The following is a 57,671-nucleotide window of genomic DNA, read 5'->3' as shown; positions in this document are numbered from 1 at the left end:
CGTCCTGAACGCCCCTTAAGTATTTCGGTTATAGCATCACATTTAGCTTTAACCGGAAGCCCTATGAGTGCTGCAACAGCTGCTTTGGTGGTAATATTGGGGTATCCGGGAGCATTAGTAGATATCATGATGATTTGTATTCCTGCTTGTATTATTGGAGTACTAGTTGGTTGTTTTGCTGTTTTCAAAAAAGGGATTGAACTAAATGATGATCCTATTTTCATTGAAAAAATGAAAGATTTAGAATTTGCAAATAGTATGCATACAGATGCCGAAGGTGAAGAAGCACTTTTAAAACCTGGAGCTAAAACTTCTGTAATGATATTTGCTTTTGCAATTGTATTGATTGTAATAGCAGGCGCTTTTCCAAGCATCGTTCCAAGTTTTGAGCCAGGTGCTAAATCGCTTGCCGTAGGTGCAGATGGTTCTTTATCTATGGTTACAATAATTAGTGTTGTTACACTTACATCTTCAGCCGCAATGATGCTAATTACCAAAACAAGCACGGCTGAGGTTACTAAAGCCAGTTTATTTACTTCTATGGCATCAGCTGTAGTATCTGTTTTTGGAGTTGTCTGGATGAGTTCGACTTTCATGCATGCTAACAATAGTACAATACAAGAAGCCTTAGGTGGTATTGTAAATGCTTATCCTTGGACTTTTGCCATTGCCGTTTTTATTATGGGGGTTTTGATGTTTAGCCAAGCCGCCACTACCAAAACAATGATGCCGTTAGGGATTGCTTTGGGACTTCCTTCATCAGCTTTAATTGCCATTTTTCCAGCCGTAAACAGTGATTTTGTTTTGCCGGGCTACCCAACATTATTGGCGGCAATTAACTTTGATAGAACAGGAAGTACTAAAATTGGAAAATTTGTAATCAACCATAGTTTTATTACACCTGGTGTTGTTGCTATAGCAGTAGCAATTGCTATCGGGTTTTTATTAGGGTCATTTTTATTATAAACCTTTAAATTAGAGAGTTATGAGAAAATATTTTATTTATTTAGTAATTGGTTTTTTACCAGTTTTTTCTTTTGGTCAAGTGGAGAAACAAACTAACGAAGGAGGTTTTGTTTTCCCAGATTCCTTAAAATCGTTAATACCGGTATCAAAACAATCTTTGTTAAGAGATGTAGACGTGATTTTTAATTCGCGAATGGCTTATAATAGTAATTTTTTGGATGGTAGTCATACGCTTTCTGATTTTAATGTAAATCAACTTCGATTTGAATTAAAAGGAAAAATTCATGATAAAGTTTATTTTAGATTCCGTAATAGATATACCAGAGAACCTGTTCCTGGGAATTTGGATAACATCAGTAGAGCAGTCGATTTGGCTTTTTTGAGAATTGATTTGTCGCCTAGGACCAATTTTTCTTTTGGGAAACTATGTGCTGATTGGGGAGGATATGAGTTTGATTTTAATCCAATTGACATCCTAACGTATAATGATGTGATAGAGAATGCGGATAACTTTTTGGTAGGGGCTGGAATATCGCATACTTTGGCTGATGGAAAAAATTCATTTTCTTTTCAAGCCTTAAATTCAAGAACCAAAACGTATGAAGAACAATATGGAGCTTCAGCTCCACCAAACATTGTACCTTCAGAATATCCTTTGGCATTGGTAGCTAATTGGAGAGGTAGTTTTTTTGATGGAAAATTTGAAACCACGTATAGTTATAGTTTCTTTAATGAGGCCAAAGGAGCTCATATGAATTATTTTGCATTGGGTAATAAGTTCAAGGCTAAAAATTTCGTATTGTATTATGATTTTCAATACAGTGATGAAGGTCTTGATCGTTTAGGAATTGTATCAAGTATAATTAGTAGCCAATACCCATATGCTGCACAAGATGCTCTTTATGTAGAAAACTGGGTAAGAGCAGAATATTTGGTTGCTCCTAAAATTAATTTACTTTTAACGGTAATGAATAGTAATCATTCATGGAAAGATAATCCGGATCCAAATGGAAGTTCAAAATTATCTACAAGTTATGGACTTATTCCAACGATTCAATATATGCCATTTAAGGACATGAATATAAAATTTTATGTAGCTTATACAGCAAGAAAGTATGATTATACAAACTATGCTGAAAATGCTTTTGGTGCCAAAGATTATACCACTGGTCTTTTAGGCTTTGGATTCATTGCACCACTGTTGGTTTTATAATTAACTGGTATAATAAATCAGAAACCCAATCGAAAGATTGGGTTTTTTTATGTGTATTAGAATTTAATTTTATTTAAAAATAAGTGTCTTATTATCTGTAAAACAGGTATTTATACGTTAGTTAAGATGGTTTAATTGTTGTTATTTTATTAGATCTGTTAAACTAAGAATTATGGACCATCAAAAAGAATTTACAGAAGAAATTCCATTGTGCAATGATTGTATAGACATTGCATTTGCCGGAATTACACAGGTGTTCACTTCTACATTTAGTTTTCAAACTATACCTTTCCCTTTAGAGAATTTTGTTGCAACATCTGAAAAGGTCGAGATAGTACCAAATTATAATTTTGATAGCTATCCCATATTGCTCTACTCTTTATTCAAAGAGGAGGAACAAATAGAATTACAAGAAGATGCTTGTTTAACTTTTTGAAAATATTTCAAAAAAAGTAACTGGTTTTTAGATTATTTCAAATTCATAAATGATATAAACAAACTGTAACATATAGATTTTTTTATTTAATAATTTTAAAACAACAGCAATGAATTTTAAACAAAAACTAAAGCAAATTGGCGATCAGCCAGACATGATTCTTATTATTACAGATGAGCAACGCGCCACACAACATTTTCCTCCGGGATGGGAAGAAAAAAATCTTCCTACACTTACGTTTCTTAAAAAGAACGGATTCAGTTTTGATAGAGCGTTTTGTAATACCTGTATGTGTTCTCCAAGCCGCACAACTCTATTTACAGGAGTATACCCAGCTAAGCACGGGGTTAGTCAAACTTTAACCGAAGGAGGACTTTTATCACCGCAAGAACCAACGCTCAATAATGCGTTGCCGAATATAATGAATACGCTTTGGGCAGATGGATATGATGTACAGTATAGAGGTAAATGGCATATGAGTAAGGGAGTAGCTCCTAATGGAACCAAAACTAATTATGCAGATTTAACTGCAGCAGATATTTCTTTATTTGGTGCAATGGGATGGGTAGCTCCGGATGCAGGAGAAGATGTTAATCCGCTGAATTTTGGTGGAGGATATGCTAACCATGATGCAAGATACACTGCAGAAGCAATACAATACTTGAAAGAAGTAAAGGCAAGAAGAGCCAAAGGGAATCATCAGCCTTATTGTCTTATTCTTTCATTGGTAAACCCGCACGATGTCTTAGCTTATCCAAATACGGCTGGAACTTCAGGATATCATCCAGATAGTTGGTCAGGTAGAGAAATAGGGCTTCCTGCAACAGTAGGTGAAAACTTGCTTGAAAACAAAAAACCTATGGCACAAGAGCAAATATTAATTAATATGGCATTTAGTTTAGGAGCAATAGTGACTCCAGAAGAGAAACTGAATTATATTAATTTCTATGGCTATTTATTGAGTCATGTTGATAAGGAACTAGGTTATTTTATCAAAGAATTATACAAAGAAGATGAGAATGGAAAAAGATTGGCAGATTCTGCAATTGTAACTTTTACATCTGATCATGGTGAAATGGGACTTGCTCATGGAGGATTGCGTCAAAAAACTTTTGTAGCTTATGAAGAAGCATTAAGAATACCGCTAGTGATTTCAAACCCTATTTTATTTAAAGACCACGGTATAAAGAAATCCGATGCATTAGCGACATTGGTAGATATTATGCCAACATTCATAGATATTGCAAATGTATCAAACCCACCTACAGGACTTGCTGGTACAAGTTTGGTACCTATAATGGAAGATGGTACACCAGTTCAGGATAGTATATTATTTACATATGACGATATTAAGGCGGGATCAAACAGCAATTGGAATATTATAAGAGCAGCTAATCGTATTCGTTGTATCAGAACAGAAAAATGGAAATTCGATTATTATTTTGATGCAGCAACTGCTTTTTTCAAACAGTATGAACTGTATGATTTGATAAATGATCCATTAGAAGTTAACAATCTTGCCTATGATCCAGAATACAGCGAAATAAGGAGAGATTTAGAACGACAATTGCATGAACTTGAAGTAGAAAAACTATGGGTAAATGCTCCTACGGATGTACTTAGTCCTGTGGAATTTAGTTAGAATATTCAAGAGGAAATTTGAAAATTATTGACGTCATAAAAAACATTACACTATGTCACAAAATATAGATCAGGAAGTTAATACCATAAATTACCAGGATTTCAATAATCCTGCTACAGGCGAAACAACTATTCAAGGAATAAGAGGTGTTTCAGAATCAGAGAATGTATATATTTCAGGTAGTCTATTAGGACAGAATGAAGTTATGCAAGGATTAATTTATAAAGGGCCACTATTGGGGAATGGGAATAAAGGAGAATGGTATGTTGTTAATTTCCCAAATGTGGGAACAGAAACAGTTACCAATACCTCATGTTATGGACCCAATAATGGACCAAATGGTACCGTTCAAATAGTTGGTTCCTATAAAACATCTACATCCTCATCGACATCCACAAGTAAAGCAGTAAGTGGAAATCTTGGATTTTATTATGAAGGGCCTATAGACGGCTCTGGAACTTGGACGCAGGTATCTCCTAATGGAGGAAATACAAATAACGTTTTTGTTCATAGTACAATGGGTGGTTTAGCAGTTGGTAATTACGATGTTGAAAACGATAAAAACGGATACGCTTTTATATATGATGTTGCGACTAAAGAATTCACAGATTTTATATTGCCAGATTCAATAACCAATACATTATATGGTATTTGGCATAATGGAGGTAATAGTTATACATTAGCAGGGGGGTATTCGAGTCATAAACTAGGAAAACTAAGTCAAGCGTTCTTAGCTGATTATGATTCAAAAACAAAAAGTATCAGTAATTTAAAATCGTTTAGTTACAATAATGAAACTATTTTGTCTATAGTTACCCATTTTGAAGGAATTACCATTTCACAAGATAATGGATATAATATGCCAGCTGATTGGATTAGTGCTAATGGAGAAGGGGGAGGTGCTTCGTTTGTTTCTGTAAAAAGAAACTCTGATGGATCATTTGGAGAAGCAAATTGGATTGATATTGATTTTCCTAACTCGAGCCTCACAAGTGCTAACACCGTGTACAGAAATAACGTATTGGGGATTTATGTAGCCAAAAGTGATACTGGTTCAACAGCAATTTCTTCGTTTACTGCAAAAGTAGAAGTCGATAAATAGCTAATTTAGGACAACAGTTTTTTAATTTTTTAAAAATTGTTAGAAACAAAAAACCCAATCGTAAGATTGGGTTTTTTTATATAAGTAAGTAATTCTAAATTGAGTTTATAAAACGTTTATTTTACTTTATTAAGTACTGCTTTGAAAGCTTCTGGGTGATTCATTGCTAAATCTGCAAGAACTTTACGGTTCAATTCGATTCCGTTAGCTTTTACTTTCCCCATGAATTGAGAATAAGACATTCCTTCCAATCTAGCTCCAGCGTTGATACGTTGAATCCATAATGCACGGAAATTTCTTTTGTTCGCTTTTCTATCACGGTAAGCGTAGCACATTGCTTTCTCTACCGCGTTCTTAGCAACTGTCCAAACGTTTTTACGTCTACCAAAGAAACCTTTGGCTTGCTTCATTATTTTTTTTCTTCTTGCTCTTTTAGCAACTGAATTTACCGATCTTGGCATAATTTTATTGTTTTTTTGTAGCAGGCGTCCTGAATTGAATCAAAGGAGCTTAATAGCCATACTCCAAGGTTATTAAATTTGTTTTAACCTAAAGATTATCAAGACAACAGTGATTAGGCAATAGTCATAAGTTATAAAACTAGTGGCTAATGGCTTTTCACTAATGGCTTTTATTAGATAATTCTTAATTGTTGTTTGATGCTTTTCATATCTGTTGAGTGAACTAGCGCTGAGTGAGTCAAAGCTAATTTACGTTTTTTAGATTTTTTAGTCAAGATGTGACTTTTAAAAGCATGCTTTCTTTTAATCTTTCCAGAACCAGTAACTTTAAAACGTTTCTTGGCGCTAGATTTGGTTTTCATTTTAGGCATTTTTTCCTAGTGTTTTAATTTATATTACTTACTTATTTTGAGTGATTAGTCATTAGCCATTAGCTTTTCAACTTTTGCCTTTTGGCTTTTGCCTATTAACTATTTTTTCTTTTTCGGAGCAATAAACATAATCATTCTCTTTCCTTCAAGAATAGGCATAGCTTCTACTTTACCATATTCTTCTAAGTCAGTTGCTAATCTTAATAATAAGATTTGCCCTTGATCTTTGTAGATAATAGAACGTCCTTTAAAGAATACAAAAGCTTTTAATTTAGCTCCTTCTTTTAAGAATTTTTCAGCATTCTTTCTTTTAAACTCATAATCATGCTCATCAGTTTGAGGACCAAAACGTATTTCTTTTACTACTACTTGAGTAGATTTCGCTTTTAGAGCCTTATCACGTTTCTTTTGTTCGTAAACAAATTTCTTGTAATCCATGATTTTACAAACCGGTGGCTCTGCGTTTGGTGAAATCTCAACTAAATCCAATTCAAATTGGTCAGCTAATCTTAAAGCATCTGCAAGTTTAAAAACTCCAGGCTCTATGTTTTCCCCAACAAGTCTTACTTCTTGTACACCGCGAATAAAATTATTTATTCTGTGTGCATCCTTTTTTTCTACGCGAGGTTGAAAACCTCTGTTACTTCTTATTGCTATGACTTTATAATTTAAGTTAAACTGTAAATACTTTTAATGTTTTTTTGATTTCTTCGTCAACAATCGAAGCAAATTCTTCTATTGTAACGGTGATATTACCTTTACCTTCTTGTCCGTGACGACGAATAGAAATAGTTCCGTTCTTTTCTTCTTCCTCACCTACAATCAGCATAAACGGGATTTTCTGCATTTCTGCATCTCTAATTTTCTTCCCTATAGTTTCACTTCGGTTATCAATTAGGGCGCGAATTTCGTGATTTTCTAGCAGATTTAAAACTTTTTTAGCATAATTTTCATATTTCTCACTCAAAGACAGTATAATTGCCTGCTCAGGCATTAGCCAAAGTGGGAAATTTCCTGCTGTATGTTCTAGTAAAATAGCTATAAAACGTTCCATAGATCCAAATGGAGCTCTGTGAATCATTACAGGTCTATGTAATTCATTATCAGATCCTTTGTAAGTCAATTCAAAACGTTCCGGTAAATTGTAATCTACCTGAATTGTTCCTAATTGCCATTGTCTTCCTAAAGCATCCTTAACCATGAAATCCAATTTAGGGCCGTAAAAAGCAGCTTCTCCGTATTCAACAACAGTATTTAAACCTTTGTCGGCAGCGGCATTGATAATTGCATTTTCTGCTTTTTCCCAGTTTTCATCAGAGCCTATGTATTTGTCTCTGTTTTCTTGATCTCTTAATGAAATTTGAGCAGTAAAGTTTTCAAAACCTAATGAACCAAATACATAAAGTACTAAGTCAATAACTTTTTTAAACTCTTCGTCCAATTGTTCCGGAGTACAAAAAATATGGGCATCGTCCTGAGTAAATCCACGAACACGAGTCAAACCATGTAATTCACCACTTTGCTCGTATCTGTAAACAGTTCCAAATTCAGCATAACGTTTTGGTAAATCTTTGTAAGACCAAGGTCTTACATTATAGATTTCGCAGTGATGAGGGCAATTCATAGGTTTTAATAAAAACTCTTCACCTTCAGCAGGAGTGTTGATAGGTTGAAAACTATCAGCTCCGTATTTAGCATAGTGACCAGAAGTTACATATAATTCTTTTTGACCTATATGAGGAGTGGCAACTTGCTCGTAACCTGCTTTTTTCTGAGCTTTTTTCAAGAATTGTTCTAGACGATCTCTCAAAGCAGCTCCTTTTGGTAACCATAAAGGCAAACCTTGACCTACCTTTTGAGAAAAAGCAAACAATTCTAACTCTTTTCCTAGTTTTCTGTGGTCGCGACGTTTTGCTTCTTCAAGTAATTCTAGGTATTCCGTTAAATCTTTTTGTTTTGGGAATGAAGTTCCGTAAACACGAGTTAACTGCTTGTTTTTTTCATCACCTCTCCAATATGCGCCAGCAACACTCATCACTTTCATTGCTTTGATGATTCCTGTATTAGGAATATGACCTCCACGACATAAGTCGGTAAAAGTAGAGTGATCACAAAACGTGATAGTGCCATCTTCAAGATTAGATATTAATTCAGTTTTGTAAACATTGTCTTTGTATATTTCCAATGCTTCTGCTTTAGAAACAGGACGCATTTTAAATTCATGTTTTCCTTTGGAAATTTCAAGAACGCGGTCTTCGATTTTTTTAAAGTCAGCTTCGGTTATTTTTTGATCTTCAAAATCAACATCATAGTAGAAACCATTAGAAATAGCAGGTCCTAGAGTTAATTTTATTCCAGGATACATTTCTTCAAGAACTTGCGCCATAACGTGTGAAGTCGAATGCCAAAAAGCTTTCTTACCATCAGTATCATTCCAAGTATATAATATAAGACTACCGTCGGTCGTCAATTCAGTCGATGTTTCAATAGTTGTACCATTAAAAGAAGCTGAAATAACATTTCTGGCAAATCCTTCACTGATGCTTTTTGCAACATCCATCGGAGTTACTCCTGGAGCAAACTCTCTAACTGACCCGTCGGGTAAAGTAATCTTAATCATTGTTTTTTATATTTTAAGATTGCAAATATAAAGTATTGGTAAAACACATACAATAGATATATAAGGTTTGTTCTATATATATGTAAAATCAATTGTTGTCTGTTGCAAGAGATTAGTTCAAATAATTAGAAGCTTTATCCCGCTCTACGTTTCAATCTTGTTGTCCGAACGCCGTCCAACAAGGATTTCCACTGCTATCGGGGCTAGGGCATGGGTACTTAATAAGGAGCTACTCCTATATATAAGGTGTGTTAGTATAATAGGAGTGTATAAAACACATATTATATATAGGAGAGAGGGTTTGAAAGGGAGAGTTTGGCTAAATAGGTGTTTTGGTATATGAGAATCGTTTCGCCTACGTCTAATTTGAAAGTGAACAACCGCAATTAACCTTATAAAAAGGTGAAAAACGCCTAAATCTATCCTATAACGAGAGTCAAACCGAAAGAAACGCAAAAAAAGACGTGTTGCAAACGACACAAAACCAAAGCGTTGGAAAAAACTTTAGGATAAGGTTAAAAAAAGGTTAGAAAAAGTATTGTTTAAGTGAATAAAAGGTCTACTTTTGCACCCGCAACAACGCAGACGTTCATAGATAGACTGGCAAGAGAGATGAAATTGGGATTGAAAAAAAAATTCAAAAAAGATTTCAAAAAGCTTGCGAGAATTAAAAATGATGTTTACTTTTGCACCCCGCAAAATGCGCAACGTTCTTTGAGAGACTGGATAGAGAAAGAGAAGAAAAGAGATAAAAAATTTCTAAAAAAAACTTCAAATTTTTCTTGCCGGTTAAAAAAAGAATTGCTAGTTTTGCACCCGCTTTGAGAAACAACGAAAAGCGCGAAACACGGACTCACACTGAGTTGTGAATCTTAGAAAGAATTAAGATACGTTCCTAGACATATTGAATTGACAGCCGTCTCGATTAATCGAGACAAAAGAAATAAGAGTAATAGAATCGAAAGATTTGAATAAAACCACTAGACCTTCAGTCAAATAAATAAAGAGATTTAAATCTCAAACAATATACGATGAAGAGTTTGATCCTGGCTCAGGATGAACGCTAGCGGCAGGCTTAACACATGCAAGTCGAGGGGTATTGGTTTTCGGACCAAGAGACCGGCGCACGGGTGCGTAACGCGTATGCAATCTACCTTTCACAGAGGGATAGCCCAGAGAAATTTGGATTAATACCTCATAGTATTAAAGATCGGCATCGATTTTTAATTAAAGTCACAACGGTGAAAGATGAGCATGCGTCCCATTAGCTAGTTGGTAAGGTAACGGCTTACCAAGGCTACGATGGGTAGGGGTCCTGAGAGGGAGATCCCCCACACTGGTACTGAGACACGGACCAGACTCCTACGGGAGGCAGCAGTGAGGAATATTGGACAATGGGCGCAAGCCTGATCCAGCCATGCCGCGTGCAGGATGACGGTCCTATGGATTGTAAACTGCTTTTGTACAGGAAGAAACACTCCTACGTGTAGGAGCTTGACGGTACTGTAAGAATAAGGATCGGCTAACTCCGTGCCAGCAGCCGCGGTAATACGGAGGATCCAAGCGTTATCCGGAATCATTGGGTTTAAAGGGTCCGTAGGCGGTTTAGTAAGTCAGTGGTGAAAGCCCATCGCTCAACGGTGGAACGGCCATTGATACTGCTAGACTTGAATTATTAGGAAGTAACTAGAATATGTAGTGTAGCGGTGAAATGCTTAGAGATTACATGGAATACCAATTGCGAAGGCAGGTTACTACTAATGGATTGACGCTGATGGACGAAAGCGTGGGTAGCGAACAGGATTAGATACCCTGGTAGTCCACGCCGTAAACGATGGATACTAGCTGTTGGGCGCAAGTTCAGTGGCTAAGCGAAAGTGATAAGTATCCCACCTGGGGAGTACGTTCGCAAGAATGAAACTCAAAGGAATTGACGGGGGCCCGCACAAGCGGTGGAGCATGTGGTTTAATTCGATGATACGCGAGGAACCTTACCAAGGCTTAAATGTAGATTGACCGATTTGGAAACAGATCTTTCGCAAGACAATTTACAAGGTGCTGCATGGTTGTCGTCAGCTCGTGCCGTGAGGTGTCAGGTTAAGTCCTATAACGAGCGCAACCCCTGTTGTTAGTTGCCAGCGAGTCATGTCGGGAACTCTAACGAGACTGCCAGTGCAAACTGTGAGGAAGGTGGGGATGACGTCAAATCATCACGGCCCTTACGCCTTGGGCTACACACGTGCTACAATGGCCGGTACAGAGAGCAGCCACCTCGCGAGGGGGAGCGAATCTATAAAACCGGTCACAGTTCGGATCGGAGTCTGCAACTCGACTCCGTGAAGCTGGAATCGCTAGTAATCGGATATCAGCCATGATCCGGTGAATACGTTCCCGGGCCTTGTACACACCGCCCGTCAAGCCATGGAAGCTGGGGGTGCCTGAAGTCGGTGACCGCAAGGAGCTGCCTAGGGTAAAACTGGTAACTAGGGCTAAGTCGTAACAAGGTAGCCGTACCGGAAGGTGCGGCTGGAACACCTCCTTTCTAGAGCTTCAGTGTTAGCGCAAGCACGCTGGAGAAAGAAGACGAAAAGGACTATTTGGGAACGAATGTGGACGTTTTATTACTCTTGCTGTTAATTTAAAAAAAAAGAATAAGAATTAAGTAAAAACAGAGTCTCGTAGCTCAGCTGGTTAGAGTACTACACTGATAATGTAGGGGTCGGCAGTTCGAGTCTGCCCGGGACTACAAAATTTGAGATTTTAGATTTAAGAATGAAGATTTTAGATTTAAGATTTAAAAAAAAAACTGAAAAATACTTAATAAAAGGAAATTCTAGGGTTGAGACCTTATGAGCTGTGATTCATAACTCATAACTAATAACTCATAACTAAAATTGGGGGATTAGCTCAGCTGGCTAGAGCGCCTGCCTTGCACGCAGGAGGTCAACGGTTCGACTCCGTTATTCTCCACAAGAGCGAAAGCTTATGGCTAAAAGCCAATAAAGTTCATTGACATATTGAGATAAGAAATAATAAAAAGTAGAAAGCAGTTTTACTTGATTTATTTAAGTAAAACGAAACAAAACGGTCATAATTGATTTTATGATTGGTACAATAAGCAAAATAAGGGCGTATGGGGGATGCCTAGGCTCTCAGAGGCGATGAAGGGCGTGATAAGCTGCGAAAAGCTACGGGGATCGGCACACACGATTCGATCCGTAGATACCCGAATGGGGCAACCCACTATGTTGAAGACATAGTACACCGATAGGTGGGCAAACCCGCTGAACTGAAACATCTAAGTAGGCGGAGGAGAAGAAAACAAAAGTGATTCCGTAAGTAGTGGCGAGCGAACGCGGATTAGCCCAAACCAATGTTGTTACGGCAATGTTGGGGTTGTAGGACCACGATATTTCTTGCACAAAGAACCGGAATCTACTGGAAAGTAGAACCAAAGAGGGTGATAGTCCCGTATGGGTAATGAGTGTAAAGGATAGTGGTATCCTGAGTAGGGCGGGGCACGTGAAACCCTGTCTGAATTTGGCGGGACCATCCGCTAAGGCTAAATACTCCTGAGAGACCGATAGTGAACCAGTACCGTGAGGGAAAGGTGAAAAGAACCGTGAATAACGGAGTGAAATAGATCCTGAAACCATACGCTTACAAGCGGTCGGAGCCCATTCGTTGGGTGACGGCGTGCCTTTTGCATAATGAGCCTACGAGTTAACGTTGCTGGCAAGGATAAGTGGTTAAGCCATGGATCCGTAGCGAAAGCGAGTCTGAATAGGGCGCTTTAGTCAGTAGTGTTAGACGCGAAACCGTGTGATCTACCCATGGGCAGGTTGAAGCTGTGGTAACACACAGTGGAGGACCGAACCGGTTGACGTTGAAAAGTCTTCGGATGACCTGTGGGTAGGGGTGAAAGGCCAATCAAACTCGGAAATAGCTCGTACTCCCCGAAATGCATTTAGGTGCAGCGCACGGCGTAAAGTTATATAGAGGTAGAGCTACTGATTGGATGCGGGGGCTTCACCGCCTACCAATTCCTGACAAACTCCGAATGCTATATAATGTTTCCGTGCAGTGAGGGCTTGGGTGCTAAGGTCCAAGTCCGAGAGGGAAAGAACCCAGACCATCAGCTAAGGTCCCCAAATATATGTTAAGTTGAAAGAACGAGGTTTGTCTGCCCAGACAGCTAGGATGTTGGCTTGGAAGCAGCCATTCATTTAAAGAGTGCGTAACAGCTCACTAGTCGAGCGGACGAGCATGGATAATAATCGGGCATAAACATATTACCGAAGCTATGGATTTACAGTTTACTGTAAGTGGTAGGGGAGCATTCTAACAGGGTTGAAGGTGTATCGTAAGGTATGCTGGACTGGTTAGAAAAGAAAATGTAGGCATAAGTAACGATAATGCGGGCGAGAAACCCGCACACCGAAAGACTAAGGTTTCCACAGCTATGCTAATCAGCTGTGGGTTAGTCGGGACCTAAGGCGAACCCGAAAGGGACAGTCGATGGCCAACGGGTTAATATTCCCGTACTAGTTATTACTGTGATGGGGTGACGGAGTGATGAAAGCGCCGCGAACTGACGGAATAGTTCGTTGAAGTACCTACCTATAAGCTGCGCAGGCAAATCCACGCGGCTTGGGGAAATACGATAGTACTCGGAGTCTTCGGACAAAGAGATAGTGCGCCTAAGGGCTTCCAAGAAAAACCTCTAAACTTCAGGTAATAAGTACCCGTACCGTAAACCGACACAGGTAGTCGAGGAGAGAATCCTAAGGTGCTCGAGAGATTCATGGCTAAGGAATTAGGCAAAATAGACCCGTAACTTCGGGAGAAGGGTCGCCCCGAGTAATCGGGGCCGCAGTGAAGAGGTCCAGGCGACTGTTTATCAAAAACACAGGGCTCTGCAAAATCGTAAGATGAAGTATAGGGCCTGACACCTGCCCGGTGCTGGAAGGTTAAGAGGAGATGTTATCTTCGGAGAAGCATTGAATTGAAGCCCCAGTAAACGGCGGCCGTAACTATAACGGTCCTAAGGTAGCGAAATTCCTTGTCGGGTAAGTTCCGACCTGCACGAATGGTGTAACGATCTGGACACTGTCTCAGCCATGAGCTCGGTGAAATTGTAGTAACGGTGAAGATGCCGTTTACCCGCAGTGGGACGAAAAGACCCTGTGCACCTTTACTATAGCTTAGTATTGACCTTGGATAAATGATGTGTAGGATAGGTTGGAGACTTTGAAGTGGCGTCGCCAGGCGTTGTGGAGTCATTGTTGAAATACAACCCTTTGTTTATCTGAGGCCTAACCCCATATTGTGGGGGACATTGCTTGGTGGGTAGTTTGACTGGGGTGGTCGCCTCCAAAAGAGTAACGGAGGCTTCTAAAGGTTCCCTCAGTACGCTTGGTAACCGTGCGTAGAGTGCAATGGCATAAGGGAGCTTGACTGAGAGACATACAGGTCGATCAGGTACGAAAGTAGAGCATAGTGATCCGGTGGTTCCGCATGGAAGGGCCATCGCTCAAAGGATAAAAGGTACGCCGGGGATAACAGGCTGATCTCCCCCAAGAGCTCATATCGACGGGGGGGTTTGGCACCTCGATGTCGGCTCGTCACATCCTGGGGCTGGAGAAGGTCCCAAGGGTTGGGCTGTTCGCCCATTAAAGTGGCACGCGAGCTGGGTTCAGAACGTCGTGAGACAGTTCGGTCTCTATCTACTGTGGGCGTTAGAAATTTGAGTGGATCTGATTCTAGTACGAGAGGACCGAATTGGACAAACCTCTAGTGTATCTGTTGTCCCGCCAGGGGCACCGCAGAGTAGCTACGTTTGGAAGGGATAAGCGCTGAAAGCATATAAGCGCGAAACCCACCACAAGATGAGATTTCTTTTAAGGGTCGTGGAAGATGACCACGTTGATAGGCTATAGATGTAAAGGCAGTAATGTCATAGTCGAGTAGTACTAATAACCCGTAAGCTTATGTACATCCTTTTCCCGAGTCTCAGGACTCGGGAGAGAACTTTCTAAAGTGCTTTTTATGTTCTTTATCTCAGTATGTTAAGATATTGTGTAATGTTGTTCCGAATACGTCGGAATACCCATTGCAAAACGACCTTAAGGTGGTTATTGCGGCGGGGCTCACCTCTTCCCATCCCGAACAGAGTAGTTAAGCCCGCCTGCGCAGATGGTACTGCAGTTATGTGGGAGAGTATGTCGTCGCCTTTCTTTTGAAAACCCCGTTTCTAACGAAACGGGGTTTTTTGTTTTACAAAATATCCATCTCGTGATTGCAAACCAATAACAAATCCCAAGTATTAATCGATATGCTGAGCGATAAGCATTGAAAATCATGTGGTTTTTAGCCAAGTATGGTTTTGAAATTGCTCAAGCTTGTTTTGAATACCAGATTGCATGAGGGATAGGAATAGCATCCTTTTCTTTTCTTTTCTTTTCTTTCTTTTGGAAAAGAAAAAATATGATGGACAGCCCGACCCGGAGGGGCATGCAATAATGCTGATAAAGAAAAAGTTTTATTTTATAATTATTCCTCTAAATGGAGTTTGAATATTATTGATTGACCCTATAATACTCACAAATAGAATTAATTGGACATTCTTCACATTTTGGTTTTGGTCTGCAAATTTCTCTTCCGAGAAACGAAATAGCCATGCCAATTTCATTCCAAATTTCTTTTGGTAAGATTTGCATCAATTGTTTTTCAACTTTGTTGCCGTCTTGTGTTTCTGGAATTAATCCAATTCTTGGGGAGACGCGAATGACATGTAAATCGGCAATGATTCCTTCTGCAGGAACCTTGGCTTCACGCATAATGACATTGGCTGATTTTCTTCCGATGCCTTTCAGTGCCGTTAAGCCTTCCATGGTAAGGGGTATGTTTTCGTCTTTTTGAATTGTTTGTGCAATTTCAAGTAGCCATTTGGCTTTGGTACCAAAATTTCTGACTTTAGATATATATGGAATTAGGGTTTCTTCATCTGAAGCAGCTAATCGTTCCATATTTGGAAATGCTTCAAACAAAGCAGGAGAAATAGAATTAATATTGGCATCCGAATCTTGTGCCGAAAGTACTACCATGATAACCAATTGATACAAATTCTGGTACTCTAAAGGGTGTTTTCTCCCTTTATATTTCTTAAGGATTGGGGCCAACTTGGTTGTCCAATCGTTTTTTTCTCCAAATAAGTCCATAAGTTTTGATTTTTGAATGATGAATAACAATTTCTAAATTAACAAATTTCAGTATAAGATCTACAATCAGAAATTGCTATTCCAAAATCTTAGATCTCTATATCTTTTATAAAACCGTCGTATTCTAAATAAAACATTTCGAGAGCATTCATTTTTTCATAGAAAAAATCAAATATTTCATCCCAATGATTACGGTTGCTTACGCTTACATTCAGTTTTTCGACCCAAATGCGGCTGATAGTTTTTCCATTTTCGAGTGTGTGGTTTCTTTCAAAAACCAAATCTTTGATAAATTCTTCCTCAAGTATATTTTTTAGTGCTTCGAGTTTTTCAAAATATTGCATACGCAATTCTTTATTTTTCATTTCTATATCGATATGCACTTGTGCTTTCTTATTTTCGACATAGAACTTAAAGGAAAAATCTTTTATTTTAGTATCATACAATACCCATTTTCTTGGGTATTTTTGAGCAAAATCAACCCAAAATTCGTGTTTTAGTTTTTGATTTTCTTCTTTGCTGTACATATCTTTAGGTTTAGATTTGAGAAAATTTGTGTAGCACTATTTTCTAAACTATATTTATAATTATTTTATTTGCAAAAATAACCTTTGATTATGGATTTTCAAGATTTTTTACAAATTGTTCCTCATTTTAGTGCTGTAAATCTTCCAGGAGTAGATGCGCATAACATTATGGTGCCCAAAGAACGTCTTGAAATTATGAAAAATTTAAATTTCGAGGAAATAAAACCCAAAAATGCTGCAGTAATGATGTTGCTTTATCCTAAAGATGGTATTACGCATTTAGTTTTAATAATTCGAAATTCTTATGAAGGTGTCCATTCATCCCAAATTGCATTTCCTGGGGGTAAATATGAAAATGAAGATGCCAATTTTGAGGAGACAGCTTTAAGGGAGACTTATGAGGAGATTGGGATTCTACCAAGTGAAATTGAAATTGTAAAAGCATTTACAAAATTATATATTCCACCAAGTAATTTTATGGTTTACCCTTTCTTGGGAATTTGCAAAGAAGAAATCACTTTTTATCCAGACCCGATAGAAGTATCTGGAATAATAGAATTGCCATTATCTACTTTTTTAAGTGACACTATTACAGTTAATTCAAAAATTAAGACTTCCTATGCCAATGCTGTTGATGTACCCGCTTTCAAAATAGATGAGCACATTGTTTGGGGGGCAACTGCTATGATGTTGAGCGAATTAAAGGTGTTTTTAAAAGAATTGTTATCTTCTAAGTAATATTTATTGTCTTCTAAATCCCTCAGTTTTTAGCTTCCAATTGAAGCATTGTAGTGTTTGAATCCAAAAAACACAAAAAAATATCGTAATTTTGTACTCCCAAATCTAAAAACAAATAAACAATCTTATGGGATTATTTAAACGAAATCCTTTTGGACATATACTATTTATAAAAAAATGGTTGATTAGAATCTTCGGATTTATTAGTCATAGGCGTTATCGTGGTTTTAATGAACTACAAATAGAAGGTTCTGAGATTATTAAAAATCTGCCTGACACAAATGTTCTTTTTATTTCTAATCATCAAACTTATTTTGCCGATGTAACGGCTATGTTTCATGTATTCAATGCCAGTTTAAGCGGACGTGAAGATTCTATAAAAAATGTTTGGTACATGTGGCGTCCCAAATTGAATATCTATTATGTTGCTGCCAAAGAGACTATGAATGCGGGATTGTTACCTAGAATTATGGCTTATGCGGGAGCTATTTCAGTTGAGCGAACCTGGCGTGCCAAAGGGGAAGATGTAAAAGAGAAAAAAGATGTAAACCCGAATGACACAGAGAATATTAAAATTGCTTTAGATGATGGCTGGGTAATTACTTTCCCGCAAGGAACTACTAAATCTTTTAAACCCGTTCGAAAAGGAACAGCACACATTATAAAACAACACCGACCTATAGTTGTTCCTATAGTAATTGACGGTTTTAGACGCTCGTTTTGCAAAAAAGGACTGTATATGAAAAAGAAAGGAATTCTCCAGTCACTTGTTATAAAAGAGCCTTTGGATTTTGATTATGATAATGATACTATTGAAGAAATTGTAGAAAAAGTTGAATATGCCATCGAGCAACATCCTTCTTTCCTAAAAGTAATTCCTGCTGAAGAATTAAAAGAGCAAGAAGAATTGAACAAGAAAAGACAATGGGAATATTAAAATAAAAAAAGAGGCAATTGCCTCTTTTTTTATAAATCTATTTTCTTCAATTCTTCGAAGTTTTTCTGCAGACGTTTTAATAAAATACCATAGATAAGTTTATAGACTAACCAAAAAGAGAAGGTCAATAAAGCAGTGGCAACAATCAATACCAGTAAGGATATTAAAGCAATATTTAATGGCATTTCGGGATTTAGCGTCCCATTTTTTGAAGCACCTTCCAAGTATCCTTCGTAGAACATATATCCTCCAAAAATGATAAAAAACAAGGCGAAAAAGGATAAGTTAAACGCAATATATTGTTTAACCACTTTTCTCGTTTTTAATATCGTAGAAATTAATTTTTTGGTGTTATCATCAACCGAAATTTTACGATACATTGTATAAAATTTATAGATGAAGTAAAGGATAACAGCATACAATACCACTGTAGTGGCTATATAATACCCGTAAATTCCTAAATGTTTAATTAACTCCACATTTTTTTCATCATACTTGGTAAATGATAAAGCCAATCCTAAAACCAACCCCAAACTAAGTTCAATCACACTTACCATAAAAATCCACTTCACGATCGAAGATGATTTTTTATGAATCATTTTGTATATTTCTTTTTCCGATACCTGTTCAAAAGATGCAGTGTTCTTTTTCCAGTCTTTTTTTAATAAATCCAACTCTTTCATGCGCCTAATGGATTTAATATTTTTTTTAATTTCCCTTTTATTCGATTCATTTTTACCCTTGCATTCACTTCACTTATTCCTAAAGTTTCCGATATTTCGGTGTAATCCTTGTCTTCCAGATACATAAACACCAACGCTTTTTCTATATCATTCAGCTGATAAACCGCTTCATACATTAATTTCAATTGTTCCTCTTCTTCATAATTATACTCAATATCATGTGTAAAATGCTGTCTGCCTTCATATTCAACTGTCGATATAGTCCGTTTATTTTTTCGATATAAAGTAATTGCCGTATTCAAGGCGACTCGATAAGCCCAGGTCGAAAATTTACTGTCTCCCCTAAATTTAGGAAAAGCTTTCCATAACTGAATCGTAATTTCCTGAAATAAATCTTTGTGCGCATCTTCGCCAGCAGTATACAGTCTACAAATCTTGTGGATTATATTCTGGTTTTCTTGCAGTTGCTTTACAAAAGAAGGTTCTAAATTCGCGCTCATATTTCAGTTAGTACAACACTAGTCTATTTTGTTACAAAACGAAACTTTTTTTATTTTAAATAATAATCAGGAGCACAAATTAATCATTCATAAGAGCATTTCTCCCGCTGTACACTTTATCTTTTTATAAGGCTGAAAAAAAGGCCTCATAAAAAGGATATCGCTCCCATCGGGGCTAATCCAGAGAAGAAGTTTTTCATAAGATATTCTCAAAAAAAGATATAGAATGTAAAATAGATTACTCGACTGTTCCTTGAAAGTTTATGCAGCCAATTTTGTGATGCAAACCTAATTAAAATGGCATAACTTAGCAACTTCTAAGCCTATAAAAGAATAATTTTGCAAGTATCAAATCTCCAAAGAGGAATCCCAAATTTAATTTCAAAAAGAAGAAAAACTATAATAACAGTTTTATGTATGTTATTTATAAGTTTCAATTTTTATTCACAAAACACATATGTGTTTGTAGGATCTTACAATTGGAATAAAAGTAAAAAAGGGATATATGTTTTTAGATTAGATACTATAACTGGGACATTAAAGAAAATAACAACTGTCAAAAATATTCTAAATCCTTCGTATTTAACAGTATCTCCCAATGGCAATTATATTTATGCTTGTACGGATACCAAAACGCCAAATGCAGGAAATGTCAGCAGTTTTGAATTCAAACCTCAGCATAAGACTTTGACATTTATCAACAGCCAAAAAAGTGGTGGTGAAAATCCAGTATACCTTTCAGTTCATAAAAACGGAAAATGGCTTGTAAACGCTAACTATACTGAAGGTAGCGTTTCTGTTTATCCAATTGCTTCAGATGGCAAAATAAGTCCAATAACACAAAAAATCTCGTATTCGGAAGGGAGCATCAATAAAGAGAGACAAGATCGTTCGCATGTTCACTCTAGTGTATTTACTCCGGATCATGATTATGTTTTTTTGCCTGATTTGGGAGCAGATAAAATTAGATGTTATCAATTTGATAGTTTACAAAAAGAACCGCTTCAAGAAGCTTCATATTCTTTTACTCCGGCTGTATTAGGAAGCGGACCAAGACATTTTACATTTCATCCTAACGGGAAATTTGCCTATTGCATCGAAGAGCTCACAGGGACTGTTAGTGCTTATAAATATGTGAATGGTAAACTAGATAATATTCAAAGAATAGCGGCTCATTCTGATGAGTTTACAGACGGGTTTAATAGTGGTGATATACACATTTCACCAGATGGACGCTTTTTGTATGCTTCCAATCGTGGTGAAGAAAATAATATTGCCATTTTTTCGATAGAAAATAATGGAACTTTAAAAACTGTTGGCTATCAACCTATTTTAGGAAGAACTCCAAGAATATTTGCTATCGACTCCCATGGGAAATTCGTTATAGTAGCAAATCAATCTACAGGAAATCTGGTAGTTTTTAAGAGAGATTCAGTTACAGGATTATTAAATAAATCAGGAAAAGAAATGAAAGTAAAAAATGCCTCTTGTGTGCAAATTAAGGAATACCCATAAATTACAACGGTCTTACTTTATAATAATTTACCATTAGATTCACGAATTTGCTATAACTATCCATACCGTCTTTTTGCTGATTCATTTTTAGAAAATTGTCATATATAGCATGAAATCCAGTTTCTATTGGGGTTTGATAGTCTTGCCAAAAATCTTCACTCTCTTTATAATTTTTTAAAATACCGGGATTAACGGTTTTGAGTAACTGTTTCAATATTTTTTCGTTGCGCACTTTCCAATTGCCCAGACAATATCGTAAAGCCATGCTATAACCGGAATATTGAAAATACAAATTGTCGTTTTTTATAGAAGATAAAAAGCCAATAAAATTGCATTCACTTTCGCTGGCATACCCCATCTGATGGGCCATTTCATGATTAGTCGTCATTGGGAAACTGTACATTGGACCTAAATAATTTACCTGAGCTTCATTGGTAAAAGGATTCAAATAACCTCCAAAGCCCATATAGGTCAAGGGTAAACTAAATAGTGATTTTTTGATACTCAAATTAGAGTAAGTAAAAAAGTCATACTCTCTGGATAGATTTTTATATCCGTTTCGATTCATTTCAAAAACTTGGTTTTGTGAATAAGGGAAAACGACTTTCGTACTGTCATTTTTTGTGATCTGACTTTGAATTGCATTCGTTTTAGCAATTATTTTTTTTGTAAAGGCTAATAAATCTGCATCAGTATAATCTTTTTCAATAGTCATTTTTTCAAATAATGGTTCACGATAATAGTTCAATGCCCAGAGAATGTGAAATAAAAAATAAAATACCGATAAAACACTCAAAATACTTAAGAAATTGCTTCTCCATTCCAGTTTCCAGGATTGTCTTTTCATCCACAACCATTGTACAAGAAGAACTATCAGGATGAAGTACAAGCAATCACCTATAGAAAAAGGAATTTTTCCTAAAAGGATTCTCAAAGTTTTCGATACAGATACATACAATCCGTTGCTGTAAAAACGTTCTATGCATTCTGGAAAAAATTGAATAATTTTTAGAATTACGATTTGTATTAACAAAAATAAAGGTAGAATGTAACTGCGTTTCATTTTTTATAAATTGTATTGTAAAGAAACAAATTTTGAGGGATTATTTATTTTAAAATAAATTAAAACTTTTATAAAACTAGGTTAAGGAGTTTGTAACTTTGAGGTTTTATTGTTTTAAACCTTTTTAATTAAAAATTATATAACAGAATGAGCCAAGAAATAAGAAATCTAGAACCAAAAGCGCTTTGGAACAAATTTGCCGATTTAAATGCAGTCCCTCGTCCTTCTAAAAAAGAAGAACGTGTAATCGAGTTTATGAAAAACTTCGGGACTAGTTTAGGATTAGAAACTTTTGAAGATGAGATCCGTAACGTAATTATTCGTAAACCAGCCACTCCTGGAATGGAAAACAGAAAAGCTCTTGTTTTGCAAGGACATTTGGATATGGTACACCAAAAAAATGCCGATACAGTTTTTGATTTCGACACTCAAGGAATCGATATGTATGTAGATGGGGATTGGGTTCGTGCTAGAGGAACTACTCTTGGTGCTGATAATGGTCTTGGAGTAGCGACTATTATGGCGATTTTAGAAAGCAAAGATATTCCGCACCCAGCTATTGAAGCTTTGTTTACTATTGACGAAGAAACTGGAATGACTGGTGCTTTGAATTTGAAAGGTGGGATTCTTAAAGGTGACATTTTGTTGAATTTAGATACCGAAGAAGATGATGAAATAGGTATTGGATGTGCTGGTGGAATTGATGTTACTGCTACTGCAGAATATGATGAAGAGGAAACTCCGGAAGGTTCGGTTGCTTATACTATAAAGGTAAAAGGATTGAACGGTGGGCATTCAGGAATGGATATTAATAAAGGTTTAGGGAATGCCAACAAAATTATGAACCGTTTATTATTTGATGGTTTTGATAATTTTGGATTGCAAATTGCTGAAATCAACGGAGGAAGTCTTCGTAATGCAATTCCGCGTGAAAGTATGGCAAAAGTGATCATAGCATCAGTTTATGACGAGGCTTTTGTGTTTGACATGCAGCAAATCGTAAACGAAATTAAAGCCGAGCTTAAAACAACAGAGCCAAATCTTGAAGTGGTGTTCGAAAAATTAGATACTGTTCCAGCAACAGTTATGCCATCGATAGCTCAATTTTATTTTGTTCGAGCGTTATACACAGCTCACAATGGTGTTTATAGAATGAGTGCCGATTTTGATAATTTGGTTGAAACTTCAAATAATATAGCCAAAGTTGTAGTAGGAGAGGGGAAACTTTCGATTCAATGTTTGACACGTTCTTCTGTTGAAACATCAAAATTTGATTTAGCTAATGCATTGCGTTCTGCTTTTGAATTAATGGGTTGTGAAGTTGAATTTTCAGGATCTTACCCAGGTTGGTCACCAAATCCTAAGTCTGAAATATTAGATGTTTTAGTTTCTATTTACGAAAAACAAAATGGAGAGAAACCAAATGTAGCTGCTTGTCATGCTGGATTAGAATGCGGAATTCTGGGAACTAATTATCCTGATATGGATATGATTTCTTTTGGACCAACTATTCATGGTGCACATTCCCCAGACGAGAGAGCAAGTATTTCCTCTGCTCAAAAATACTGGAAATTTGTATTAGAAATTTTAGAGAATATTCCATTGAAATAATAGTAAGTATTCAATGAAAATAGTGTTCAGTTCTTTTGTAACTGAACACTATTTTTTTTATAGGGATATTCAATTTTTATTTTTTATCAAAATAATTGGTTTAGGCAGAAAATTACTATTTTAGACATGTTGTTTAGTTAAATTAATTAATACAAGCCTAAATGATATTAACCAAATAAAAAAAATTAACACTTATGAAAAAGAATTTATTATTAATGTTGTTTTTTGCTAGTACCGTAGCCACTTATTCTCAAAAGTCTGATGCTGAATTGGAAGCTATGATAAACCTTTTAGGAGTACAGAAAAAAGAAGCAGTTGCTAAACTTGTTGCAATACCAGCAGCAGATACTGAAGTTTTTTGGAAAATCTACGATGAATATCAATTGGAAAATAAAAAGACAGCTGTTGAAAGAATGAAATTGTATGAAAAAACAGCTATGTCTTATAGTAACTTGAATACCGCATTAGCTGAATCTTTGGCTATGGACTATTTTAAAAACAGAAAAGACCAAGAGGAAACCTTGGAAACTTATTATAAAAAAATAAAAAAAGCAACTAATGCTACGCTCGCATTTCAGTTTTATCAATCTGAGGTGTATTTGTTAACTTTGGTTAGAGCACAAATCATGCAACAGATTCCAACCTATGGACAATTGGTACAAATGAATAAAAAATAAATATAATTATTCTGCTAAAAAAATAGTGTTCAGTTACAAAAGAACTGAACACTATAAATTAAGTACTGAGTGCTAATTTTTAATCCCTTTTTGGATTATTTTTCTTTTCTCTCTTTTCTTCCTTTTTTTCTTTAGCGGTTTTAAGAGGCTCTTTTTTGACGTTTTTCTTTGCGTCTAGACTTTTTGACATGATCGTATGTTTTTAGTTGTTTTTAAAATTTCAGTCTAATAAAGATACTTCTTTTTTTTGATTCTAAATCAGACTATTAGTGTTGTCTGTATACTTCTATACTATCTTTTTCGAGTCTTTGTTTTAGCCAAATAATAAGCTTTCTTTTTGAATCTAAATTCAAATTGGTTTTGCTTTTGTACAATAAAACGGGAATGGTTTTGTCTTCGTTCGAATATTGTGTTATAGCTATTGGTTTAATTTCTGGAAATAAAATTGCAACTTCCTTGCTAACCATAGTATTGTTGGCCTGATAGTTTGAAATCTTTTTTTGTAAGTTATTAATTAACTCGTCTTTGCTGACGCTAGATTTTTTATGGTTATTGATGGTATTTAGAATATCATTTTTCAAATCGAAGGTATCTTGTTTGATGAGTAGTTTTGTATTAAGTAAATCATACTCTTTTAATTTTTGATTAAAGTTTTTGATTTCTAATGGATTGAATCGCTTCGATAAAAAGGCTAGCTCTAAAATCTTTGGATTGCTATTATAATCGGTTCTTTTATAAATGAGTGTAAAATCTTTTTGAGTAAATTCATTTTCAATAAATGCTTCGGTTCGTTGTATATATCTTTTTTCGCTAAATAATTGGTAGGCAAAATAAATACTGGGAACAATCATAATCAATAAAAGTATTGTAATTCCTTGTTTTACTTGTTTTTGATGTTTTAAATCGATTTGTTTGGCAATGGGATATTTTAGAAATTTTACAATGATAAAAGTAGCTATGCATATAAAAACACAATTGATGGTGTATAAATATAAGGCTCCTCCAAAAAACAAATAATTTCCGGTTGCCAGTCCATAACCGGCAGTACACAAAGGAGGCATCAAAGCAGTGGCAATAGCGACTCCTGGAATTGGATTTCCTTTTTCGACTCTCGTAACAGCAATGACACCAACCAATCCTCCAAAAAAAGCTATCAGAACGTCATAAATATTGGGTGAAGTACGAGCCAAAAGTTCTGATTGGACTTCTTTGAACGGACTAATATAAAAATAAACAGATGAAACGATTAAGCTGACTACGGTGGCTATTGCAAGGTTTTTGATCGATTTTTTGACCAATTCAAAATCATACATCCCCAATCCAAAACCAGCCCCAACGATAGGTCCCATTAGTGGCGAAATAAGCATAGCCCCAATAATCACAGCGGTCGAGTTGACATTGAGTCCAACAGAAGCAATGACAATAGCACAGGCCAAAATCCATAAATTAGAACCTCTAAATGAAATATTGCTAATGATGTTTTCTAAAACCTTTTTTTGGTCCTCTTCTCCTTTTTGAAGATCTATAAAATTGATGAGTTTGTTTACTAATTTATTCATTTGATAATCGGTTTTATTTTACTCTAAGTAAATTTAGGTAAATAATTCAATATATTTTTTCTTGTGTTTTTGGTACCTGCATAAAAAAATCCTCAATCAGAAAACCAATTGAGGATTGTATTGAAGCTTGTTTTTAAGAGATTTTTTTGTGACAGGATTAATTTATGGTAACTATTTTATAGTAAACATTTTCATCTGTTGATTCTTGGCTCCAAGCCACTAAAAGCTGGTTATTATCAATTGGCTCTATGATTGGGAAAGTAGCCGTTTTGTCTTTTTGTGAAATGAATTTTGTAGTAATGATTTTTCCGTTTTTGTCTCGGTGTTGTAAACCAATTTTAACAGACATATTATCTTTTTCTGTCACTGTTTCATCCCAAACAACAAATACATCTTTATTGTTTAACGATGTGATTTGTGGATGTCTTGCCGATGGTTTGTCACTGACAATATTTCGTTTCGTAAAATTTTTTCCATAATCGGCAGAATTGCAATAAAAAACCCCAGAACCTCCGCCAGATGTGTACCAGGCGAAGTGCAATCCGTTTTCGTTTTCGGTCATGGTTGGGCCAGTGTGTGGGCATCCGTTTATCTTCCAGTTGTCTGGGCTAATTCGTTTAGGTTCCGAAAAAGTTTTTCCGTTATCATCAGAATAGGTTAGTACCATATCGCGGATTTCATCATTTATGATGTCTCTAAATGCTGCGTTGATTTTTCCTTGTTTACTGATAAATAAATCAGTTCGACAGCATTGACAGGTGGTTTCAGCGATGGGCTTTTCGTTTTGGAATCCAGATGTTCCAACGGTTGCTGCATAATAAAGCGTTGAGCCTTCTTTATCTGTATCTGTTCTATTGTCTAACCAGATTATTGCTACTTCACCATTAGGAAGTAAATCAATATCAAAATAGCGTTGGTCTATGCTGGATGGATTTTTTACCAAATCACTTGCTTTGGTCCATGTTTTTCCATCGTTGAATGATTGGGAGTATTTGACCAACCCACCGTATTTTTTCTTTTCGCTCGCATTGTTAATACCCCAAACCGCAATAATTTCATTATTAGGTTTGAAAATTATTTTCGGAGCATTTTCTCCGTGTAATTCTACTCCTCTGCTGGATTCAATTACTGTTGGGTTAAGAAATTTCTTTTTGTTGGAATCAAATAGAGAATAGCAGAGTACTGTTTCTTTATTATTGATTTCTTTGGCAAAACTTATTACTGGAATCCCTTTTGAATTTTTTGTAAAAAAAGGACAGCTCGTTTTGATATTGCTTTCGTTTATTATGGGTATCGGTAATGAATTTATTTTTTGCGCAAATCCATTTGATAAAGAGATAATAAGTAAAATTAATAGGTATGAATGTTTATTTTTCATTTGGCTTAATGTTTTAGTGAAAAATTATATTGTATTCCAATTAAGAATGTTCTGGGTGCTGCAGCAGTATAGGTTGGTTGTGAGGTTGTTGTGTTTCCTCGTGATACATTATAGGCATATAATTTATCTGTAAGATTGATGATGTTTCCATAAATTTCAATTCCTTTCCATTCATAACCAGCCCTGAAATTAAAAATATCATATCCGGCATATTTCACCGTATTGATTTGGTCTTGGTAATAACTGCCTACAGATTGCCATTCTAGTGACGTTCTCAACTTTGGAAGCCAATTAGGGTAATAACTAATTTCTGAATTTCCTGACCATCTTGGAGCTGCTGGCATTTCTTTTCCATTTAGATTTTGTAAAGCATCTGCGGGATTATCTGAAACCTTAAAATTTATAAAAGTGTGTTCTGCAACGGTACCTCCAAATCTGATATTCAATTGGTTGGAGAGCTTGTAATTTCCGCCAAATTCAATTCCTTTATGTCTGGTTTCCCCAACTGAACGATAATCGGTTGTGTTGTCTGGCAAACGAACACTTAATAATTCATTTTTACCTGCCATATAATATACAGCATAATCAAAATTTAGTTTACCCTCTAATAATGATAACCATCCTCCAATTTCATAATTGTCAAATGTTGCCGGTTCCAGATTGTAGTAGAACTCGGCTGGCTTTCCGGTTGTTCCGCCAGTTCCGGGTTTAGCTCTAAAAATAGATGTGATTCCAGGAGGGGCAAATCCTTGGGAATAATTCCCGTAAACTCCTGTATATTGCGTAAGGTTGTAGTTGGCACCTGCTTTAAAAGTAGGTTTGTCGTATATTTTTGTTCCGGTAGAATTGTCTAATGCATTATTGTAATCGACTTTTAAATTGTCATAGCGAGCACCGGCTGTTACAACCAATTTTTCGATAGGGTTAAAACTCAATTGTGCATAAACTGCTTTATTGAAGATATCTGCAGTATAATTTGATAATTTCACATCAGGACGTTCAGCCGTAATTTCATAATGCTCTACGGTTTGTTTTCCCGGCGTTCCTGGATTTAGGTAGGCTTTCATTTCCAGTAAATAAGCCCAATACTCAACTGGGGAATAGTCATATAAGGCACCACCAACAATTTTAGTATTTAAAAAATCAAATTTTTGAGCGTGCTGCCCGATGGCTCCATAGCTTTTGAAATTATTGGAGTTAACTTCTCCTGATGCAGTAGTTGGCTTAACTACAGGATTCCATTTGATTCCGTAAGATGGGTTTTGTCCCAATTTGTTGTCTCTATGATAAACGGTAATGTAACTACTGGCATTATCATTCCAATCGTGTTCTAATGTCAATCGTGTTCTTAATGCATCTGATTTTCGATACGTAAAATCGGTTGTGCTTTTGTAAGTTCTATTGTAAAAAGCATCTTCATTAACACTTCCACTCATATCTGAGTTGTATTTACCCCACATCGTATTACTGATCAATCGGGTTTTATCATTTATGTTGTAGTCAACTCTAATGTTAAGATTGTCTTTTTTATAATCAGAATAGGTCATCCAGCCATTTTCCTGTAAACTGGAAATTCCCGCAATATGAAAGCCGATTTTGCCCACAGTCGCTCCGCCAGCGGCTTGGAATCTTTTATACCCCCATTGATCTGCCTGAATACCAAATTTGAATTCTGGAGTTACAGGAGGGTGAATAGAAATTAGATTTATGGTTCCTCCAACTGCTTCAGGACCATATAAAGAGGATACTGGACCTTTTACGACTTCTATGTTCTGAAGGTTGAATTGATTGATTTCTAATAGGGCATTATGGTTAAAAATTCCCATAGGTCTTATAGGTAATCCGTCTTCTAGATATAAATAATAAGCATTGGTCGTCATTGGTTGACGAATGGACATCATATGCTGTTCGTTACCTAGATTTACCATCAATACTCCCGGTGCTTTATTGATAATTTCATAAGCACTGGTGGCTTTGGCTTCATTGATGGTTTTTGCAGTTATTTTACTAATAGCTACAGGAGTTGCTTTTCTTAATGTTGCTGTACGGTTGGCAGTTATAAAAACAGTTTCAAGCTCTTCTGTTTTTGTAGTGTCTTTTGTCTTTTGATCTTGCGCATAGGCAATTTGTCCAATGACCAAAAGGGCAAGGAGTATCTTTTTCATTTTTGTTTGTATGAATTATAATGAAGAATCATTTTTTTTCATTGACTTTAAGCCATGAAAAAAGTGTCTCAAGAGTGTTGAAACGGAAATGAACTAAAAAATAATTATACGAGTGGGGGATGAAAAATAGAAAAAGCTATAGATTTAGGTTTCTCACAATAAGTTGAAACCATAATTTTTGTTTTTTCGATGATAGTATTAGAAGAGAAGTTATACGTTAAAAAAGGTTGTGTATACACCAATTCTTGTTTATCTCTTAAATTAGAGGATTCTTGTTTTTCTTTTTCAGCCTCTTTTTTTAATTGTTTGGATAAATAACAGTTACCATTACATTTATTGTCTTTCATCTCTCTTTGAATACACAATGTTTTCGCGATTTTATCCTGATTCGCTTTGAAATTCAGGTAAATGATAATATTGCTAAACGAAGGGAGTAGCAAAAGAATTGAAAGTGTTATGTAATATAATAGTCTCAGGGGATGTCATTTATTATTATGCAAATATACACTAAGTTTTATATATGAATTATGATATTTATCATCAAACAAAAAATCCCCAACTATTTTTTTTGATAGTTGAGGATTTTGAAGTTATTTAAACTGAAATATTATTCATTTACAATTACCCATTCTCCAGAAGATAATAGAGTTTCTGCTTTTTTATATTTCATGGTTTCGGTTTTTCCTGTAGCCACTTGTTTAATCGTTACATTGTCATTACGATTGATTTTTGGCATATCACGAACGATAGTTTCCGTAACTTGACGTTGTTGAGTTTCTCCGGCTTCACGATTGATGTTTTCGCTATTTGGAATCTCATCTTTAGTCAATTTATAATCCTCTACTTGACGTTCGATTCTTGCTTCTTCAATAACTGGTGCATTTTGAGCAGGTAAATCTCCTTTGAATAAGAATGAAATTACTTCTTTATTGATATTATCCAACATTGATCTGAACAAGTTGAATGCTTCTAATTTGTAAATAAGCAATGGATCTTTTTGTTCGTGAACGGCTAACTGAACTGATTGTTTCAGTTCGTCCATTTTGCGTAAATGTTTTTTCCAAGCTTCATCAACTATAGATAAAGTGATGTTCTTTTCAAAATCAGCTACCAATTGACCACCTTCTGTTTCGTATGCTTTCTTTAAATCAGTTACAACATTAAACGATTTTATTCCATCTGTAAAAGGAACTACAATACGTTCAAATTGGTTGTTTTTATCTTCATAAACATTTTTGATGATAGGGAATGCTTCTCTAGCACTTCTTTCTGTTTTTTGAGTATAAAATCCAAGGGTTGCTTTGTAAAGTTTACCAGTGATTTCAATCTCTGTCAATTTAGAAAATTCTTCTTGTGATACAGGTGAAGTAAATGAGAAATAACGAATAATATCAAATTCAAAATCTTTGAAGTTATTTCTGGCTTTATTATCATTTACAATTAGTTCGCAAGTATCGTAAAGCATATTCGCGATATCTAGTTTTAGACGCTCTCCGAACAATGCATGACGACGACGTTTGTATACTACTTCACGTTGTGCATTCATTACGTCATCATATTCTAATAAACGTTTACGAACACCAAAATTGTTTTCTTCTACTTTTTTCTGAGCACGTTCGATAGATTTGGTCATCATAGAGTGTTGAATCACTTCTCCTTCTTGAAGACCCATTCTATCCATTACTTTGGCCACTCTTTCAGAACCAAATAAACGCATTAGGTTATCCTCAAGAGAAACATAAAACTGAGAGCTTCCCACATCACCCTGACGTCCTGCACGACCACGTAACTGACGGTCTACACGACGAGAGTCATGACGTTCTGTACCAACAATTGCTAAACCTCCAGCTGCTTTTACTTCAGGGGTTAATTTGATATCGGTACCACGACCTGCCATGTTGGTAGCGATAGTTACCACACCAGCTTTTCCTGCTTCTTCTACGATTTGCGCTTCTTGTTTGTGCATTTTCGCATTCAATACGTTGTGTGTTACACCACGCATTTTCAACATTCTGCTTAATAACTCTGAAATCTCAACAGAAGTTGTTCCAATAAGAACTGGTCTTCCTGCTTTTGATAATTCTGTTACGTCCTCGATTACAGCATTAAATTTCTCACGAGTTGTTTTGTATATATAATCTTCTTTGTCTAGACGAGCCATTGGTTTGTTAGTAGGAATCTCTACCACATCTAGTTTGTAGATTTGCCATAATTCACCAGCTTCAGTTACAGCTGTTCCAGTCATACCACCTAATTTGTTGTACATTCTGAAATAGTTTTGCAAAGTAACAGTTGCAAATGTTTGTGTAGCAGCTTCGATTTTTACGTTTTCTTTGGCTTCAATAGCTTGGTGCAAACCATCAGAATAACGACGACCATCCATGATACGACCTGTTTGTTCGTCTACGATCATGACTTTATTGTCGATGATTACGTATTCTACATCTTTTTCAAAAAGGCTATACGCTTTAAGAAGTTGTGTTAATGTGTGAATACGTTCGCTTTTTACACCAAAATCTTGGAATAATCTTTCTTTTTCTTCAGCCTCTGCATCTTTGTCTAATTTTTTCTTTTCGATAGCAGCGATTTCTGTTCCAATGTCTGGAAGTATAAAAAAGTCAGCATCAGTATCTCCAGAAAGGAATTTGATTCCATTGTCTGTTAGGCCAACTTGATTGTTTTTTTCTTCAATTACAAAATACAGTGCTTCATCAATTTTATGCATTTCGCGATTGTTATCCTGCATGTATTGATTTTCAGTTTTTTGAAGTAATTGTTTAATTCCTTCTTCACTCAAAAATTTAATTAAAGCTTTGTTTTTTGGTAAACTTCTATAAGCTCTCAATAATAAGAAACCACCATCTTTAGTGTTTCCTTCTTTGATTAATTTTTTTGCTTCGGCAAGGAATCCATTTGCTAATTGGCGTTGTAACGCCACTAAGTTTTCGATTTTTGGTTTCAACTCATTAAATTCATGACGATCTCCTTGTGGTACTGGTCCTGAAATAATAAGAGGAGTACGAGCATCATCAATTAAAACTGAATCGACCTCATCTACAATAGCATAATTGTGTTTTCTTTGAACTAAATCTTCTGGCGAATGTGCCATGTTGTCTCTTAGGTAGTCAAAACCAAATTCGTTATTGGTACCGTAAGTTATATCTGCGTTATAAGCATTTTTTCTTCCTTCTGAACTTGGTTGGTGATTGTCTATACAATCAACTGTCAATCCGTGAAATTCAAATAAAGGAGCTTTCCAGCTACTATCACGTTTTGCTAAGTAATCATTCACAGTTACTAGATGTACACCGTTTCCAGTCAAGGCATTTAGGTATAATGGTAATGTAGCTACCAATGTTTTACCTTCTCCAGTTTGCATTTCGGCAACTTTACCTTCATGTAACACCATTCCACCAATCAATTGAACATCATAATGAATCATGTCCCAAGTGATTTGTTTTCCTGCTGCATTCCATGTGTTTGCCCAAAGTGCGTTGTCACCATCAAGGGTGATATAGCTTTTTGTTGCAGAAAGTTCTCTGTCTTTTGCAGTTGCAGTTACAGTTATTTGTGTATTTTCTTTGAAACGTCTTGCAGTTTCTTTAACAACAGAAAAAGCTTCTGGAAGAATTTCCATCAATGTTTTTTCAGAGATATCGTAAGCTTCTTTTTCTAGAGTATCAATAGCATTATAAATATCTTCGCGTTTGTCAATGTCTTCAATACTGTCTACCTCAACTTGAAGTGCGGCAATTTTTGCATCTTTTTCGGCACGAGCTTGTTTTATTTTTTCTTTAAAGAAAGTGGTGCGAGCTCTTAACTCATCATTTGATAAAGCCTGTAAAGGACCTTCAAATGTTTTTATTTTGTTTAAGTACGGTTGTAAAGCTTTGACATCTTTCTCAGATTTGTCCCCAACAAAGATTTTAATAATACTGTTTATGAAACTCATGATCTATTTTTATTTCTATTTTATATAACTCTGTAAATTTAAACAAAAAAAAAGCCTCTTTTGAGACTTTTTCTTGGTATACTTTTTAATATTCATCCTCATTCCAAAGATAGTCTTCGTCTGTAGGATAATCTGGCCAAATTTCTTCCATTGATTCATATATCTCACCTTCATCCTCGATAGATTGAAGGTTTTCTACTACTTCTAATGGAGCACCTGCTCTAATAGCGTAGTCAATAAGTTCGTCTTTGTTAGCAGGCCACGGCGCATCGCTTAAATATGATGCTAATTCTAATGTCCAATACATATTTGTCGATTTAGTTTGTGCAAAAATAAATTTTTTACTGAAAAAGACAAGTAAAAAATGATTTATTTTTTAAAAAAGATAAGAACGAATTTTCGGACTATAGCCCTGTTTGTTGTCTGAATTATAGTATATTCCAGCCATGAAGCTGGAAATATATTCTAAAAAAGTTGCAAACACACATTCTTGGTTGTTTGCCAATTCGGATCTTATTTTCTAGGAATCCATTTTACTTCTTCAGCATGTAAATCATGAGACAACTTTCGTGCCAAGACAAAAAGATAGTCAGAAAGTCGGTTTAAATATTTAATAGCTATTTCTGCAACGGGTTCATTATGGCTTAAATGTACTGCCAAACGCTCTGCACGGCGGCAAACACAACGTGCAATATGACAATATGACACCGTTTGGTGTCCGCCAGGCAAGACAAAATGGGTCATTGGCGGGAGCTCTTCCTCCATAGTGTCTATTTCATTTTCTAATAATTGAATATCTTTTTCGGTTATTCCTAATTTTTTCAAGCGTAGTTCACCATTTTTCATTACTTCTTTTTCTGGAGGTGTTGCTAGAATTGCTCCAACGGTAAATAAACGATCTTGAATTTCAATCAGGATATCTTTGTAATGGGAATTCATTTCTTGGTCACGAATAAGGCCAATGTAGGAATTCAGTTCGTCAACCGTACCGTAGCTTTCTATTCGGATATGATCTTTTGGAACGCGAGTTCCGCCAAAAAGGGCAGTAGTACCTTTATCTCCTGTTTTAGTATATACTTTCATTTCTATATTTTAGATTTTGATTAGAAGTCTCTAGTTAGATTTAAAAACAAAATTACTGTATTAATTCGATTATTGAAGCGACAAACCTTTGCAACGCGCCCTCACTAAGTTCAAAATACAAATCGGGTTCAATGCATTCTATTTCCATTAAATGTAATTCGGTATCAATTACAATTCCATCAACTCGCGCATATAATAATTTGTCTTGAAAAGTATTCACGACTTTTTGGGCTTTATCTATTAATTCTTGGCTTGGTTGGATTAAATTGTATTTTCCTCCAAACTGTGATTGTACTCTAAAATCACCATCAATTGGTTTTTTATTGATGGCATGAGAGAATTTTTTATTGAAAAAGATAAAAGAGGTTTCTCCCAATGTTTGAATCTCAGGCATGAATTCCTGTAAAAGCAATTCTTTTTCTTCTGCTATTTTGGTGTATTCATCATTCGTTTCTTCTATTGCTGATGCATCAAAAACTGATGTGAGATACGCGCCTCCAGAAAATGCAGGTTTTATAACTGCTTTCGCCCAATGTTTTGGTAGTATTTCTGTTAAATTTAGGTTTGTCTTTTTGTCAATGAAAATGGTAGGAAGTATGGTAATTCCTTGCTTTTCCATTTCTTGTAAATAGAATTTATGCTTATTTTGTTTAATGATTTCAATAGCATTGAGTGTTTTGATTTCCAATTTCTCTATTTGGTCAAGCCAAAGATTAAATTCTGTTTCTTTCTCAAAATAATCCCAAGTGTTACGGAAAATTAAATAATCAAAGTCGTTCCAATCTATTTTTTTATCATTCCAAATTACTGCTTTTGCAATAATGTTGTGTTTTGCTAGTTCAGGAATCAATTGTTGGTCTGCGAGGGTTAATTCAGGGAGTTTCTCGCAGGTTAATAAGCCAATTTTCATTTTTAGTTTCTAAATTTAATAGGTAATTTGTGTATTTGTTTATTTAGGTTAATTCAATAACCTAGGAGTATAGACTATTTTGAGGTATCGCTTTCAATCCTTCCGTCTCTCAAACGAATTACTCGATGTGCATACGCAGCAATTTCTTCTTCGTGGGTTACTAAAATAACGGTGTTTCCATTGGCATGAATATCGCCAAAAAGTTTCATGATTTCTAATGAAGTTTTACTGTCAAGATTTCCAGTAGGCTCATCAGCAAGAATGATAGAAGGTTTGTTTACTAATGCTCTGGCGATGGCCACACGCTGGCGTTGCCCTCCAGAGAGTTGGTTGGGTTGATGATCCATTCTATCACCCAAATTTACTTGATTTAGTACTTCGGTTGCCCTAATATTTCTTTCGGCTTTAGAACAACCTGCGTAAATCATTGGTAAAGCAACATTATCTAAGGCTGTTGTTCTAGGCAGTAAGTTGAATGTCTGAAAAACAAAACCGATTTCTTTGTTTCTAATTTCGGCCAGCTCATCGTCTTTCATATGGCTCACATTTTTACCATTTAGAATATAAGTGCCAGAAGTTGGAGTATCTAGGCAACCTAATAAATTCATTAAAGTAGATTTTCCGGAACCGGAAGGCCCCATCAATGCTACATATTCCCCTTTTTTAATTTCTAAATCAATACCTTTTAATACATGTACAGTTTCGCTTCCTAGTGCAAAATTTCGTTTGATATGGCTAATTTTTATAAGCAGGTCTTTCATTAGGATTTACTATTGCAGATTGTTGTTTTCGATTTTAAAAGTACAAAAGACTTTTGAATTGGTAATAGGTAGATTTAAATTGATTTTTGTTACAGTTTATTGAGTTTAATGTGATTCCGAGAAGCTGTAATTTGAATCAAATATCTTTCAGTCTATTTATTTGAAGCGAATGAAATGGTATTATTTACATGCAGTTTTTGATGCTGCTTAAAATGAAAAAAAGATTCTGACGATTGAGGTAAAGTGCAATTAATACATAAAGAAGTATTGTTTTACAATAAAAAGAAAGAACTACAGTTAAGTAATGGTTGCTTTTTTATTATGAAATATACGAAACTTTTTAATAAATTAGGGGCGTTTAAATTAATAGAATTGGATTTTTAATATCCATTTATATAGGTAAAAAGGTGTTAATAATTTAAAAAGATGTATTTTGTCGATAAAAATTGAATTTTAACGATATTTTTTTTTGTAGTTTAAATTTTATGCATTATGTTTGTACTATAAAAGTTTTAAGTTTTAAATAATAGATTATTAGTTATAAAACTTTTTATTTTGATGACTTGCATTCAGTCAAACTTGAAGTTGATCGATGGAAGTTAAGATGTGAATTAAAGTATAAAGATTTACTAATTCAAAATGGAAATTGACAGTCATGGGGGTGACTGTCTTTTTTTTTATCCTAATTGCAAAAGAATTTTTAAGGAAGTAAAATATTTGGGGGAATAGATTATTAGTCTGATATTTTGTAAATTTTGGTAATATCTTTCAATATTTCAGTAAAGTTGATGTTAAGGTCAATTAATTGCCCACTATGGATATCAAAAATCCATCCATAAACTCTTAAATCTCTTTCTCTGAATGCTCTTTGAACTTCGGCAGTTTTAATGACATTGATGCATTGTTCCTGTACGTTCAATTCGACTAGCTTTTTATATTTTTCTTCTTCATTGGTTATAGCATCAAGTGTTTCCTGATGAATTCGGTAAACATCCCTAATGTTTCTTAGCCATGGATTTAATATTCCCAAATCTGATTGTTGCATGGCAGCAAGTACACCACCACAACCATAGTGTCCGCAAACGACAATGTGATTTACTTTCAGCTGTACCACTGCATAATTAATAACCGACATGGAGTTTAGATCCGTATTAGGAACCATATTGGCAATGTTACGATGCACGAAAACTTCTCCGGGTTCCAATCCCATAAGTTCTTCGGCCGTAACCCGGCTGTCTGAACAACCTATATAAAGAAATTCCGGAGATTGTCCTTTTGAGAGTTTTTCAAAATAATGCTCATCAGTTTGGAGTTGTTTGATAATCCATTTTCGGTTATTCTCAAAAATTTGTTTGATGTCCATAATGTGATTTTGAATTTTAAATGTACAAATCTAAGTTCTTATTACAAAATGTTGCTTGGGTTGTTCGTATCTAAAGAAAACTAATCCCCATTGAAAAGTATCAATACTAACAGTAACTTTTGGATGATTTTTTATAATCTCCCAAGTTTCTTCCATTTCTTTAGACCAGTGAATGTCATCAAATATCCAAACAGTTTCATTCGTAATAGTAGGCAATAACAATTCAAAATATTCTAGGGTAGCTTTTTTTGAGTGATTACCGTCGAAGTAAATCAATTGAAAATTGGAAGGTGAAATTTGTAAGTTACTCAAATAGTCGTTGAATTCAGTTACTAATGAATTTATAGTGGTTAATCCAAATTGTTTAAATTGGTTTTGAGCAATTTTAGCCGTTTCAGGACAACCTTCTAATGTTATGATGGATGCTTTCGGGTTTCCCGTGGCTAGGGCAGAAGTGGCTAATCCCAATGAAGTCCCTATTTCCAGAACGCTTGAAGGTTGAAAATAATTGGTAATTCTAGATAATAATTCGGCTCGTTTTCTGCTAATTCCGGCGTTTTTGGCAATCTTATTAATTGCTCTTGTATTGGATTTGAAAACTCTGGAACCCGCACCAAAATCAGTAACTTCGATAGTGTTTTTATTTTCTAAAAGTGAATTTCTATACTCTTTTAAAACAACATATTCAGGTTTTGTTTTTTTATCGTAAAAACATTTGGTCAATAGATTGAAGACAAATGGTGAATGTACAGCATGTTCGTTTTTGGAATGCCACAGAAATTGTAAATAGGATTTGATTTGAAAAAACATAGGATTTATTACGCAGAGATTCACAAAATATTAAGACACAAAGGTACACAGAGATTTTAGTTTTTTTAAATGTTAAAACAAAACTTTACGAATCTCTGTGATTGCTTTGTGTGTCTTTGCGATATAGTTTTTATTAAAAGGAATGACAAAATTTAAAACTATCTTTGCGCCTTTGGAATTTATCCCAAAGAATAGCAATGAATTTTTTATGATGATTAAGGAAGAAATAGAGCAAAATAGTACGATAACATTAGATGAAATAAATAAATGTATCGCTATTTTGTCACAATTGAATGCAGATACAGATCAAATTTTTGAAATACCAAAAGAGCAAAGAACAGCTTTAATCAAAGCTGCTGGGCAATTTTCGCGTCCAGATCGTGATGAGTTTGCTAAAAGAAAAAAGGACGCAAAAGCACTAGCCAAACGAAAGCAGGAAAAGAAAGATAGAACGGCTCGTAAGGAAACCGGAATTCGTTCTGCCCGCGAAGCAAGCATTTTTGTTGCTCCAAAACTTTTGGCTCATAGTGATCTTGCAAGTAAAGAGCAATTAGAACTCGAAACGCCTAGAAAGTGTTATGTGTGTAAAACTGAGTTTACAAAAATGCATCATTTTTATGACTCGATGTGTTCGGATTGTGGAGATTTTAATTATGCCAAGCGTTTTCAAACCGCAGATGTAAATGGTCAAATTGCTGTTATTACGGGATCCCGCTTAAAAATTGGTTATCATATCACTCTGATGCTGTTACGTGGTGGCGCAACTGTAATTGCAACGACTCGTTTTCCTGTAGATTCGGCTTTGCGTTTTTCTAAAGAAGACGATTTTATGGAGTGGGGGCATCGCTTGAAAATTCACGGATTAGATTTGAGACATATTCCGAGTGTGGAGATTTTTTGCAATTTCATAGAACAAAAATACGGACGATTGGACATTCTAATTAATAATGCGGCGCAAACTGTGAGACGTCCAGCGGGCTTTTATACCCACTTGATAGAAAATGAAGAGCTTCCAATTGGTTCTTTACCTCAGCAAGCTCAAGATTTATTATTGGATCATACCAATTGTTTGGAAGAATTAAAAGTATTGACCAGTGGAGCATCTTCTAATCAGAATATGCCAGTAACTTGGCACGGACCGGAACCTGGAATTGGTTTAAGGGCTTCTGCTAAATTATCTCAAATTCCATATTCTTTTGATAATACACTGGTTGCACAAGAAGTTTTTCCGGAAGGAGAACTCGATGCCGATTTACAACAGGTTGATTTACGAAAAGTAAACAGCTGGCGTTTGAAGTTGGGACAAATAGAAACTACTGAAATGATCGAAGTACAGCTTGTAAATTCGGTAGCACCTTTTGTATTGTGTAATCGTCTTTCGGAAGTGATGAAGAAAGACAACACTGGAAAAAAACACATCATAAATGTTTCGGCTATGGAGGGGAAATTTTACCGTGACTTTAAGGAAGACCGTCATCCACATACCAATATGGCCAAAGCAGCTTTGAATATGCTAACGCACACTGCTGCTGGAACACTTGCAAAAGACGGTATTTTTATGAATGCTGTAGACACTGGTTGGGTAACTGACGAGGATCCAGCGGAATTATCCAAACGCAAACAAGAAGAACAAGATTTTCAACCACCACTGGACATTGTAGATGGTGCCGCTCGAGTTATGGATCCTTTGTTTGATGGAATCAATACTGGAAAGCACTGGTGCGGAAAATTTTTGAAAGATTACAATCCTATTGCGTGGTAGTTTACAATTTCATTTTTTAATTAGAAACCCAAAGATTTCAGTTTAAAAATTCTTTATAAAATAGAAAACCACAACAGAATCAGATTCTGTTGTGGTTTTCTATTTTGAATCCGTAAAATTGGGATTTCTTATATTATTTGTGAAGAGGTTTTGATTTAATTTACTGAAAGTAATTTTATATCAAAAATAAGTACTGAACCTCCTGGGATCGGACCCATAGCATTATCTCCATATCCTAAATGAGAAGGTACTAAAAGAATTCCACTACCACCAGTTTTAAAATAAGGAATACCTTCAGTCCAGCCTTTTATAACTTGATCTAAACCAAAAGAAATTCCTTCCGGATTACTTTGATCAAATGTATTTCCGTTAGTAAAATAACCTTTGTAAGCTACAGTCACATTAGACGTTGCTGTAGGTTGTGTTCCAGTTCCAGGATCGGTAATCACATAATACAAACCAGATTCACTTTTTTGTGCAACTAGTTTATTTTTGGCGATATAATCGGTGATTTCTTTGTCGTTTTGGGCAACATAATCAACTGGTACTTCTTTTTCTTTTTCCTTTTGTTTAGAACAAGAAACAAAAAGTGTTATAGTCAGTAATGCAAATAATAAATGTTTCATAGATAGGTTATTTTTTATGAAGGCAAATATAATAAAATTTGATAGGATTTTGTCAGAAGCAATAGCCTTCAAAAACTGGAGTTTTGTTTTTCTGTATAAGATCAAAGATGAATACTTTAGAATAAATATTGATCTGGAAATTCTCTAAATATTATAATTAGCAGAATATTTAAAATCCTTCTCCGTCATTAAAATAGAAGGTTCTGGAATCACGTCCTAATCCAAAATTGACTATAAAATTAGTTAATGTATTTTTGTCAAGAAGCGCTCTTAATCCTACTCCGATAGCAGGCTGAATTGACTCAAATAATCCCAGATTTCGGTCAATATCACTTGCGGTTGTAGCATTAGCAAAGACTGTTCCGCTAATCATTTGGTTTTTGGTAATTGGGAAACGGTATTCACCCTCAAAGTACATCAGGTTTGTACCTCTAAAAAGCCCTTGTGTATATCCTTTTCCGCTACGGCTATTTTGATCCCAACCTAATGCCGGAAGATTTAAATAAGGTAATCTGCCGCTTGTCAAGAATTGGCCATAGGCCCAAAATCCTATAACATGCTGTTTGTTTATTTTGCTAATGGGGATGAAATATCGGGATTCAAGTAATAAAGTGCTGCTTTGATGTGCATTAATACTTATTTTGGGATTGTATCGATAATTCATGTTCAAGAATAAACCTTTATTGGTATTTATTAGGTTGTCTCTAGTGTCATAAATGAGATTTAAACTGACTCCATTGACTGCATAATTCTTAGTACTGAATCCATATTTTTTTGAATAATTATAATGGTAGGTGTATTGCTCATTGGCAACATCCAAAAGTTTATCATCTATGTTGGAATAACTGTCAAAATGTATTCCAGCTCCAATAAAAAATGAGGGAAATACATTGTAGGATACTGTTTCGTGAAATTTAAAATAATTGTAATTCATAGGTTGCTCTATAGAGCTGAAACTAAAATCTTTAAATTCAGAGCCCCAAGGAATAATATCGGTTCCTAAACCGTAATTGGATTGTGAGAAAATATAATATCTGAAATCACCACTAAAGAAGAAGTGGTCATTACTGATGTACATATTATTTTTTAAATAAGTCAGGACTTGTTTTTGAGAACTATAGGAAGCTCCTCCTGATAATAAAGAGATTTTGTTTTCTGGTTTTATTTTAAAACTAAATTGACTTATAAATCCAAGAGTAAAACCATTTGCGGGTTGGTATCCTAATGTGGGAAATGCTATTAAATTTCTTTTAGGATTGGGTTTGCCTATTTTTAGAGTATCTTCTTTTGTAAATAAATCAATAATAGACTTTAATGGATATTTTTTTTCTCCCTTATCATTTCCCTCTTGCGAAAAAATAGCTTGAGAAATGAAAAGTAAAAAAATAAATAGCAATAAGATTCTCGATTTTAAAATAGTTGTAAAATTCATATTGAAGATGCTGTTTTATCTAAAACATTTCAATTATCTGAAGTTGATTAATTAATTCAATGTAAAAATATAAAACTAAATGAAATTTCTTTATAAGTATTTGATTAAGACAATAAAAGTTTTTATTTATTTTTATGTTACTAAAGTATTATCTTAAAAAAGATTTGTAAAATAAAAAAAGCCACAACAAAACTGAATTCGGTTGTGGCTTTTAAATATTATTTTAAAGAATACGGTTAGTGTTTAAAATTTAGTTGTCTGCTAAAAAATTATCCTTCCATCTTTGCACTCAACTCAAACCATCTTTCTTCTTTGTCTTCTATTTTCTTGATAATGTTTTCTAGTTCTTTTGCTTTCTTTTCAATATTAGCATCAGACACTTTTCCGTCTGAAAACAGTTGTTCAATTTTGGCTTTGTCTATTTCTAAATCCTTGATTTCTCTTTCAATTTTCTGAAATTCCTTTTGCTCGTTGAAAGTCAAATTTCCAGTCGGATTGTTTTGTTTCCATTCCTTTTTTTCGGTTTTGTTCTCTTCTTTCTGAGCTACATCGGCACTATCTTCGTAGGCTCTAAAATCAGAGTAGTTACCAGGGAAATTTTCAATAACGCCTTGACCTCTAAAAACGAATAATTGATCTACGATTTTGTCCATAAAATAACGATCGTGCGATACCACAACCAAGCATCCCGGATAGTCGAGAAGGAAACTTTCTAATACGTTTAAGGTCACAATGTCTAAATCATTTGTTGGCTCATCGAGAATCAAAAAGTTTGGATTCTGAATCAAGACTGTACATAAATACAAGCGTTTTAACTCACCACCACTCAGTTTTTCGACATAATCATATTGCTTTTTGGCATCAAAAAGAAAACGCTCCAACAATTGCGAAGCCGAAATGATTTTTCCTTTCGCAAGCGGAATATATTCTCCGTATTCTTTGATAACATCAATGACACGTTGACCTGGTTTTGGATTAATTCCGCTTTGGGTATAATAACCAATTTTGATAGTGTCTCCCACAACCACTTTTCCAGAATCTAAAGGTAAAGTTCCTGTCAAGAGATTTAAGAATGTAGATTTCCCAGTTCCGTTTTTGCCAATGATTCCGATACGTTCTCCACGCTGGAAATCATAACTGAAATTATCCAGGATTACATGATCTTTGAATTTTTTTGAAAGTTTGTGAAGCTCAATAATCTTGCTTCCCATACGTTCCATATTTATTTCCAGTTCCACCACATTTTCTTTTCTGCGGCTTTGGGCTTTCTCCTTAATTACATAAAAATCGTCCTGACGTGATTTAGATTTGGTTGTTCTGGCTTTGGGCTGTCTGCGCATCCATTCCAATTCTTTGACAAAAAGGTTTTGTGCCTTATCGATACTTGCATTTTCTGAGGCAATTCGCTCTTCTTTTTTCTCCAAATAATAAGAGTAGTTTCCTTTATATTGGTATATTTTTCCGTTGTCAAGTTCTATGATTTCATTACAAACACGCTCCAAGAAGAAACGGTCGTGTGTTACCATAAATAGCGTAATATTTTCTTTGGCAAAATAACTTTCCAGCCATTCAATCATCTCTAAATCCAAGTGATTCGTTGGTTCATCGAGAATTAGTAAATCAGGGCGGTTAATTAAAATGATGGCAAGAGATAATCTTTTTTTCTGTCCACCAGAAAGGTTTTTTACTTTCAGTTTGAAGTCTTCTAGCTTCAATTTGAATAGAATTTGCTTGTATTGTGTTTCAAAATCCCAGGCATTGTGCTGATCCATTGCATCAAAAGCCTTTTGATACGCTTCCTCGTCTTCTGGATTTTCTAATGCTTTTTCGTAGGCTTCGATCACTTTTAAGGTCTCATTATCTGATGCGAAAATGCTTTCTTCAATCGTTAATTCATCCTGTAGTTTATTGTCTTGAGACAAAAAAGCCATTCGGATACTTTTTCTAAGTACAACTTGTCCAGTATCGGGTTCGTCAAAACCATTAATGATACTCATTATAGTGGTTTTACCCGAACCATTTTTGGCAATAAAGGCAATTTTTTGATCTTTGTTGATCCCAAAGGAAATATCTTTGAAGAGCGTACGCTCCCCAAAAGATTTTGATATATTTTCTACAGATAAATAATTCACAAGGCTATTTTTTTTTTGCAAAAGTAAACTATTATAGGACTAAATGCGAATTGTTTATTTTGAAACTAAAAGAGATGAGGTATTTACTCTTTCAAATACAGACTTAAATCAATAGAATGTGTATTTGTTGGGGAGTGTTTGCAAATGTTTTTTTGTATTAACAAAAAAGCCAATGACTAACTAAGGGATATTATACTTAGTGTAGTCATTGACTTTTATTTTAAAAAGAACTTAGGGAAGTCTTTTTATTTCAGAAACTTTTGATAGATACTTTCATAGTTCCGTTTGTAGTGGTGTTATTAAATTACAACTCAATATTGATATCAGGTTATAAGTACTATATTATAATAAATTATTTACTGTTATTGTGTTGTTAATTAATCCATTAGTTGTAAGTGAGCCTATTTTTTCCATTACAATGCCAGAGTACGTACCGTTACCATTATTAAAAGATATATAATTGGCAGTACTAACAGTACAATAAACTACATTCGTTCCTATAAAACGAATAGCGGGGTTACTTATCATTTCTTGATTGTTGTTAAGAATTTCATTCTTTCCATATATCAGTGCATTGTCAACGTAAATTGTGCAGTTTATAAACGTGATATTAAAACTAGTTAGTATAGTTCCTCTTCCTGCATCTTTCCAGATTGGTCCTTTCGAGAAAATAGTAGCATTGTAGAATTGTATCTTTTCAGTTCTGGCACCTGCAGTCGAAAAGAACATGGTATCATTATTGGTAAACGTACAATATCCAGTAATATTTGTTATACCTCCATATGCCCAATATCCCCCTTTACCTGTTACGGTAGCTTGATTCTTAAATATAATTTCTTGATTAGCCGTAGAACTTGCCGTTGCTACAATTGTGTATGAAGATGGATAAGTACATGATATATTTCCGTGTAATATCCTACACCCATTTCCTAGATATTGAGCTACTGTATAATACGTCGATGAGTTGGAACATGATATATTATTAAATTCTATATTTGAAAAGCCATGTGTTCCAGAAGCAAATAGAGTTGAAGTGGCGGAAGATGATATTCCATTTATAAAAATATTATTGGTTCCATTAAGATTTGTTTGCCCAAAAAGTGTGCCTCCATTATGAGTAAAAACACCTAAGATTTTCAGATTTACTGCATAAAATATATTACAATTGAAAGTCGCATCAGATTTCAAGTTATATGCATTTATTGTAAGTGCACTAAACCATTCGCCTACTGTTTTAGCTACTGAACTTCTAAGATCTAGTGTTCCGTTTGGAATGTCAAACATAAGATGCCCGCTAGTTGCATCTTTAACTAACTTTGTATTGTTATTACCTGCTAGAGTAAGTGTACAAGCAACATCTGATTTAAACGTACAATTCATAAACGGAATTATCGCTGTTATTGCAAATGTGGTTGGTGTTTCTAAGAATATAATATCACCATCTTTGAAATTAGCAGAGGTCAACACATAGTCGACGGTCAAATACGGTCGAGTAGAATCTTCATAAACACCTTTTGCATTATTACCTGTTATTCCATTTATATAATAGGTTCTTGGCACACGTGTTCCCGCAATTGGCAAATTACCTTCTAAAGTCCAAGTATCCTCTGCTATCTTTGTTAATGTCTTTGTTTCCCCTTTTACTGATGATAATGACGAATTAGTCAAAAGTGTTACACCAGAAAAAGGCACTAATGTGATTATACCGTTTCCTTTTTGTGTGTACTCTATTTTGCATCCAATAGGTAGTTTTTTGACGGAATTAGTTCTCAAATTCAACGTAATTGGATTGTCGTTTGTTGTAACGATTCGATTTCCATTCTGCCAGTAATCAAGTTCCCATGATATACCAGAGTAGTTATATACCAACATATCGGTATTTATAAACTCAATGTGCCAAGTATTTGGAGCAATTTTTATAAAAATTGCTGTACTGCTTTTTTCTAATGGACGAACAGCTCCATATAATTCTGCCTCTCCAGTAGGACTTATATTTCCCCCATTTCTATCACCCGTTATTTCAAATCTAGTTCCTACCGGTATGGGTACCAATTCCTGATTGTCGTTTTTTAATAAAATTTTTATATCAGCAGCTCCGCTGTAAAATAATTTTTCATCAGTAGGTAAAGGAACATACACTTGTTCTCCATTTATAACCTCCATTAAGTTAGTAATGTCTTTGATGTCAAGTAATTTTTTTTTGAACTTTCCCATAGACCAATCGTAAATAGCTTTGACACTGCCAAAGAAAATGTTGGAGGTCTTGTTTGATTCAATGTCCTGTGTCTTGTTGGAGCTATTTTCTTTTGTGTCCTGCAAGATTTTACCTTGTCTGGCATCTAATGCTTTGCCAGCAATGGTATAGTCAAGAGCATTATAACTATCGGTTTTGATGTTGTTAATATCACTAAACTCTAATTCTCCAATAGTGTTAGTGGTTAAGATTTTGTTCGGTTGATTTGTTTCTAAATCAGCTACTTTTATTCTGTTATGATCGATACTCATTTTTATATTTTTTAATGATTAATTATTTGATTTTTGACCTAATTGATTCAAAACTTTAGTTTAGTCAACCCAAATTTTGTATTAAATAGTTAAGAGAAAAAAAAGACTCAATTGTAATGGAGGAGGTGCTAATTATTGTTTTTGGTTTAAAAAAATCTAATACTGAATTTGGGAGAAATCCTGAAGATTTTGAATAGATTAATTGTTTTAGTGGCTAAAATCAGATTAGAATTTATGGATTTGGACTTTGTGCTTCCTTATAATTATGAGTTAAAATTCCATTTGCAAAATAGGTATGAAATGGATTTAATGTCAGCGGATAGATCTTTCTTTCTTCTAAGTTAATCGTAACTGATGTAACCAGTATAATCTCATTGTTGATAGTATATAAATTGTCTCCAACCAGAATATCTCCTAAAGGAATAAATCTCCAAAAACCATCACGTTGAATCAGTTGTAGGTGAGTTGGAGTAGCCTCTAACAATCCTTGATTAATAATCATTGTTTTATAGGCGACTTTCTGCGATATTTTGGTTATTGGTGATGTAATTCTACTTTCTGATAAATAGTCAGAGGACCATTTGTACAATTCATTGGCATTATTGGTATCAATTAATGTTTCAATTTCAGAAGAAAGCAGCAGTTGATCAAGCTGTAATTCTTCGATTGCTTTGCTTGAACCATCAGGTAATGTAATTAATGTACCTTCAACAAAGCAGCCATTACCACCTCCACCACCATGTGGCGGGGTCTGGGTAATTTCACATACTCCTGCATTATTTGCATAAGTTTGTACATTTGCAGCTAGCCATGCATCTGCTTGTGCATTAGCATCTGCTACACTAGTAGTAGAAAAAAATTGATTTGGATAGGAGGTAAGTACTACTTTACTTCCGCTATATCCATTTCCGCAGTTGTTTTTTACCGCACTTAAATTTCTTTCTACACTATAATATCTTGTACTTGGAGCACAAGTTGCAGTATCTAAAACCGGTGCAATGTAATCCGGATCTGTGACTACATTTGGTTTTGTTACTCCTGCTGAACTATTGTCATCTGTGAAGTATAACTCAAGTGACGCAAAAGATTTATATCCTGTATTCCCCATACTTTATTTTTTAATAAGTTATTACAATTTGCCCTGTAGAGGAGTTTTTGGAATACGTTATGTACCCAAGATTAGTAACAGATTCTATATTTTGGGCCAAAGCTTTACCTTGTATTGGTACTTTTTTAGAAAAATTCTTTTGGTCAATCATAGTTCCGCCAACATTAATCATATCATATCCTGTCTTAACCATTGTTCCGCCCAAATAGGTAGTTACTTCAATATCTATATTTCCTGTACCGACAGAAGTATACCATGAACCAGCCATTCTTACCTGAATTGTGTTAAGAGTAGGGTAGTCCGCAGTTATTTTACTAAAATTTACCAAACAACTTTCTATACCATTTGCTTGTGTATTATCTCCAGCCCACATGATATACGAGTCTGCTGCGATGGTGTCATTAGGGAGTTCATTCCCAAAATTATGTCCCCAGCCCATCCATTTATTATCCAGAGAAGTTCCCGAGTTTACGATTCCGGTATAAGTGTCAAAATCTTGTCCAGCTCCTAATGCCCATTTGTATCTAATGACCATATAGTTAAAAGGAGATAGTGTTGTTGTAGGTTCTACCACACAAGAAGGATTTATTCCTCTCCATGCAGTAATCCTACATGTTCCTGCATTATTTGCATATGCCTGTACATTTGCAATCAACCATGCATCTGCTTTTGCATTGGCATCTTCGAGACTTATGGTCGATACAAACTGGTTTGCATTAGCGGTAAGAGTGACGGAAGTACCAATGACTCCAGCAGCACAATCATTTTTTGTTGCAGTCAATGACTTGGCTTTATTGTAATATTCCATATTTTGTTTAATAAGTGATTATGACTTGTCCTAGTCTTAATTATTAAATTATTTTATAGCTGTTAATGCTAAATTTTGCAAAGAGCAATGCTAATTCATCACTAGTTGCTCCAACTAAAGTTGTGAGCTATAAATCAGGTTATCCTGAAGAAAGAAAAATCAGAATGAACGATAAGGAGTATCGTCACTGTATTTGTACTTAGACTTTGCCCGAATTATAATCGCTGTAAAAGTCCCAATAAAGGCTAAAAGGAACTATGTCAAATAGGTTGATAAATCTGTGGTTCCTATTAACTGTTCTAAAATTGTTTTCAAGAGTTTATTGCTTTTTTTGTTTTACAATTTCACCTGTTTCAATATTCACTCGAATGTCTCCGTATTCCTCTTTGATTGCTTTTTCCAGTTCATTGAAGTTTTGTTGCTGAACGGCAATCTGACTCAAAATATCAGCTTTTTGAAATTCATATTGAATCGATAATTCTCCTAATGACAATCTGGCTTTGTCCATGAATGCATTAAAATCCTGTAACTTCTTTAATTGTTCTGGATTGATTGTTTTTGATTCTTCTTTATTGATTGTTGTGTTTTCCATTTTTTATTATTTTAATGTATTTTCGAGTTTTTGGAATAATTTTTTTAGGTTATTTAATTTTTTGTTATATACCTTTTAAAAATTATTGTTTAATCTTTTTAAAATTGAGTAGATAGCTTATGGTTTAATTACCAGGATGTTAATGCAGTTCTTACCCAAAGATTTGTTTGCTTACAGACATATATGTAATCATCAGTTATTCTAATTTCGCCTGGATTACCTGCACTTGTAGAAGTTAGTGGTGCCACATCGAATCCAGTTTTGTTAATTTGCCCACGAAATGTCCAGTTTGTACCATCATGTTGAGCCGCTATAGTTCCAGCTCCATTGGCAATAATTATATTGTTTGTAAGTGTTGCTGGAGATGTTGCAGTATATCCTATTATTACATTTCCGGACCCTGTAGTTATTCCTGAACCAGTTTCTCTACCTATAAAAATGTTATTGTCTCCCGTTGATAGATATGAACCTGCATTTTTTCCTATCGCGGTATTTTTGCTGCCTTTACAGTTTAAAAGAGAATAAAAACCAACTGCGGTATTTTCGTTTCCTGAAATATTTAATCTAAGTGATGATGCGCCTATAGCTGTATTGGCTGATCCAGAAGTATTATCGGGTAAACTATCATTTCCCAGTGCTGTATTACCATAACCAGTTGTATTAGATTTTAATGCATTTTCTCCAAAGGATGTGTTGGTAGCAATATTTCCTTGTCCATTATTCCAAACAGTTTTATTTGTATTATTAGATTCTAAATGTGGTATACTAGAAGATGTATTCGCTATAACAAAAGCTGTTGTAGCAATTTGATCAGTATTAGTTCCTGCAGTAGCTGTTGGCGCGGTTGGTACTCCTGTAAATGTAGGAGATGCTAATTTGGCATAAGTCGATAAATCAACATCAGAAGCTTTTAAATATGGAACATCTTCTAAATATGTTGAGCTTACAACTAATCCTGAGGAATCTGTTTTAAGGGTTTTTTGTGATTGAATTAATTTTGATATTGTATTATTATCTTTAATATATAATTCTCCTCCTTGGCTGCATATTCCATATTCTGCTCTATTTGGAGACGAAAGTCCAGATACCCAATTTTCTGTTAAGTTGGTTCCATCTAATAAAACCTTAGCAACAGAATCTAAATTATTCATATAGATATATCCGTCAGAATGCAAAAACAGTGAGTAAATACTTTTAGTTGTAGTAACTAAATTAGTTACTACACCATTGGCTATATTTATTTTTTTTATAGAGTTGTCATGTGCTGCATAGATAAATCCATTATTTCCGCTTATCAATCCAGTATTATAATATGCTCCTACATTTGCAAAGTTTTCTGTTTTTACTCCTGCTGGTGTACTTCTATGAATATTTCCACTAGTGTAATCTAAAACATATATATTATTGTCACTAGCTACGGTTATCCCATAAAAATATTGATCGTTTGCCGTAAATGTAGCGACGATTACACTACCAGTTCCATCTGGATTTACAGAATGAATTCTACTCAAATTTCCTCCTATGTATATTTTGTTATCATTGTTATTATAGCATAATGAGTATGTACTCCCTCTATTAGGGCCTATAGAGCTAGAAACTGTATTTTCAATTTTTACTAATGTTGCATTAGTTGTGTAAAACACATTTCCTATATTAATTAAGCCATAATTTGAAGAAGGAATAGTAGCATAAGTACTTCTTGGTTGAGTTATTCGAGTTAATTTTAAACCACTAATCCCAGTAGTACCACTATCAATAACTAATTCTCCCGTTTTAGTTTCTGTACTGAATCCAGTTTTATGTAGTACATTATTTAGAGCCACCTGCGTAGCCATAGAAACAGGCTTATTTAAATCGCTAGTATTATCAATATTAGCAAGACCAACAGCTGTTTTATCAAGTGTCTGCCAAGTTTTATCACCTCTGTAATATTGAGCAGTTGATCCTGGAGCAATAGTATTTTCTTTACCTGATAAATCAACAACGCCACCAATTTTCTTTTCCACACCATCACTTCCCATTACATACATGTCGGTAGTACCGTCAGTTTTGGCGTATAATTTTGCGTGACCTTGTGATGCAGCTGGAGAAGCAGAACCAGCTAAAGTTAAAAATCCGTCAGTAATATCGGCTTTTTCATTTAATGTTGTAAATGAGGTTCCAGTGACATTCCCATCGTGCGTGATAAATGCGTTTTCTTGCTGTATTTTTTGAACACTGATCGCTTTTCTGTTAACATTGGCTGTAGTGGTATCAAAAGTAGAGGTAGTAGCGTTAGAACTAGAATTTTGTACTAGTTTTAAACAGTTGGCACTATTGTTTTTGGTAATGGTAAGAACATCTTGTTGCGAAGTATCGTGAGTTAAGTTTAATGCTCCGTCTTTTGATTCGTTTCCTGTAGTATGAATTACAAAATTATTATTTGCGTAAACTGTAGGGTCAAGTGTACCATCTCCTTTAATAAACTGTGTATTTGTGCCACCAGTAGTAGTAAACTTTGGTGCTGTTACATTTCCTTCGCTGTCAATTTTTGTTTTAACAACATTATTTTTTGCTACTTGTAATAGATCACCTGTTGATGCAGTTGCTGAGTTTAAATTTATCGCAACCCCATCTCCGGTATTTGATAATTTAACAGCAGTTCCTGTTGATGAATTTGACATAGCAATTCCATTTCCTGCACTACTATTAGTAACATCAAGTGCTGTAGCTGTAGCACCACTATTTGTTAATACAATACCGTTTGTTGAAGTAGGAGTAGTGTTGTTAAAAGTTAAGATACCACTTTTAGTTTCATTTCCTGTTGTATGTAGAAAATTGGTGAGATCAATAGCAGTACCTGATCCGTTTCCAGGATTGGGACTCAAATTTTTATACCAATAATCTACTTCGATATTTCTATTGCTTACATTTGAAGAAAAAGTAATTACTGCTGTATCGTAATTTATGGTATAATCTTCTCCTTCAAGTAATAGTTGCCCATTCTTATACACCTTAACACTATATTGGATAGGCAATTTTTCTAACGATAGAGTAGTGCCGCTAAAATTGTCAATATGCTCTTTGAATGGCATATAACAATTACCAGTAATGATTCCTATATTTCGTAAACCTGTATTCAAAAGCGCTGGTGTTACATAATGCTGGTTATCGATTCCGGCTTCGACCATTTGAAAATTGGCTTTATCTTCGTCTTTATGAACGAAACTATCAAAAATTTCCCCGAAATCGTTTTGTGAAGGAATATCACCATTTTCAAATTTGTTACTAATGTTGATTCTGCTTGTTGCCATGTTGTTTTAATTTATTTTCGTGCTATAATTATTTATTTGATGAACCAGTTTTAAATGCCAATGAGTTTAGTCATTGGCATTTTTTTAGATTTATAGGGTTATAATTTTTTCTTCACTGCTGTACATACCTGAAGAGTTCACAGAGATTACTTTGAAATGATGGTAGATTCTTTCGGCATCAACAGTCTTAATAATCAATTCATCACTTCCTAATTTAGTTTCTAGTAAAGGCTGAACGATAGCATTTCCGTTGGAGACAGTCTCATGGATTTTATCCCAATTTCCTTGATTGTTCATCTTATAGAGATGGTATTTTCCATTGTGAACTGTTTTCTCCCAATTGAAAACTACTGGTTTTAACACAGACTCATTTGCTCCTGTAGGAGTTCCTGTTGCATGTAATACAGGTGATTGAGGCGAAACCGCATCGGCAATAACTGTAGCAGTGATTTTTGATGGTTGTGACGGTGTATAATCAATATTGATAATAGGATTCAGTTCTGACGAACTTGGATCTGCATATTCAATTTCTCGTGAAACAGTAAGCCTGTAAAAGAGGCCATCTCCAAAAGGAATGCTTTCTAAATCTTCAAACTCATCATAGACTGACCAGATATTTTCGAAATCAGGAGACAATGTGTCTTCACTAATTACAACTTCTTTGGCAAGAGTCATTGTTCTTATCGATTGCGCATTAAGCATTGAAGTAGCACGATATATACTTATTTTCTTGATCTTATGCTCTGGATGATAAGGATTCAACTCTATTTGAATAGCTGGTTTAATACCTAAAACCGGATTCTCTAAGACTGGCATGATTCGCTTAATTTCTGGTGCTTGAGGCGGATTTGACGATACTAATTTTATAGGGCCTTTGAAAGGGCTAAACTCTCCAAAATTCATTTTAATATCCATTTCACGTACTCCATAGAAATAAAAGTTATTCGAGGTTCCGTCTAAACTGAAATCAGTAAACTGTACTTTGTTTTCTGCGATATCCACAATTTTCATCATTGGAGCCATATCAAAATCAGGATCGGTTGGTTTTAAAATATGTCCATTTTTATCTTTGATGGTTTGTTTCTTAGCAATAGGAACATATGTTGGATCATCATTAATAAAATCATAGATAACTGGTACTTCCGTTAGTGGTACAAATGCTGAGTGAATGGCTTGTTCTATAAAGTGAATCGCTAATAAATTCTGTTCAATTCCATCTGCTGTAGAAATTATAACCTGATTGAGTGCCGATAATGAACTAATTTTTGCTACCGTTTTATTTTGTGTTTGATTATGCCAATCGATAAAATCATTAATTGATTTGATTAATTGTACATTGTCTGGTACGGGCAAACGAAATTTGAGTAAAGGATCACCTTCTGTTGGAAATTCTGTATAATTTGCTTGTGTTTCTAGTGTATTGAAATCTAAAAAGTTTTCCCATCTATTGGTGAAATAGGTTTCATTATTTCCACCAAGTAGTTTTAGTTTTTCACGGATCGTAGTAATGGTTCCTCTTTCGTATAAAGTACTTAATATTGCTTCATCACTGGCTCTGTAATGCAATACACCATATGGTTTATGATTGTATTTGGTTGTAAATGTATAAGTAGAACGTTTAAAGAAATCAGGTCGAGTGGCATACAAAGCTCCTTCTGGTTGTTCCGGTCTAACTGGCTCTTCGATTCTAACAGCATACATCGGGCTTGGCGTACTAATTTTTGAATCGTAGTCAAATTTATTAGAATGACCACTAATTCCAAATATCGAATAGTGTGTGCTTTCTCCCGTTCTTGGAAGTATATTTGCTTTCGTTAAACCATACGCAGGATTGGCAAAAAGATATACTTTATAGCTTGGATAATAATTCACTTTTTGATTCCCAACTATAATTTCATCATAATTTGGATCCATCGATGTGCTACCGTTTTGTCCTAATTTAAAATTCGTATCATTGATATACAACACTAAATCATTAGTAGTCCCTATATTCTCTGTTCGTACTACTTTGAACTCTTTTCTTGATTTTACAGGTATTGTACTTCCTGACTCTACAGAGCTTTTAGTAAACAATCGAACGATACCATTAAACCATTCTACCGAGTTTTCGATGTTTTCTCCTTTATATTGAGTGTGTTGAGGTAATTTAAAATCAGTAAAAGTTAGTTTATATAGCCCCAAGTGTTTGGTTCCAGGCAATGGTACCTCATCTCCATTTGCATCTGTTTCATACACTGTTTCTTCAACTCTTTCGATATTTGCTGTTTCCCAAATTCCTCTTGTTTTTTCTATTTGTAAATCACCATTGCCCTGACTGTCTTTTGGCTGAATGATTTCTCTATGAACAGATTTTAAATTAGCCGGATATTGAACTTGAAAATTAATAGGTCCTGGTTGATGCCAATTTGAAGGCGTTAACATGTTCTCAACCAAAGTGCATAATCCGTTTTCAGGAATTTTAATCGCTTTTATCTGTTCAGAATCGATAGTCGCATTTCCTTCAGATACAATACTGGAAGCTACTTCTTTGTTCATTACATCGACTTTTTCAACATCTCCTTCAAAATAAACTTTGGTAACAACAAAGTTTTGATCTCCAATAGTTAAAATTCCTCCAATGAATCGATCTTTATTCACATCATTTATCGTCAGACTGATTACTTCACCGGTGCTCATAACGGTATATCCTTTGATTTTAACAGTTGATATGACGCTATTGGTTGGATCACTTTCTATACTAATAATTTTTGCATATTCTATTTGAGGAAGACTATCTCTAAAATAGAGTTTAAAATAATCCGCAAATATCTCTTCACTATCAGGATATATAGTATGCGGAGCTAAGGCATCCGTAAGACTCATATCCTTTGGAATAGTATAATTCAATAACTCTTGAACCGAATAATAATCAAAAAGCATTCTGATATAGGTTTTGTCCTCTGTTGTAATTGTGTTTAAGCGATTTTGCTCGCTTTGAGATGTAAACATCAAAGGACTTTCCGGAGTAATCAAGAGCGGGTTAATCCCAGTTGGTGGCATTAGGGTATTGGTAGGTTTTATGTTAGAAACAATACTTATTTGCCTACCCGATGTTGCTCTTGAAAAGATATTAATACCATATCCTTGATACTTATATTCATTAATTCCTATTTCATCTTGACGAACATTCAAAAATGATTTTTGTGATTCAGGAATAATAATTGGAGCAGGTTCATTATAGGATTTTGCCAAGTCTTTATTGACATTAAAATAGTCTAAATCTCTAGCTAATTCTGGTTTTCTCCAATTGGGTTCCTGACCAATTTTATAATCTACCCCTACATAAATTGGGAATGTGAAATTACTTCCGTCATACTCTAATGAAGAATCGAAAAAAGCAGTATTAGTGCCATAATCCATGATGTCTTCCATGAATAAACTAACATATCTTTTTTTTCCATCAAAGCTATATCCCTCTGCATTGGTAATTTTTAATGGTTCCTTTCCTTCTTCATCGACATTTAAACCAGGTACAATTTTATTTAATTGTACAGGAAGAGGAAAACGTTCTTTTTCTATAGAAGTTGGTATACTCATAGAAAGATGCTGTATCTCTCTTGCTCCCAAACCATCTTTTAAATCCCCAAAAGTGGTGTACTCTGTGAGATAAATAAAATCTCCAGAAAGAATGTTGTCATCTATATCTATACAGCCTAACCCCAACATACGAGCAACATGATAATCATTTGCTGCAATGTTTAGTAAATCTAAATTTGATACTTCGCTTGTATTTGGAGTTCCCACAATGGTATCTCCAAAGTTAATGGTCTCTAAAGCGGTAGGATTATTTAATGATTGATTATTGCTTAATTCAAGATATTTTTCGACTACTTGCTTAATATTTCTATCACCAGCTTGTGCCTGTCGATTCCATTTATCTTTATAATTGGCAATATTTACATACTCACCATCATTGTATTTTAGCCATTTTCCATGAACTGAATTTAGTTTTGGCTCTAATTGCTCAAATACTTTGGTATCATCTTGGTTTAGTGCATATTTCCCTTTCAAATCCCAGGTTTCAGATTCATTTGCATGCTTAATGAAATCGGAATAAAATTCAAATTTGATTTCACCTAGTGTACAATTGCTGGCTTTAAATCGGATACTTCGTCCATTTTCGGCTACCAAGCGAACAGCGTCTAATTGAGATGAGGCATAGGTTTTTCTGGTGGTCACTCTTTTTGGTGACAAAATAGTATTCTCAGCTACAGACAATGTTTCTAATCTAAGAGCACTTGAGGTAGTTACTGAACCAAAGTTTAATTCTGCAGCAAAAAACAATTCATTTTTGTTTTCGATTTCAATCAGATTGTTTCCGTAGGCTTGAATAAAACCAGATGGATTAGTTCTGGGATTAATAGTAGCTTTTACAGATAGATACTTTAATTTGTTTTTAAAATAAACATAAATCGATCTTTCAGGATTAATCGTTTTATAAATCCATAGTGCATTCTTATTGTCTACCAATTCAGGAATATTACTGAAATTTATGGCAGTACTAATTTTTGCATATGGAGCTCTATAGACTTTTACATAATCCTCATTTTTGTTAAAACCAAAGTTGGCACCGGTAAATAAGTTTCCTTTTGGAAGATGCTTTTCGCCTAATTCGCCAGCAAGAAGCCAACGAAGATGCATCCCTTTTGTACTGTCTATTCCTTTTGAACCCGCAGCTATAATTTGTAAACTAGGAGATTGGAGCGCTGTTTTACCTGGAGTAATCCCAACGATATGTACTTCCTTTGTTACAGTAAAACTGATATTGAATCCGTTAAGATTATTAACTTTTCTTAAAATTATAGGTGCAGCATAGTTTCCAATAAGCACAGGCGTTCCATCAATTCTAATCACAACTTCTACTTGTGATAAGGCAGGTATGGTAACAGTATCTCTTAGTTTAAAAACCAATCCGTCTAAGTTACTGGCATTGTGAATTCTTGTACCAGCTGTTAATGTCAAATCAACACGGCTTTTGTTTTTTAGCACTAAGCTACCGGCTTCTTGATGAACAGGAATCCCTTTTTTCAAAATAGGGTAAACCAATTTATTTTCAACAATATTCACATTGGCAACACAACCTATTTGTGCAGTGGCTAAATCAGCCGAAA

The 57,671-nt window shown here is 34.9% G+C and carries 41 protein-coding genes, 2 tRNA genes and 3 rRNA genes (2 of these 46 only partly in view); 17 read left to right on the top strand and 29 right to left on the bottom strand.

Going from position 1 to position 57,671, the window contains the following annotated elements:
* The 5 genes from OZP08_RS17870 to OZP08_RS17850 form a co-directional block, all read left to right on the top strand.
* A protein-coding gene (locus OZP08_RS17870; RefSeq protein ID WP_268847435.1) for an anaerobic C4-dicarboxylate transporter family protein crosses the window boundary here: on the top strand, positions 1–966 show its 3' portion. 375 nt of this gene lie to the left of the window's left edge; only the last 966 of its 1,341 coding nucleotides appear in the window; its start codon lies off the left edge, out of view; its stop codon occupies positions 964–966.
* A gap of 19 nt (positions 967–985) precedes the next feature.
* Positions 986–2,179: a porin gene (locus OZP08_RS17865; RefSeq protein ID WP_268847434.1), complete on the top strand. Its 1,194-nt coding sequence runs from the start codon at positions 986–988 to the stop codon at positions 2,177–2,179.
* A 172-nt stretch (positions 2,180–2,351) separates the two neighbouring features.
* On the top strand, positions 2,352–2,615 hold the full coding sequence (locus OZP08_RS17860) for a hypothetical protein (protein WP_268847433.1): 264 nt from the start codon (positions 2,352–2,354) through the stop codon (positions 2,613–2,615).
* Between the two features lie 109 nt (positions 2,616–2,724).
* Positions 2,725–4,257 carry a sulfatase family protein gene (locus tag OZP08_RS17855; protein ID WP_268847432.1) on the top strand — a complete coding sequence of 511 codons (1,533 nt, stop codon included), beginning with the start codon at positions 2,725–2,727 and terminating at the stop codon, positions 4,255–4,257.
* A gap of 52 nt (positions 4,258–4,309) precedes the next feature.
* Complete coding sequence (locus OZP08_RS17850; RefSeq protein WP_281322491.1) at positions 4,310–5,359, top strand: hypothetical protein; 1,050 nt, start codon at positions 4,310–4,312, stop codon at positions 5,357–5,359.
* 116 nt (positions 5,360–5,475) lie between these two features.
* Here OZP08_RS17850 and rplT read toward each other — a convergent pair whose 3' ends face one another.
* The 4 genes from rplT to thrS form a co-directional block, all read right to left on the bottom strand.
* On the bottom strand, positions 5,476–5,820 hold the full coding sequence (gene rplT / locus OZP08_RS17845; RefSeq protein WP_194643070.1) for a 50S ribosomal protein L20: 345 nt from the start codon (positions 5,818–5,820) through the stop codon (positions 5,476–5,478).
* A 173-nt stretch (positions 5,821–5,993) separates the two neighbouring features.
* Positions 5,994–6,191 carry a 50S ribosomal protein L35 gene (rpmI, locus tag OZP08_RS17840; protein ID WP_007810722.1) on the bottom strand — a complete coding sequence of 66 codons (198 nt, stop codon included), beginning with the start codon at positions 6,189–6,191 and terminating at the stop codon, positions 5,994–5,996.
* Between the two features lie 99 nt (positions 6,192–6,290).
* A complete protein-coding gene (infC, locus tag OZP08_RS17835) occupies positions 6,291–6,788 on the bottom strand; it encodes a translation initiation factor IF-3 (protein ID WP_281323615.1) in 498 nt (165 codons plus the stop codon).
* A 76-nt stretch (positions 6,789–6,864) separates the two neighbouring features.
* Positions 6,865–8,811 carry a threonine--tRNA ligase gene (thrS, locus tag OZP08_RS17830; RefSeq protein ID WP_281322490.1) on the bottom strand — a complete coding sequence of 649 codons (1,947 nt, stop codon included), beginning with the start codon at positions 8,809–8,811 and terminating at the stop codon, positions 6,865–6,867.
* Between the two features lie 1,028 nt (positions 8,812–9,839).
* On the opposite strand from thrS, the gene OZP08_RS17825 reads away from it, so the two are divergent.
* The 5 genes from OZP08_RS17825 (at position 9,840) to rrf (ending at position 15,047) form a co-directional block, all read left to right on the top strand.
* Positions 9,840–11,353 (top strand): 16S ribosomal RNA (locus OZP08_RS17825).
* Positions 11,354–11,483: 130 nt separating this feature from the next.
* A tRNA-Ile gene (locus tag OZP08_RS17820) sits at positions 11,484–11,557 on the top strand.
* A 150-nt stretch (positions 11,558–11,707) separates the two neighbouring features.
* Positions 11,708–11,781 (top strand) — tRNA-Ala (locus tag OZP08_RS17815).
* Between the two features lie 142 nt (positions 11,782–11,923).
* Positions 11,924–14,807: ribosomal RNA gene (locus OZP08_RS17810) — 23S ribosomal RNA — on the top strand.
* Positions 14,808–14,937: 130 nt separating this feature from the next.
* Positions 14,938–15,047: ribosomal RNA gene (gene rrf, locus OZP08_RS17805) — 5S ribosomal RNA — on the top strand.
* Together the 16S, 23S and 5S rRNA genes with 2 tRNA genes alongside form the textbook arrangement of a ribosomal RNA operon.
* Before the next feature lie 342 nt (positions 15,048–15,389).
* On the opposite strand, the gene OZP08_RS17800 is transcribed toward rrf, so the two are convergent.
* Positions 15,390–16,031, bottom strand: a complete 642-nt coding sequence (locus tag OZP08_RS17800; RefSeq protein ID WP_281322489.1) for an endonuclease III domain-containing protein — start codon at positions 16,029–16,031, stop codon at positions 15,390–15,392.
* A gap of 89 nt (positions 16,032–16,120) precedes the next feature.
* Positions 16,121–16,558 (bottom strand): DUF4268 domain-containing protein, encoded by a 438-nt coding sequence (locus OZP08_RS17795; protein WP_268847429.1) that lies wholly within the window; start codon positions 16,556–16,558, stop codon positions 16,121–16,123.
* A gap of 90 nt (positions 16,559–16,648) precedes the next feature.
* Between OZP08_RS17795 and OZP08_RS17790 the strand changes: the two genes are divergently transcribed.
* Together OZP08_RS17790 and OZP08_RS17785 are read left to right on the top strand one after the other, a co-directional pair.
* On the top strand, positions 16,649–17,296 hold the full coding sequence (locus OZP08_RS17790) for an NUDIX hydrolase (protein ID WP_268847428.1): 648 nt from the start codon (positions 16,649–16,651) through the stop codon (positions 17,294–17,296).
* A 127-nt stretch (positions 17,297–17,423) separates the two neighbouring features.
* Complete coding sequence (locus tag OZP08_RS17785) at positions 17,424–18,233, top strand: lysophospholipid acyltransferase family protein (protein WP_268847427.1); 810 nt, start codon at positions 17,424–17,426, stop codon at positions 18,231–18,233.
* Between the two features lie 29 nt (positions 18,234–18,262).
* Here OZP08_RS17785 and OZP08_RS17780 read toward each other — a convergent pair whose 3' ends face one another.
* Both OZP08_RS17780 and OZP08_RS17775 read right to left on the bottom strand, forming a co-directional pair.
* Positions 18,263–18,916, bottom strand: a complete 654-nt coding sequence (locus OZP08_RS17780; protein WP_281322488.1) for a DUF8845 family protein — start codon at positions 18,914–18,916, stop codon at positions 18,263–18,265.
* A complete protein-coding gene (locus tag OZP08_RS17775) occupies positions 18,913–19,416 on the bottom strand; it encodes an RNA polymerase sigma factor (RefSeq protein ID WP_281322487.1) in 504 nt (167 codons plus the stop codon). The genes OZP08_RS17780 and OZP08_RS17775 overlap by 4 nt, the downstream gene beginning before the upstream one ends.
* Positions 19,417–19,833: 417 nt before the next feature.
* On the opposite strand from OZP08_RS17775, the gene OZP08_RS17770 reads away from it, so the two are divergent.
* Positions 19,834–20,931, top strand: a complete 1,098-nt coding sequence (locus tag OZP08_RS17770) for a lactonase family protein (RefSeq protein WP_268847424.1) — start codon at positions 19,834–19,836, stop codon at positions 20,929–20,931.
* A gap of 1 nt (position 20,932) precedes the next feature.
* On the opposite strand, the gene OZP08_RS17765 is transcribed toward OZP08_RS17770, so the two are convergent.
* On the bottom strand, positions 20,933–21,994 hold the full coding sequence (locus tag OZP08_RS17765) for a DUF3810 domain-containing protein (RefSeq protein WP_281322486.1): 1,062 nt from the start codon (positions 21,992–21,994) through the stop codon (positions 20,933–20,935).
* A 147-nt stretch (positions 21,995–22,141) separates the two neighbouring features.
* Between OZP08_RS17765 and OZP08_RS17760 the strand changes: the two genes are divergently transcribed.
* Both OZP08_RS17760 and OZP08_RS17755 read left to right on the top strand, forming a co-directional pair.
* Complete coding sequence (locus OZP08_RS17760) at positions 22,142–23,605, top strand: aminoacyl-histidine dipeptidase (RefSeq protein WP_268847422.1); 1,464 nt, start codon at positions 22,142–22,144, stop codon at positions 23,603–23,605.
* Positions 23,606–23,799: 194 nt separating this feature from the next.
* Positions 23,800–24,282 (top strand): hypothetical protein, encoded by a 483-nt coding sequence (locus tag OZP08_RS17755; RefSeq protein WP_268847421.1) that lies wholly within the window; start codon positions 23,800–23,802, stop codon positions 24,280–24,282.
* A gap of 266 nt (positions 24,283–24,548) precedes the next feature.
* Here the strand turns inward: OZP08_RS17755 and OZP08_RS17750 are convergent, their stop codons facing one another.
* The 11 genes from OZP08_RS17750 to OZP08_RS17700 form a co-directional block, all read right to left on the bottom strand.
* Entirely contained in the window at positions 24,549–25,841 is a 1,293-nt protein-coding gene (locus OZP08_RS17750) for a DUF389 domain-containing protein (protein WP_281322485.1), read from the bottom strand.
* A gap of 157 nt (positions 25,842–25,998) precedes the next feature.
* On the bottom strand, positions 25,999–27,219 hold the full coding sequence (locus tag OZP08_RS17745; protein WP_268847420.1) for a sialidase family protein: 1,221 nt from the start codon (positions 27,217–27,219) through the stop codon (positions 25,999–26,001).
* A 5-nt stretch (positions 27,220–27,224) separates the two neighbouring features.
* Positions 27,225–29,384 (bottom strand): TonB-dependent receptor, encoded by a 2,160-nt coding sequence (locus OZP08_RS17740; protein WP_281322484.1) that lies wholly within the window; start codon positions 29,382–29,384, stop codon positions 27,225–27,227.
* A 104-nt stretch (positions 29,385–29,488) separates the two neighbouring features.
* A complete protein-coding gene (locus tag OZP08_RS17735) occupies positions 29,489–29,731 on the bottom strand; it encodes a hypothetical protein (RefSeq protein ID WP_268847417.1) in 243 nt (80 codons plus the stop codon).
* A 260-nt stretch (positions 29,732–29,991) separates the two neighbouring features.
* Positions 29,992–33,336: a preprotein translocase subunit SecA gene (gene secA / locus OZP08_RS17730; RefSeq protein WP_268847416.1), complete on the bottom strand. Its 3,345-nt coding sequence runs from the start codon at positions 33,334–33,336 to the stop codon at positions 29,992–29,994.
* Positions 33,337–33,421: 85 nt separating this feature from the next.
* Positions 33,422–33,643: a DUF2795 domain-containing protein gene (locus tag OZP08_RS17725; RefSeq protein WP_007138072.1), complete on the bottom strand. Its 222-nt coding sequence runs from the start codon at positions 33,641–33,643 to the stop codon at positions 33,422–33,424.
* Positions 33,644–33,849: 206 nt separating this feature from the next.
* On the bottom strand, positions 33,850–34,419 hold the full coding sequence (locus tag OZP08_RS17720) for a cob(I)yrinic acid a,c-diamide adenosyltransferase (RefSeq protein WP_268847415.1): 570 nt from the start codon (positions 34,417–34,419) through the stop codon (positions 33,850–33,852).
* A gap of 52 nt (positions 34,420–34,471) precedes the next feature.
* Positions 34,472–35,329, bottom strand: a complete 858-nt coding sequence (locus tag OZP08_RS17715) for an ATP-grasp domain-containing protein (protein WP_268847414.1) — start codon at positions 35,327–35,329, stop codon at positions 34,472–34,474.
* A 74-nt stretch (positions 35,330–35,403) separates the two neighbouring features.
* A complete protein-coding gene (locus OZP08_RS17710; protein ID WP_268847413.1) occupies positions 35,404–36,090 on the bottom strand; it encodes an ABC transporter ATP-binding protein in 687 nt (228 codons plus the stop codon).
* Positions 36,091–36,823: 733 nt separating this feature from the next.
* The gene (locus OZP08_RS17705) at positions 36,824–37,453 is read right to left on the bottom strand and encodes a carbonic anhydrase (RefSeq protein WP_281322483.1); all 630 of its coding nucleotides are present in this window, start codon (positions 37,451–37,453) and stop codon (positions 36,824–36,826) included.
* 30 nt (positions 37,454–37,483) lie between these two features.
* Positions 37,484–38,263 carry an O-methyltransferase gene (locus tag OZP08_RS17700; RefSeq protein WP_281322482.1) on the bottom strand — a complete coding sequence of 260 codons (780 nt, stop codon included), beginning with the start codon at positions 38,261–38,263 and terminating at the stop codon, positions 37,484–37,486.
* Positions 38,264–38,474: 211 nt separating this feature from the next.
* On the opposite strand from OZP08_RS17700, the gene OZP08_RS17695 reads away from it, so the two are divergent.
* The gene (locus OZP08_RS17695; RefSeq protein WP_281323614.1) at positions 38,475–40,025 is read left to right on the top strand and encodes an SDR family NAD(P)-dependent oxidoreductase; all 1,551 of its coding nucleotides are present in this window, start codon (positions 38,475–38,477) and stop codon (positions 40,023–40,025) included.
* A 155-nt stretch (positions 40,026–40,180) separates the two neighbouring features.
* On the opposite strand, the gene OZP08_RS17690 is transcribed toward OZP08_RS17695, so the two are convergent.
* The 6 genes from OZP08_RS17690 to OZP08_RS17665 form a co-directional block, all read right to left on the bottom strand.
* The gene (locus tag OZP08_RS17690; protein WP_268847411.1) at positions 40,181–40,651 is read right to left on the bottom strand and encodes an FKBP-type peptidyl-prolyl cis-trans isomerase; all 471 of its coding nucleotides are present in this window, start codon (positions 40,649–40,651) and stop codon (positions 40,181–40,183) included.
* Between the two features lie 169 nt (positions 40,652–40,820).
* Positions 40,821–42,083: a BamA/TamA family outer membrane protein gene (locus OZP08_RS17685; protein WP_281322481.1), complete on the bottom strand. Its 1,263-nt coding sequence runs from the start codon at positions 42,081–42,083 to the stop codon at positions 40,821–40,823.
* 269 nt (positions 42,084–42,352) lie between these two features.
* Positions 42,353–44,215: an ABC-F family ATP-binding cassette domain-containing protein gene (locus OZP08_RS17680; RefSeq protein ID WP_281322480.1), complete on the bottom strand. Its 1,863-nt coding sequence runs from the start codon at positions 44,213–44,215 to the stop codon at positions 42,353–42,355.
* A gap of 342 nt (positions 44,216–44,557) precedes the next feature.
* Positions 44,558–46,720, bottom strand: coding sequence for a hypothetical protein (locus OZP08_RS17675; RefSeq protein ID WP_281322479.1), 2,163 nt, complete (start codon positions 46,718–46,720; stop codon positions 44,558–44,560).
* A 232-nt stretch (positions 46,721–46,952) separates the two neighbouring features.
* The gene (locus tag OZP08_RS17670) at positions 46,953–47,828 is read right to left on the bottom strand and encodes a DUF5977 domain-containing protein (protein WP_281322478.1); all 876 of its coding nucleotides are present in this window, start codon (positions 47,826–47,828) and stop codon (positions 46,953–46,955) included.
* A 10-nt stretch (positions 47,829–47,838) separates the two neighbouring features.
* On the bottom strand, positions 47,839–48,636 hold the full coding sequence (locus tag OZP08_RS17665) for a DUF5977 domain-containing protein (RefSeq protein WP_268847405.1): 798 nt from the start codon (positions 48,634–48,636) through the stop codon (positions 47,839–47,841).
* 65 nt (positions 48,637–48,701) lie between these two features.
* On the opposite strand from OZP08_RS17665, the gene OZP08_RS17660 reads away from it, so the two are divergent.
* Entirely contained in the window at positions 48,702–48,839 is a 138-nt protein-coding gene (locus OZP08_RS17660) for a hypothetical protein (RefSeq protein ID WP_281322477.1), read from the top strand.
* Positions 48,840–48,955: 116 nt separating this feature from the next.
* On the opposite strand, the gene OZP08_RS17655 is transcribed toward OZP08_RS17660, so the two are convergent.
* The 3 genes from OZP08_RS17655 to OZP08_RS17645 all read right to left on the bottom strand — a co-directional run.
* Positions 48,956–49,228: a hypothetical protein gene (locus tag OZP08_RS17655; RefSeq protein WP_268847404.1), complete on the bottom strand. Its 273-nt coding sequence runs from the start codon at positions 49,226–49,228 to the stop codon at positions 48,956–48,958.
* A 128-nt stretch (positions 49,229–49,356) separates the two neighbouring features.
* Positions 49,357–52,521, bottom strand: coding sequence for a beta strand repeat-containing protein (locus OZP08_RS17650; protein WP_281322476.1), 3,165 nt, complete (start codon positions 52,519–52,521; stop codon positions 49,357–49,359).
* 90 nt (positions 52,522–52,611) lie between these two features.
* A protein-coding gene (locus OZP08_RS17645; protein ID WP_281322475.1) for a hypothetical protein crosses the window boundary here: on the bottom strand, positions 52,612–57,671 show its 3' portion. 610 nt of this gene lie beyond the right edge of the window; 5,060 of the gene's 5,670 nt are visible here — the last part of the coding sequence; its start codon lies off the right edge, out of view — the gene reads right to left on this strand; its stop codon occupies positions 52,612–52,614.

The organism is Flavobacterium aestivum (assembly GCF_026870175.2).
Taxonomy (GTDB): Bacteria; Bacteroidota; Bacteroidia; order Flavobacteriales; family Flavobacteriaceae; genus Flavobacterium; species Flavobacterium aestivum.
The sequence above is the reverse complement of the archived record's forward strand: the minus strand, read 5'-3'. Positions and strand labels throughout refer to the sequence as shown.

Coding starts and splice junctions, on each gene's coding strand:
- OZP08_RS17865 (WP_268847434.1), top strand. CDS start 986: ATGAGAAAATATTTTATTTATTTAGTAATTGGTTTTTTACCAGTTTTT.
- OZP08_RS17860 (WP_268847433.1), top strand. CDS start 2,352: ATGGACCATCAAAAAGAATTTACAGAAGAAATTCCATTGTGCAATGAT.
- OZP08_RS17855 (WP_268847432.1), top strand. CDS start 2,725: ATGAATTTTAAACAAAAACTAAAGCAAATTGGCGATCAGCCAGACATG.
- OZP08_RS17850 (WP_281322491.1), top strand. CDS start 4,310: ATGTCACAAAATATAGATCAGGAAGTTAATACCATAAATTACCAGGAT.
- rplT (WP_194643070.1), bottom strand. CDS start 5,820: ATGCCAAGATCGGTAAATTCAGTTGCTAAAAGAGCAAGAAGAAAAAAA.
- rpmI (WP_007810722.1), bottom strand. CDS start 6,191: ATGCCTAAAATGAAAACCAAATCTAGCGCCAAGAAACGTTTTAAAGTT.
- thrS (WP_281322490.1), bottom strand. CDS start 8,811: ATGATTAAGATTACTTTACCCGACGGGTCAGTTAGAGAGTTTGCTCCA.
- OZP08_RS17800 (WP_281322489.1), bottom strand. CDS start 16,031: ATGGACTTATTTGGAGAAAAAAACGATTGGACAACCAAGTTGGCCCCA.
- OZP08_RS17795 (WP_268847429.1), bottom strand. CDS start 16,558: ATGTACAGCAAAGAAGAAAATCAAAAACTAAAACACGAATTTTGGGTT.
- OZP08_RS17790 (WP_268847428.1), top strand. CDS start 16,649: ATGGATTTTCAAGATTTTTTACAAATTGTTCCTCATTTTAGTGCTGTA.
- OZP08_RS17785 (WP_268847427.1), top strand. CDS start 17,424: ATGGGATTATTTAAACGAAATCCTTTTGGACATATACTATTTATAAAA.
- OZP08_RS17780 (WP_281322488.1), bottom strand. CDS start 18,916: ATGAAAGAGTTGGATTTATTAAAAAAAGACTGGAAAAAGAACACTGCA.
- OZP08_RS17775 (WP_281322487.1), bottom strand. CDS start 19,416: ATGAGCGCGAATTTAGAACCTTCTTTTGTAAAGCAACTGCAAGAAAAC.
- OZP08_RS17770 (WP_268847424.1), top strand. CDS start 19,834: ATGTTATTTATAAGTTTCAATTTTTATTCACAAAACACATATGTGTTT.
- OZP08_RS17765 (WP_281322486.1), bottom strand. CDS start 21,994: ATGAAACGCAGTTACATTCTACCTTTATTTTTGTTAATACAAATCGTA.
- OZP08_RS17760 (WP_268847422.1), top strand. CDS start 22,142: ATGAGCCAAGAAATAAGAAATCTAGAACCAAAAGCGCTTTGGAACAAA.
- OZP08_RS17755 (WP_268847421.1), top strand. CDS start 23,800: ATGAAAAAGAATTTATTATTAATGTTGTTTTTTGCTAGTACCGTAGCC.
- OZP08_RS17750 (WP_281322485.1), bottom strand. CDS start 25,841: ATGAATAAATTAGTAAACAAACTCATCAATTTTATAGATCTTCAAAAA.
- OZP08_RS17745 (WP_268847420.1), bottom strand. CDS start 27,219: ATGAAAAATAAACATTCATACCTATTAATTTTACTTATTATCTCTTTA.
- OZP08_RS17740 (WP_281322484.1), bottom strand. CDS start 29,384: ATGAAAAAGATACTCCTTGCCCTTTTGGTCATTGGACAAATTGCCTAT.
- OZP08_RS17735 (WP_268847417.1), bottom strand. CDS start 29,731: ATGAAAGACAATAAATGTAATGGTAACTGTTATTTATCCAAACAATTA.
- secA (WP_268847416.1), bottom strand. CDS start 33,336: ATGAGTTTCATAAACAGTATTATTAAAATCTTTGTTGGGGACAAATCT.
- OZP08_RS17725 (WP_007138072.1), bottom strand. CDS start 33,643: ATGTATTGGACATTAGAATTAGCATCATATTTAAGCGATGCGCCGTGG.
- OZP08_RS17720 (WP_268847415.1), bottom strand. CDS start 34,419: ATGAAAGTATATACTAAAACAGGAGATAAAGGTACTACTGCCCTTTTT.
- OZP08_RS17715 (WP_268847414.1), bottom strand. CDS start 35,329: ATGAAAATTGGCTTATTAACCTGCGAGAAACTCCCTGAATTAACCCTC.
- OZP08_RS17710 (WP_268847413.1), bottom strand. CDS start 36,090: ATGAAAGACCTGCTTATAAAAATTAGCCATATCAAACGAAATTTTGCA.
- OZP08_RS17705 (WP_281322483.1), bottom strand. CDS start 37,453: ATGGACATCAAACAAATTTTTGAGAATAACCGAAAATGGATTATCAAA.
- OZP08_RS17700 (WP_281322482.1), bottom strand. CDS start 38,263: ATGTTTTTTCAAATCAAATCCTATTTACAATTTCTGTGGCATTCCAAA.
- OZP08_RS17695 (WP_281323614.1), top strand. CDS start 38,475: ATGATTAAGGAAGAAATAGAGCAAAATAGTACGATAACATTAGATGAA.
- OZP08_RS17690 (WP_268847411.1), bottom strand. CDS start 40,651: ATGAAACATTTATTATTTGCATTACTGACTATAACACTTTTTGTTTCT.
- OZP08_RS17685 (WP_281322481.1), bottom strand. CDS start 42,083: ATGAATTTTACAACTATTTTAAAATCGAGAATCTTATTGCTATTTATT.
- OZP08_RS17675 (WP_281322479.1), bottom strand. CDS start 46,720: ATGAGTATCGATCATAACAGAATAAAAGTAGCTGATTTAGAAACAAAT.
- OZP08_RS17670 (WP_281322478.1), bottom strand. CDS start 47,828: ATGGGGAATACAGGATATAAATCTTTTGCGTCACTTGAGTTATACTTC.
- OZP08_RS17665 (WP_268847405.1), bottom strand. CDS start 48,636: ATGGAATATTACAATAAAGCCAAGTCATTGACTGCAACAAAAAATGAT.
- OZP08_RS17660 (WP_281322477.1), top strand. CDS start 48,702: ATGCTAAATTTTGCAAAGAGCAATGCTAATTCATCACTAGTTGCTCCA.
- OZP08_RS17655 (WP_268847404.1), bottom strand. CDS start 49,228: ATGGAAAACACAACAATCAATAAAGAAGAATCAAAAACAATCAATCCA.
- OZP08_RS17650 (WP_281322476.1), bottom strand. CDS start 52,521: ATGGCAACAAGCAGAATCAACATTAGTAACAAATTTGAAAATGGTGAT.